The organism is Rhodopila sp. (assembly GCF_035548235.1).
GTDB lineage: Bacteria > Pseudomonadota > Alphaproteobacteria > Acetobacterales > Acetobacteraceae > Rhodopila.
Window position 1 is genome coordinate 1 of sequence record NZ_DASZTJ010000127.1, and the last position, 48,629, is coordinate 48,629.

At 68.3% G+C, this 48,629-nt stretch carries 43 protein-coding genes, 3 tRNA genes and 1 pseudogene; 22 read left to right on the forward strand and 25 right to left on the reverse strand.

What is annotated here, in order from left to right; genetic code table 11:
* Both VHB27_RS11195 and VHB27_RS11200 read right to left on the reverse strand, forming a co-directional pair.
* A partial coding sequence (locus VHB27_RS11195; protein ID WP_325600322.1) for an acyl-CoA dehydrogenase family protein occupies nt 1–791 on the reverse strand: 791 nt, incomplete at its 3' end.
* 244 nt (nt 792–1,035) lie between these two features.
* Complete coding sequence (locus VHB27_RS11200) at nt 1,036–2,241, reverse strand: acyl-CoA dehydrogenase family protein (RefSeq protein WP_325600324.1); 1,206 nt, start codon at nt 2,239–2,241, stop codon at nt 1,036–1,038.
* An 861-nt stretch (nt 2,242–3,102) separates the two neighbouring features.
* Between VHB27_RS11200 and VHB27_RS11205 the strand changes: the two genes are divergently transcribed.
* Nucleotides 3,103–3,735, forward strand: a complete 633-nt coding sequence (locus tag VHB27_RS11205) for a type 1 glutamine amidotransferase (protein WP_325600326.1) — start codon at nt 3,103–3,105, stop codon at nt 3,733–3,735.
* A 643-nt stretch (nt 3,736–4,378) separates the two neighbouring features.
* On the opposite strand, the gene VHB27_RS11215 is transcribed toward VHB27_RS11205, so the two are convergent.
* Nucleotides 4,379–4,453 (reverse strand) — tRNA-Asn (locus tag VHB27_RS11215).
* 242 nt (nt 4,454–4,695) lie between these two features.
* On the opposite strand from VHB27_RS11215, the gene VHB27_RS11220 reads away from it, so the two are divergent.
* Nucleotides 4,696–4,782, forward strand: a tRNA-Leu gene (locus VHB27_RS11220).
* A 163-nt stretch (nt 4,783–4,945) separates the two neighbouring features.
* Here VHB27_RS11220 and VHB27_RS11225 read toward each other — a convergent pair.
* Nucleotides 4,946–6,136, reverse strand: coding sequence for an NnrS family protein (locus tag VHB27_RS11225; RefSeq protein ID WP_325600328.1), 1,191 nt, complete (start codon nt 6,134–6,136; stop codon nt 4,946–4,948).
* Between the two features lie 156 nt (nt 6,137–6,292).
* Complete coding sequence (locus tag VHB27_RS11230) at nt 6,293–7,000, reverse strand: Crp/Fnr family transcriptional regulator (RefSeq protein WP_325600330.1); 708 nt, start codon at nt 6,998–7,000, stop codon at nt 6,293–6,295.
* Nucleotides 7,001–7,165: 165 nt separating this feature from the next.
* On the opposite strand from VHB27_RS11230, the gene VHB27_RS11235 reads away from it, so the two are divergent.
* Both VHB27_RS11235 and VHB27_RS11240 read left to right on the forward strand, forming a co-directional pair.
* The gene (locus tag VHB27_RS11235; protein ID WP_325600332.1) at nt 7,166–7,642 is read left to right on the forward strand and encodes a hypothetical protein; all 477 of its coding nucleotides are present in this window, start codon (nt 7,166–7,168) and stop codon (nt 7,640–7,642) included.
* A gap of 63 nt (nt 7,643–7,705) precedes the next feature.
* Nucleotides 7,706–10,042 (forward strand): nitric-oxide reductase large subunit, encoded by a 2,337-nt coding sequence (locus VHB27_RS11240; protein ID WP_325600334.1) that lies wholly within the window; start codon nt 7,706–7,708, stop codon nt 10,040–10,042.
* Nucleotides 10,043–10,366: 324 nt separating this feature from the next.
* Here VHB27_RS11240 and VHB27_RS11245 read toward each other — a convergent pair whose 3' ends face one another.
* The gene (locus tag VHB27_RS11245) at nt 10,367–11,272 is read right to left on the reverse strand and encodes a class I SAM-dependent methyltransferase (RefSeq protein ID WP_325600336.1); all 906 of its coding nucleotides are present in this window, start codon (nt 11,270–11,272) and stop codon (nt 10,367–10,369) included.
* Nucleotides 11,273–11,316: 44 nt separating this feature from the next.
* On the opposite strand from VHB27_RS11245, the gene VHB27_RS11250 reads away from it, so the two are divergent.
* Both VHB27_RS11250 and VHB27_RS11255 read left to right on the forward strand, forming a co-directional pair.
* The gene (locus VHB27_RS11250) at nt 11,317–11,523 is read left to right on the forward strand and encodes a hypothetical protein (RefSeq protein ID WP_325600338.1); all 207 of its coding nucleotides are present in this window, start codon (nt 11,317–11,319) and stop codon (nt 11,521–11,523) included.
* 6 nt (nt 11,524–11,529) lie between these two features.
* Nucleotides 11,530–12,162 (forward strand): DUF7002 family protein, encoded by a 633-nt coding sequence (locus VHB27_RS11255; protein ID WP_325600340.1) that lies wholly within the window; start codon nt 11,530–11,532, stop codon nt 12,160–12,162.
* 79 nt (nt 12,163–12,241) lie between these two features.
* Here the strand turns inward: VHB27_RS11255 and VHB27_RS11260 are convergent, their stop codons facing one another.
* Nucleotides 12,242–12,802, reverse strand: coding sequence for a YbaK/EbsC family protein (locus VHB27_RS11260; RefSeq protein ID WP_325600342.1), 561 nt, complete (start codon nt 12,800–12,802; stop codon nt 12,242–12,244).
* 86 nt (nt 12,803–12,888) lie between these two features.
* Between VHB27_RS11260 and VHB27_RS11265 the strand changes: the two genes are divergently transcribed.
* From VHB27_RS11265 to VHB27_RS11275, 3 genes are all read left to right on the forward strand, one after another.
* A complete protein-coding gene (locus tag VHB27_RS11265) occupies nt 12,889–14,217 on the forward strand; it encodes an NRAMP family divalent metal transporter (protein ID WP_325600344.1) in 1,329 nt (442 codons plus the stop codon).
* Between the two features lie 65 nt (nt 14,218–14,282).
* Nucleotides 14,283–15,065, forward strand: coding sequence for a short-chain dehydrogenase/reductase (locus tag VHB27_RS11270; RefSeq protein ID WP_325600346.1), 783 nt, complete (start codon nt 14,283–14,285; stop codon nt 15,063–15,065).
* Between the two features lie 830 nt (nt 15,066–15,895).
* Nucleotides 15,896–16,666 (forward strand): Spy/CpxP family protein refolding chaperone, encoded by a 771-nt coding sequence (locus tag VHB27_RS11275; RefSeq protein ID WP_325600348.1) that lies wholly within the window; start codon nt 15,896–15,898, stop codon nt 16,664–16,666.
* Nucleotides 16,667–16,746: 80 nt separating this feature from the next.
* Here the strand turns inward: VHB27_RS11275 and VHB27_RS11280 are convergent, their stop codons facing one another.
* The 4 genes from VHB27_RS11280 to VHB27_RS11295 all read right to left on the reverse strand — a co-directional run bounded on the left by VHB27_RS11280 (nt 16,747) and on the right by VHB27_RS11295 (nt 20,945).
* Entirely contained in the window at nt 16,747–17,574 is an 828-nt protein-coding gene (locus VHB27_RS11280) for an ABC transporter permease (RefSeq protein ID WP_325600350.1), read from the reverse strand.
* Nucleotides 17,574–18,455 (reverse strand): ABC transporter permease, encoded by an 882-nt coding sequence (locus VHB27_RS11285; RefSeq protein ID WP_325600352.1) that lies wholly within the window; start codon nt 18,453–18,455, stop codon nt 17,574–17,576. Before VHB27_RS11285 ends, VHB27_RS11280 begins: the two co-directional genes overlap by 1 nt.
* Nucleotides 18,456–18,663: 208 nt before the next feature.
* A complete protein-coding gene (locus tag VHB27_RS11290) occupies nt 18,664–19,725 on the reverse strand; it encodes an ABC transporter ATP-binding protein (RefSeq protein ID WP_325600354.1) in 1,062 nt (353 codons plus the stop codon).
* Between the two features lie 17 nt (nt 19,726–19,742).
* Complete coding sequence (locus VHB27_RS11295; protein WP_325600356.1) at nt 19,743–20,945, reverse strand: extracellular solute-binding protein; 1,203 nt, start codon at nt 20,943–20,945, stop codon at nt 19,743–19,745.
* 105 nt (nt 20,946–21,050) lie between these two features.
* Between VHB27_RS11295 and VHB27_RS11300 the strand changes: the two genes are divergently transcribed.
* The 3 genes from VHB27_RS11300 to VHB27_RS11310 all read left to right on the forward strand — a co-directional run bounded on the left by VHB27_RS11300 (nt 21,051) and on the right by VHB27_RS11310 (nt 23,479).
* The gene (locus VHB27_RS11300; RefSeq protein ID WP_325600358.1) at nt 21,051–22,079 is read left to right on the forward strand and encodes a LacI family DNA-binding transcriptional regulator; all 1,029 of its coding nucleotides are present in this window, start codon (nt 21,051–21,053) and stop codon (nt 22,077–22,079) included.
* A gap of 298 nt (nt 22,080–22,377) precedes the next feature.
* The gene (locus VHB27_RS11305; RefSeq protein WP_325600407.1) at nt 22,378–23,010 is read left to right on the forward strand and encodes a GxxExxY protein; all 633 of its coding nucleotides are present in this window, start codon (nt 22,378–22,380) and stop codon (nt 23,008–23,010) included.
* Nucleotides 23,011–23,403: 393 nt separating this feature from the next.
* A tRNA-Ala gene (locus VHB27_RS11310) sits at nt 23,404–23,479 on the forward strand.
* 46 nt (nt 23,480–23,525) lie between these two features.
* On the opposite strand, the gene VHB27_RS11315 is transcribed toward VHB27_RS11310, so the two are convergent.
* From VHB27_RS11315 to VHB27_RS11335, 6 genes and pseudogenes are all read right to left on the reverse strand, one after another.
* The gene (locus tag VHB27_RS11315) at nt 23,526–24,389 is read right to left on the reverse strand and encodes an NAD(P)-dependent oxidoreductase (RefSeq protein WP_325600360.1); all 864 of its coding nucleotides are present in this window, start codon (nt 24,387–24,389) and stop codon (nt 23,526–23,528) included.
* Nucleotides 24,390–24,482: 93 nt separating this feature from the next.
* Entirely contained in the window at nt 24,483–24,683 is a 201-nt protein-coding gene (locus VHB27_RS24855; RefSeq protein ID WP_413788624.1) for a cold-shock protein, read from the reverse strand.
* A gap of 192 nt (nt 24,684–24,875) precedes the next feature.
* A pseudogene (locus tag VHB27_RS24860) lies at nt 24,876–25,271 on the reverse strand (cold-shock protein); the annotation flags it as partial.
* A 164-nt stretch (nt 25,272–25,435) separates the two neighbouring features.
* A complete protein-coding gene (gene rmuC, locus VHB27_RS11325; protein WP_325600364.1) occupies nt 25,436–26,731 on the reverse strand; it encodes a DNA recombination protein RmuC in 1,296 nt (431 codons plus the stop codon).
* A 4-nt stretch (nt 26,732–26,735) separates the two neighbouring features.
* Nucleotides 26,736–28,778, reverse strand: a complete 2,043-nt coding sequence (locus VHB27_RS11330; protein WP_325600366.1) for a phosphatidylglycerol lysyltransferase domain-containing protein — start codon at nt 28,776–28,778, stop codon at nt 26,736–26,738.
* 33 nt (nt 28,779–28,811) lie between these two features.
* The gene (locus VHB27_RS11335; RefSeq protein ID WP_325600368.1) at nt 28,812–30,401 is read right to left on the reverse strand and encodes a lysine--tRNA ligase; all 1,590 of its coding nucleotides are present in this window, start codon (nt 30,399–30,401) and stop codon (nt 28,812–28,814) included.
* A 239-nt stretch (nt 30,402–30,640) separates the two neighbouring features.
* Here VHB27_RS11335 and VHB27_RS11340 point away from each other — a divergent pair, with 239 nt between their 5' ends.
* Nucleotides 30,641–31,372, forward strand: a complete 732-nt coding sequence (locus VHB27_RS11340; RefSeq protein ID WP_325600370.1) for an SDR family NAD(P)-dependent oxidoreductase — start codon at nt 30,641–30,643, stop codon at nt 31,370–31,372.
* A gap of 20 nt (nt 31,373–31,392) precedes the next feature.
* Here VHB27_RS11340 and VHB27_RS11345 read toward each other — a convergent pair whose 3' ends face one another.
* From VHB27_RS11345 to VHB27_RS11380, 8 genes are all read right to left on the reverse strand, one after another.
* On the reverse strand, nt 31,393–31,716 hold the full coding sequence (locus tag VHB27_RS11345; RefSeq protein WP_325600373.1) for a Rieske (2Fe-2S) protein: 324 nt from the start codon (nt 31,714–31,716) through the stop codon (nt 31,393–31,395).
* Nucleotides 31,717–31,736: 20 nt separating this feature from the next.
* Entirely contained in the window at nt 31,737–32,582 is an 846-nt protein-coding gene (locus VHB27_RS11350) for an ABC transporter permease (RefSeq protein WP_325600375.1), read from the reverse strand.
* 6 nt (nt 32,583–32,588) lie between these two features.
* Nucleotides 32,589–33,878, reverse strand: a complete 1,290-nt coding sequence (locus VHB27_RS11355; RefSeq protein WP_325600377.1) for an amidohydrolase/deacetylase family metallohydrolase — start codon at nt 33,876–33,878, stop codon at nt 32,589–32,591.
* A gap of 21 nt (nt 33,879–33,899) precedes the next feature.
* On the reverse strand, nt 33,900–34,619 hold the full coding sequence (locus VHB27_RS11360; protein ID WP_325600379.1) for an ABC transporter permease: 720 nt from the start codon (nt 34,617–34,619) through the stop codon (nt 33,900–33,902).
* Between the two features lie 100 nt (nt 34,620–34,719).
* Nucleotides 34,720–35,433 carry an ABC transporter ATP-binding protein gene (locus tag VHB27_RS11365; protein WP_325600381.1) on the reverse strand — a complete coding sequence of 238 codons (714 nt, stop codon included), beginning with the start codon at nt 35,431–35,433 and terminating at the stop codon, nt 34,720–34,722.
* Nucleotides 35,434–35,512: 79 nt separating this feature from the next.
* Nucleotides 35,513–36,634: an ABC transporter substrate-binding protein gene (locus tag VHB27_RS11370; RefSeq protein WP_325600383.1), complete on the reverse strand. Its 1,122-nt coding sequence runs from the start codon at nt 36,632–36,634 to the stop codon at nt 35,513–35,515.
* Between the two features lie 26 nt (nt 36,635–36,660).
* On the reverse strand, nt 36,661–37,953 hold the full coding sequence (locus VHB27_RS11375) for an aromatic ring-hydroxylating oxygenase subunit alpha (RefSeq protein WP_325600385.1): 1,293 nt from the start codon (nt 37,951–37,953) through the stop codon (nt 36,661–36,663).
* A gap of 6 nt (nt 37,954–37,959) precedes the next feature.
* Nucleotides 37,960–38,553, reverse strand: a complete 594-nt coding sequence (locus VHB27_RS11380; RefSeq protein WP_325600387.1) for an urea carboxylase-associated family protein — start codon at nt 38,551–38,553, stop codon at nt 37,960–37,962.
* A 250-nt stretch (nt 38,554–38,803) separates the two neighbouring features.
* Between VHB27_RS11380 and VHB27_RS11385 the strand changes: the two genes are divergently transcribed.
* The 9 genes from VHB27_RS11385 to VHB27_RS11425 are packed head-to-tail and all read left to right on the forward strand — an operon-like array spanning nt 38,804 to nt 48,455.
* Nucleotides 38,804–41,182, forward strand: coding sequence for a xanthine dehydrogenase family protein molybdopterin-binding subunit (locus VHB27_RS11385; RefSeq protein WP_325600389.1), 2,379 nt, complete (start codon nt 38,804–38,806; stop codon nt 41,180–41,182).
* Nucleotides 41,179–41,994: an FAD binding domain-containing protein gene (locus VHB27_RS11390; protein ID WP_325600391.1), complete on the forward strand. Its 816-nt coding sequence runs from the start codon at nt 41,179–41,181 to the stop codon at nt 41,992–41,994. Before VHB27_RS11385 ends, VHB27_RS11390 begins: the two co-directional genes overlap by 4 nt.
* Nucleotides 41,991–43,235, forward strand: a complete 1,245-nt coding sequence (locus VHB27_RS11395) for a 2Fe-2S iron-sulfur cluster-binding protein (protein WP_325600393.1) — start codon at nt 41,991–41,993, stop codon at nt 43,233–43,235. The genes VHB27_RS11390 and VHB27_RS11395 overlap by 4 nt, the downstream gene beginning before the upstream one ends.
* On the forward strand, nt 43,228–43,713 hold the full coding sequence (locus VHB27_RS11400) for a MarR family winged helix-turn-helix transcriptional regulator (RefSeq protein WP_325600395.1): 486 nt from the start codon (nt 43,228–43,230) through the stop codon (nt 43,711–43,713). The genes VHB27_RS11395 and VHB27_RS11400 overlap by 8 nt, the downstream gene beginning before the upstream one ends.
* A 45-nt stretch (nt 43,714–43,758) precedes the next feature.
* A complete protein-coding gene (locus VHB27_RS11405; RefSeq protein ID WP_325600397.1) occupies nt 43,759–44,586 on the forward strand; it encodes an ABC transporter substrate-binding protein in 828 nt (275 codons plus the stop codon).
* Nucleotides 44,553–45,287 carry an amino acid ABC transporter permease gene (locus VHB27_RS11410; protein ID WP_325600399.1) on the forward strand — a complete coding sequence of 245 codons (735 nt, stop codon included), beginning with the start codon at nt 44,553–44,555 and terminating at the stop codon, nt 45,285–45,287. The genes VHB27_RS11405 and VHB27_RS11410 overlap by 34 nt, the downstream gene beginning before the upstream one ends.
* Nucleotides 45,288–45,292: 5 nt before the next feature.
* Nucleotides 45,293–46,021 carry an amino acid ABC transporter ATP-binding protein gene (locus VHB27_RS11415; protein WP_408903991.1) on the forward strand — a complete coding sequence of 243 codons (729 nt, stop codon included), beginning with the start codon at nt 45,293–45,295 and terminating at the stop codon, nt 46,019–46,021.
* A 14-nt stretch (nt 46,022–46,035) separates the two neighbouring features.
* Complete coding sequence (locus VHB27_RS11420; protein ID WP_325600403.1) at nt 46,036–47,106, forward strand: TauD/TfdA family dioxygenase; 1,071 nt, start codon at nt 46,036–46,038, stop codon at nt 47,104–47,106.
* A complete protein-coding gene (locus VHB27_RS11425) occupies nt 47,103–48,455 on the forward strand; it encodes an LLM class flavin-dependent oxidoreductase (RefSeq protein WP_325600405.1) in 1,353 nt (450 codons plus the stop codon). Before VHB27_RS11420 ends, VHB27_RS11425 begins: the two co-directional genes overlap by 4 nt.
* Nucleotides 48,456–48,629: the final 174 nt, after the last annotated feature.

A 48,629-nucleotide genomic window follows, 5' to 3' on the forward strand; every position in this document is an offset into this window, starting at 1 on the left:
TTGCTGTATTCCAGCGTCATGGCGTTCATCGCTTCCATCGCGCCGACCGTTTCGGCGGCGGTGGCGGCGATGCCGGCCTCGACGACGTGGCGGATCGTGGGCAGGGCGTTGCCGACCTCGCCCAGCACGTCGGCGTCGGCGACGTGCACGTTGGACAGCGAGACGTCCGCCGCCCTGGTATCGTCGCGCGACAGGTAGCCGCGGCGGGCGACGCCGGCGGCCTTGGCGTCCACCAGGAACAGGGTCAGGCCGTCCTCGTCATGGCGGTCGCCGCCGGTGCGGGCGCTGACGACCAGCTTGTCGGCGGCCTCGCCATGCGACACGACGGTCTTGGCGCCGTCCAGCACCCAGCCGCCGTTGGCGCGCTTGGCGCTGGTGGCGACGTCGGTCAGGTCGTAGCGGGCCTGGCGCTCGCCATGGGCGAAGCCGAGTTTCAGGCTGCCCTCGGCGATCGCCGGCAGCAGCGCGGATTTCTGTGCCGCCGACCCCGCTTCGTTCAGCGCGGCGCCGGCCAGGACGACGGTGGACAGGAAGGGTTCCAGGACCAGCACGCGGCCGAATTCCTGCATCACCAGCATGATCTCCTGGGCCGATCCGCCGAAGCCGCCGTATTCCTCGGCGAACGGCAGGCCCAGCAGGCCCTGTTCGGCGAACTGCGACCAGACGGCGGGGGCATAGCCTTCGGGCAGCGCCATATAGCCCTTGCGCTGGGCGAAGCCATAGGTGTCCGACAGCATGCGGCTGACGCTTTCGACCAGAAGGCGCTGGTCTTCGGACGGTTCGAAATCCATTCTTCCTCTCCCCAACCGGCGCCGGGTTCCGGGGCCGTATTCGTTGCAAGTCCAACCGCGTTTTCCCGGCGCCTTCCGTATCGTGACCGGGCCTGGGCCGGTCATCCGCGGCATGGGCGCCTTCCTCTCCGCAAGCCGTGGACAGTCGGGCCTGGCCCGGCCGTGACGCGGAGAGGTCCGTTCCGCCTCACCGACATCGTGGCCGGGGGCCAGGCCCGGCCGTGACGCGGAGAGGGGGCGTCCCCTACAGCCCCAGCACGGCCTTGGTCAGGATGTTCTTCTGAATCTCGTTCGTGCCGCCGTAGATCGAGGCCGCGCGCAGCATCAGGTAGCTGCCGGTGCCGGCGCTGCTGGCTTCCAGCATGTCGTCCGGCTCGTTCAGCGCCGCGAGTTCCTGCGCCCAGATCGGGGTCGCCATCGGTCCCGACACGTCCACCGTCAATTCCGTCGTCGCCTGCAGCAACTCGGTGCCCTTGACCTTCAGCACCGAGGACAGCGGGTCGGGCTTGCCCGATCCCTTCGCCTTGTCATAGGCGGAGATGACCCGGTACTGGGTGATCTCCAGCGCCTTCATGTCCACCTGGATCTGCGCCACGCGCTGGCGGAAGGCCTGGTCCTCGATCAGCGGGCGGCCGTTCATGTTCACCTGGCCGGCCATGGTCAGCGCGGCGCGCACCCGCTCCCGCGACTTGCCCATGCGCGCGATGCCGGTGCGTTCGTTGCCCAGCAGGTACTTGGCGACGTCCCAGCCCTTGTTCTCCTGGTAGATGCGGTTCTCGACCGGCACGCGCACGTCGTCGAAGAACACCTCGTTCAGATGGTGGCTGCCGTCGATCGAAATGATCGGGCGCACCGTGATCCCCGGCGTCTTCATGTCGACCAGCAGGAAGGAGATGCCTTCCTGCCGCTTGCGCGCGTTCGGGTCGGTGCGCACCAGCAGGAAGCACCAGTCGGCGTTGTGCGCGGTGGAGGTCCAGATCTTCTGCCCGTTCACCACGTAATGATCGCCGTCGCGCTTCGCCGCCGTCTTCAGCGAGGCGAGGTCGGAGCCGGCGCCCGGTTCCGAGAAGCCCTGGCACCACCAGTCGTCCAGGTTCGCCGCGCGCGGCAGGAAGTGCTTCTTCTGCGCCTCCGACCCGAACTGGATCAGCACCGGACCGAGCATGGTGATGTTGAAGGAGAGCAGTTCGGGGGCGGGGGCGCTGAGGTTCTCTTCCAGGAAGATCATGCGCTGGATGGCCGACCAGCCGGGGCCGCCCCATTCCTTGGGCCAGGAATACGCCGCCCAGCCCTTGGCGTTGAGGATGCGCTGCCAGCGGACCGTGTCCTCCTTGCGCGGCGGGTGGCCCAGCTTCATGCGGTCGCGTGTGTCCGCGGGCAGGTTCTCGCGGATGAAGGTGCGGACTTCCTCGCGGAAGGCGCGTTCTTCCGGGGTGAAGCGTAGATCCATGGGCGTCGGTCCTCCTACTGGCCGGTAGGATAGGCGGAGGGTGGTCAGGGTGCAATCGGGGGAGAGGGAGGGGGGCGGGAACGGCGGCCGGCGGCATGGCGGGGTGGCTCGTCGGCCGGACGGGCGCGGCCTGGCCAGGATTTGTCCCCGGTACGATTTGTATTGGGCGCACGCGCAAATCCCTTTATGTCGCCGGATCAGTCCGCGAACCATGGGGAAGCACGTTGATCGCGCCCAGACCAATCCAGGTCATCGTCCTGGCGGCCGCCATGCTCGTCGCGGCAGCCGCCGTTCGACCCGCTCGGGCCGATTTCTTCGACGATATGCGGCGGACCTTCACGTCGGACATCCCGCATTTCTTCCAGGACGATATCCCGTGCGCCTTCGGCGGCCGGCCGACCAGCCATACCCGGACGTCCTGCAAGTCGGGTCACGGCGACAAGCCGGCGCCGTCGAAGCCTGCCGTTCAAAGGCCTGCGGGAGCCACCACCGAAAAGCCGCCCGCCTCCGCACAGCCTTCAGAGCGTTGAGGAACCGCGGGAGCGCCCGGCCCGCCCGGCCCGCCCGCATGGCCCGCCCGCACGGCCCAACTGGCGCCCGCCCGGTTACGCAAGGCCGCCAAGCGGCTGCCGGCGGTTTCGTGGGCGAGCCTGGACGGGAAAAGCCCGGCCAGGTTGCCGGGGTGGAGCGCGCCGTGAGCGGACCCATGAATTTGGGCATGGCGGACACCTGGAAACGGCCCCGATCCGGCGGCTGTCCGTCCGGCTCAAGCCGTGACATGCTGTGGCCATGACGATTGGCATTCTCGAGACAGGTCGCCCTCCCCTCGCATTGCGCGCGGAATGGGGCACTTACGGCGACATGATCCGCACCATGCTCGGCCGCGATCGCGAGTACCGCAGCTATGACGTGCAGGCGGGTGAGCTTCCGGCTGAGCCGACGGCGTGTTCGGCTTATGTGATCACCGGATCCGAGGCGGGGGTGAATGACGACCTGCCTTGGATCCCGCCGCTCCTCGACTGCATACGCAACGTCCGGGGGAAGGCGAAGCTTGTCGGCATCTGCTTCGGCCACCAGGCCATGGCCAAGGCGTTCGGCGGCGACGTCGCGAGGTCGCCAAAGGGCTGGTGCGTCGGCATGCACCGTTACGAAATCGTCGAGCCGCCGCCCGGCATGCGGGAGCCGCTGGCCTTCGCGATCCCGGCCTTCCACCAGGACCAGGTCGTAACGCTTCCGCCCGGCGCGCGGGTGCTCGCCGCCAGCGCGGTCACGCCGTTCGCCTCGATCGGCTACGACGACAACACAGTGTCGGTGCAGGGGCACCCGGAGTTCAGCCCTGCGTTCTCCGCTGCGCTGATACTGGCGCGCCGTCACGTTTTTGGCCCGCTCGCCGGTCCCGCATTGCTGTCCTTGCTGCAGCCGGAGGATAGCGGCCGGGCGGCTGACTGGCTGCGGCTGTTCGTTGACGGCGGTGGCCTGGATACGCCCGGCTGAGGCGCCCCCGAACGACGAAGGCCCCCGACGTCGCACGACGGGCCCTGCCCAGGGCCATCACCTTGGTTCGCGAGAAGGGTGGGTCGCATCCGCGACTTCGCGGCCCGGGGCATTTCCCGGTTTGCCTCTGCAAGCTGTGCGCCGAAAGGTTGCTGTCGCGAGCGGGATACGGATCAGAGAATTGAAATCATGAGCAAAGAGAGATTTGCCAGCATCTGGGACGCTATCTCCGAATCGCCGGCCGAGGCGGAGAACATGAAGCTCCGTTCGAGCCTGATGATCGCGCTGACCGAGCATATCAAGCACGAAGGGCTGACGCAGGCCCAGGCGGCGAAGCTGCTGGGGGTGAGCCCCGCATATCCGACCTCAAGCGCGGCAAGATCGACCTGTTCAGCATCGATACCCTGGTCAATATGCTGTCCGCCGCCGGCCTCCATGTCGAGGTTCAGATCGCCAAGGCGGCGTAGAACTTCACAGATCGGGGCCTCACAGATCGGGGCAAGCTCCACCGCGCTGGAATCACCCTTGGTTTCGATCGGCCCTGGCCGATCCCGCGCTGACCGGCCCAGCCAATCGAAACGGAGGTGGTGGAGGAAAACCCGCTCGCCAGAGCGCAATATCGCCCCCTGGTGTCGGAAAAGCGTGGCTCGGGCGGTAGGATTCGAACCTACGACCAATCGGTTAACAGCCGATTGCTCTACCGCTGAGCTACGCCCGAACAGCCAAGCCGCGACCCCAGGCCGCGAGGGCGCCTATCTAGTGGTCCGCGGAAACGCGGTCAACCGATAAACGCCGACCGGCAAATGCCGCGGGACGGACCCACGGCAAGCCCCGCGCCGCGCTTGATGCCGTTTCCCTCACGTCGGCGTTGTCGTCGGCGATCGATGTTGTATAACCCCGCTCCGCCCACGGGGTGACTCCAGCGGATGGACCTGGAGAGCGCCAGCCCCCGGCGGCCGTGCGGGTGTGGTGGAATTGGTAGACGCGCCGGACTCAAAATCCGGTTCTGGCAACAGAGTGCCGGTTCGACCCCGGCCACCCGCACCACTTGTCAGGTCGATCACGAGACCACCACCGCATTCCGAGTGCTCTCAGGCGTCGCCATCCACGATGGTCAGCCGATTTCTACTCGCCGAAAAGCGCTGACGATCCCGTTGGCGTTTGGGAGCTTGACACGGAAATCCCCATACAAATGCCGCACACGAAGCCGTCAGCCGACATCGATACGAGGCTTGAGCAGCACCGGCCCGTAGGAAGCCGCGAACAGGCCGAAGCTCGCCACCCATAGAGCCGCGGAGGCTGCGAGCAGGCCCGCCGGGTCGCTCTGCCAGGCCGCGAGTACGCGGGTCGCGCCGGCCGCCGTGATCAGCAGATAGATGACAACAGTGACGTGGTCCGCTTCGAGCGGACGTCCTGTGTGTCCGCGCGCGACCCGCGTCATGACGGCGAGCACCATGGCGCCGATCGCGCCGGCGGTGAAGGCGTGGATCGAAGCGCTCTCCGGCACGGCGCCGGTCAGGACACCGACGCCCAGCATCGCCGCGCCGATCACCAGCCAGGCGTAACCGACATGGAGGATCGCCAGCAGCGGCTCGGAAACGGTCGCGAATCCGCGCCAACGCGCCAGCCGCCACAGATTGAGCAGTGCGGCGGTGACCAGAAGGACGCCGACGAGATCGGCCGCGGGAAAGAACGCCCAGCCGAGAAGGCCGGCATGAAGGAACGCCAGCGCAATACGGTCGATCGTCCCGGAAGCGGGCGGTAGCTTCGTCGCTCCGCGCTTGACGAGCCAGTTGCGGGTAAAGGCCGGGATGATCCGCCCCCCGATCGCGGATATCAGGGCGATGACGGCGACGATCGCGAGCCGCCATCCGAGGCCCGGCGCTACGTTGAACCCTGCCAGTTCCAAGTAGGTGAGCAGGTCGGCGATCCCGAGCACGGCGACTGGGATTGGCATCGCCAGGTTGCGCCAATTGCGCGCAGCGATGATTTCGCGCGCGGCTACTCCGCAGAGCGCGCACGGAAATGCCAGATCGACTGCCGCGGCGAGCCAGAGGGGCATGAGCGCCGAGACGAGCCCGACGATCCGGCCGGCGAGCCACAGCGCCGCGAGCGCCAACAGCGGGCCGCCCGCGATCGGGGCGCGGCCGGTCCAGTTCGGAATGGCGGTCAGCAGGAAGCCGGCGATGGCGGCGAACCCGAACCCGAACAGCATCGCATGGATGTGCCACGTCAGCGGATCGAAGCGGCTTGGCAAAGTCCCCCCGTACAGAAGCAGGCCGATCCACAGCGCGAGCGCCAAGGCTGCCCAGATCCCCGCCGCCAGGAAGAAGGGCCGGAACGCGAGCGACCACAGAGCAGCCGGAGGCCGTTGCTCCGAACCGGGCGCCGCCAACGTCACGGCGCGTTCCTGTCACCGGTACGTGGTTCTCCGGCTGGAGTTCGGCGCATCCACTCAGGCATCGGGCTCCGATATTGCGGCAGCATGCGCCCACGATAGGGCACGACCGGGCGGGGATGTTTGCGCCGGCGCAAACGCCGTGCAGACGCTGGCGTCTCACCCGGCGCCGTCTTCCGCAATTCGCGCAATCTCCGAAGGGCACCGGATGGTCAGCCGCTGGTTGTTCGTCGCGAGAAGTCCTGCCTTCTCCCAGCCGGCGAGGATCCGGCTGGCAGTGTGCAGCGTCGTCCCGGCGATGTCCGCCACATCTTTGCGCCGGAGCGGGAACTCGATTGCCGTCCCGTCAACGGTGCTGTGCCCGGCCTGGCCCGCCAGCCTAAGCACCGTATGCGCGACGCGGTGCTCGGCATCCTGGGTCGCCAGTTCCCGCACTCGCTCCTGCACTTCCTGCAGGCGTTTGCCGATGATGCGAATCACGTTGATGCCGATTTGCGGATGCTTGTGGATCAGGTCGAGCAATTCAGCCTCACTCCAGCTTGCCTCGAGCGTCTCAGCGAGGGCGATCGCATCGGCGGGATAGCGACCGTCGGTGAAGAGCGCCACGGTTCCGAACATTTCGCCGGATCGAATAAAGCGGATGATGACCTGGGCGCCGTCGCTGCCGGATTGCTCGATCCGCACCGCACCTTCGATCACGGCGTGGGCGCGCTCGCCACCGTCGCCCTGGGCGAAGATGCGCAGATCCTTGGGCACACGTCGCAGGCGCGCGACCGCAGCGACGGCCTCCAGCGCCGATGTCGGGAGACCTTGAAAAAGCTCCATTGCGCCAAGGACTTCCGGCGAAATTTGAGAGGCAATGGCCATGGACAGGACATTACCGGTTCACGCTGACGAAGGGGAGCGGTTTGCGCCAGCGCAAACGCGCCAATCCGTCCCGGCGGTAGAGTCATCCTACGGAAGACGAGGTCCGGTGCATGACTGGTTTGATGTTTGCCGATAAAGCATGGCACCCTGGTCCGGCCTAGAGCCATGGATGACGTTGTCATCGCCAGGGCTCTGCACGTCCTTGCCGTCGTGATCTGGATCGGCGGGCTGTCGATGGTGACAACCGTCGCGCTACCTGCAGTGAGACGGGGCGATCTCGGCGCGGACCCACTGCGCTCGTTCCAAGCAATCGAACACCGGTTCGTTTGGCAGGCCCGGACGGCTGTCCTCGTGGTCGGCCTGACCGGCCTCGACATGACGTGGCGGCTCGACCTTTGGGACTGGTTTCGGAGCGCCGGTTTCTGGTGGATGCACGCCATGGTTTCCCTGTGGTTGCTGTTCGCCTTCGTCCTGTTCATTGCCGAACCCCTCATCCTGCATCGCCATTTCCGGCGATGGGCGGCAGAACGGCCACAGACCGCCTTCGTCTGGCTGCACCGCGCCCATTGGGCGCTCCTGGTGCTGAGCGTCGTGACGATTTTGGGTGCGGTTGCCGGGAGCCAGGGATGGTCGATCTTCTGAAACCGGACGCGCCGCGCCAGCGCGATCAGGGGGGTGAGACAAGATAACGGGAGGGAGCAGGCGATGACTTTGGAGGTCGAACGGATTGATCCGCCGATGCAGGACGCGGTGAGCGCCGTCCTCAAATGGGTGCTGCTTGCCGTCGCCATCGTTACCTTTGCCCTGCTGGCCTGGGCGACGACCGCGACCTACCGGCTCGCTCCGCCGCAGCCCGACCGGTTCACGGGCGTGGACGGGGCGGTGTTGATGACCGATGCCGATATCGTCGCCGGCAAGGGCGGATTCCAGAAAGCCGACCTTATGGATTACGGCAGCCTCTACGGCATGGGGTCCTATTACGGTGAGGACTATACGGCCTCGACGCTGGTGCGGCTTGGCACCGTCACACGCGAGACCATCGCCCGGGTCACGACCGGCAAAGCCTTTGCCAGCCTTTCGTCCGACCAGCAGGCGGCCGCGACGACCGTCATGCAGCATGACCTGCAAAGCATCGATCTCACCAAGGCCGACGTTGTCTTGCCGCAACCCGTCGCCGCCGCCCTCGTCAGCGTGCGCGATGAGATCGCCAAGGCGCTGAATGTCGCCGATCCGGCGAACGGCTGGACACCAGCCTACAGCCTGGATCCCCAGCTCGCTCGGCAGACGGCGGACTTCCTGGTGTTCTCCGCGCTCACCACTGTCGCGCGCCGGCCGGGCGTCACCTGGTCGTGGACGGAGAATTGGCCTTACGAGCCGCTGGTAGGCAACACACCGACCACCAACACCTTCAAATGGACCTGGATCAGCTTCTGTTTCACCTTCTTCGCGTTCGGCGTCGTCTTGTTCATCTACGAGTTCTTTCTGAATGATCCCGATGACGCGCCGATGGACCCGGTGCTTTCGATTTTCCACCCGCTGACGCCGAGTCAGAAACGAATCTGGAAATATTTTCTCGTCGTTGCCGCGCTGCTGCTGGTGCAGATCGCCGCCGGCACGATCATGGCGCATTCCTACTATGACCGGACCAGCTTTTACGGCTACGACATCAACCGCCTGTTCCCCTTCAACTTCCTGCGCGACGTCCATATCCAGGCGCCGATCGTCTGGATCGGCCTCTCGTGGATCGGCGCGGCGCTGTTCCTTGCGCCCGCAATCGCCGGCGGCCAGGAAGCCGGGGGCCAGCATTGGCTTGTCGATCTGCTGTTCTGGGTGACGTTGTTCATCGTCGCCGGCGCGCTGATCGGCGACTATCTCGGCATCATGGGGGTGATCAACAAGGACTGGTTCTGGTTCGGCAATCAGGGCCTCTCCTACATCCAGCTCGGCCGCTTCTGGCAAATCGGCTTCTTCATCGGCCTGGCGCTGTGGAGCCTGCTGGTGATGCGGGCGCTATGGCCGAGCACGGCACAATGGCGGAAAGCAGCGGGCCAGTTCTGGACCGGGCGCATCCGGCTGGAGCACTTGATCTGGGCCTCCACCATCAACATCGCGGTGCTCTACGTCTTCGGCATGATCCCGCTGACCGGGATTGAGAAGTCCTTCACGCTCACAGACTTCTGGCGCTGGTGGGTGGTTCATCTCTGGGTCGAGCAATCCTTCGAATTCTTCGCCGCCGCGATAAGCGCCTATCTGTTGATGGGTGTGGGACTCGTCTCGCGCAAGCTCGCCGAGCGCGCGACCTATTTCGAAATCATCCTGATCTTTCTCGGCGGCGTCATCGGCACCGGCCACCATCTCTACTGGGCGGGAGGCCCCAGCATGTGGGTGCCGATGGGCAGCATGTTCTCGTTCATCGAAGTGCTGCCGCTGGTGCTCTTGATCATCGAGGCCATCAACCATTACCGCCTGATCAAGGCGCATCAGGAGTTCAACTACAGGCTCGCCTACACCTACGTCATCGGCGCGGCCTTCTGGAACTTCGTCGGCGCCGGCGTCTTCGGCGGCGGCACGCTCAACGCGCCGCTGGTGAACTACTACGAGCATGGCACCTTCCTGACGCTGAACCACGCGCACACGGCGCTGTTCGGCGCGTTCGGAGAGCTGGCGATCGGACTGATCTATTTCTGCCTGCGCTACATCCATGCCGAACGGCCCGCATTCTCCGAGACGCTCGGGCTATGGGCGTTCTGGCTCTACAATGGCGGGCTGGCGCTGTGGATCCTGCTGAACTTCTTCCCGATCGGCTGGCCGCAGCTCGATGCCGTCTATGAGCATGGGCTGGCCTACGCCAGAAGCAGCGCGTTCTACAATACGACGCTGTTCTGGCAGTGGATGCGTCTGCCGGGCGACGTCGTTTTCGCGGCCGGCGCGATGCTGATGGCCTGGGACTTCATCGTCAAGTTGCGTCCGCTGTACCCGCAGTCAATCGACAGGTTGATCTTCCGCAAACCATTGCCGGCCGATCCCCAGGCAGCGGCGTGATTTTGGGCGGAGAGGCATCCGCCGCGAGCATTATCAGCGGCGGAAATGTGAGGTTGGCGGCTTATGGCCTTGCACTGCGCGGAACTCGATCGGTGACACGCCGTAATGGGCGTGGAAGCACCGACTGGCGTGAACGCTCTGCATCGGCATCAGCCGGCTGCACGCTTCGGCTTGTGATCGTGCGGTTGGGAAGCCACGGTGGGATAGGCGCCATGGGGCCTTTCAAATCCGGCTCTGGCAACAGGGTGTCGGTTCGATCCCGACCACCTGCACCATTCCGGACGCACCGATCCGGCCGCATCGTCCCGACCCGCACCGTTCCAGTCAGGCGGCCTCGAACACCCCCATGACGATGCGCAGCCGGCCCTCCCGCAGGTTGCGCGCGAAATTCGCCGCCATGCCGCCGAAGCGCGCGCCCATCACGGCGCCCAACGTCACCGCCACACCAGTGCCTCCACTGGCGGCGCCCCCATTGGGAGTTCCCCCACTGGCAGCGCCCCCACTGGCAGCGGGACGGGGCTGCGCCGCCCAGGCCAGCGCCTCCTGCGTCACGTCGACCCAATGGACCGGCCGGAACCCGCTTCGGCGCAGCACGTCCAGCGTGCCGGCCTCCGTCAGCAGCGTGCTGTCCGCCGCCGTCTCGGCCCAGGGAACCGGATAGACCGGGTCGGCCGCCCCATCGACGCGCAGGACGTCGTGCAGCGCCAGCCGCCCGCCCGGCTTCAGCACCCGGCGGAAACCGCCGTAAAGCCCCGCCCGGTCGGCGATGTTCATCGCCACGTGCTGGGTCCACACCAGGTCGAACCGCGCATCCGGGAACGGCAGGGCGAGAAGGTCGCCGGGCTGGAAGGTGACCGCGTCTGCCAATCCCGTCCGCTCCGCCAGCATCGCAGCCAGGCTGACATAGGCCGGCGACAGGTCGACCCCGACGACCCGGCACCCGCGCGTGGCGGCGAGGATGCGTGCCGGCCCGCCCAGGCCGGACCCGGCATCGAGCACCGCCGCGCCCGGCGCGGGATCCGCCAACTCCACCAGCCGCAGCGTCGCCGGCAGGCCGCCCATGTGGAACTGGTCCAGCCCGGCCAGGTGCTTCGGATCGACCGGCCCGGGCGGCAGCGCCTCCAGCAGCGTGCGGATGCGGCCGGGAAGGTCTGGCCCGGTCTCCGCCTCGTAATGGCCGCGCACGGCGTCCGAGCGCGGTCCTGATGGTGCCGCCGGGTGATCGATCATCGGCCTGCCTCTGTCCGGTTGATGGTGGATGGACAACGGTCTAGATGGCGAACGAACTCGCCATGCCGGACAGCTACGTCAAGAATCGCGCTTTGAAAGACCGGATATTCGACCGGGTCGGCGACGACCCCAAGGCATTCAACCGGGTCGGCGACGACCCGAGGGCATTCGACCGGGTCGGTGACGACCCCAAGGCATTCAACCGGGTCGGCACCGACCCGAGCGCGGCGGTCCGCCGGCAAGGCCGCTGACCGCGGATGTCGCCGGACGAATTCGCCGCGCTGCATCCGCGCCTGTTCCACCTCACCGCGCCGGACGCCTACGCAAGCATGCAGCGCCACGGCATGCGCTCGGCCAGCAGCCTGCTGCGGCTGTTCGGCACCCCCGAACCGGCGCTGATCGAAACGCGCCGCCGCCCCACCGAGGTGGTGCTGAACGCGCCGGCGGTGGGACGGGCCGTGCTCAACGACAACCTGCCCCTGTCCGAGGCCGCCCTGGCAGGCTGCCTCGACGATGGGCTGCTGCCGGCGGACTGGCTCGCGATGCTGAACGCGCGGATCTTCTTCTGGGCCAGCGAGGACGGGCTGCGGCGGCTGGCGTCGGCGCGGATGAACCGGGGACGCCGGCGGACCGTCCTGGTCGTCGACACGCTGCGCCTGGCGCGCGCCTATGCGCCGTGGATCGACCTGTCGCCGATCAACGCCGGCGCGACGGTGCGGCGGCCGGCGCGGCGCGGACTGGCGACGTTCTCGCCGCTGCTGGCGCGGCCCTATGACGCCTGGCGCCGCCAGCGGGGCCGGATCGACCGCGTGATCGAGGTCGCGGTCCGCTGCGACATCCCCGACATCGCCGCGTATGTGCTGGAGGTCCGCGAGATCGGGGAGGCCTGAAGCATGACGGCGCTCGCGCATCATGCCTGTTCGACCGCGCGGTTCAGGTCTGCGGCGACCGCGCCTCCGGTCATCGGGCTCAGGCCCCCGTCTTGGTTCCTGTGTGGCCCCCCGTCTGGCCCCCCGTCTGAGCCCCCGTCTGGCCCCCCGTCTCGGCCCCCGTCTGGGCCCCCGTCTTGGCGACATCGGCGAAGGCGGCGCCCGTCAGGGTCACCAGGTCCTGCGGCGTCAGCCGGAAGATCGCGTTGGGGGAGCCGGCGGCCGCCCAGATGACCGCGTGCGCCCGCAGGTCGCCGTCCAGGAACGTCACCGGTGGCACCGTATGGCCGATCGGCGCGACGCCGCCCGGCACGAAGCCGCTCTCGGCCACGAAATCCGGCGTCGCCCGCTTGATCTTCTGCCCCAGCAGGGCCGCGACCTTCTTCTCGTCGACCCGGTTGGCGCCCGAGGCGACCACCAGCACGCCGCGCCCGTCCGCCGCCTGGAACAGCATGGATTTGGCGATCTGCGCCACCTCGCAGCCGATCGCCGCGGCGGCCTCGGCCGAGGAGTGCGTGCTCTCCTCGAACTCCACGACCGTATAGGCGTCGCCCAGCAGGGCCTGGATGCGTTTCGCGCCGTCGGTTTCGGCAGGCTTCATCGTCTGTCTCCGCTCTCGAATTCCGTTGTGCCGTATCGCTGCCCGCCGTGGTAGTCGGGGCGCACTGCCCCTGGATGCCCGTCCGCATGTTCAAGCTCCGCCGCCATTTCCCGTCCCGCCACCTGCTGGCCAAGCGGATCGCCGTGCATCGCGCGCCGCGGCAGCCGCCCGGCCGCGGCCTGTGGTCGGTCCTGGGGCCCGGCCTGATCACCGGCGCGTCGGACGACGATCCCAGCGGGATCGCCACCTATTCGCAGGTGGGCGCGGCGTTCGGGACCGGCATGTGCTGGGTCATGCTCTTCACCTTCCCCCTGATGGCCGCGATCCAGGAGATCAGTGCTCGGATCGGCCGGGTCACGGGACACGGGATCGCCGGCAACATCCGGACCCATTATCCGCGCTGGGTGCTGCTGGCCATGGTGGCGCTGCTGCTGGTGGCGAACATCATCAACCTCGGCGCCGACCTGGGGGCGATGGGCGATGCGCTGGCGCTGATCTTCCCCGGCGCCCGCCAAGCCTATGTCGTCGCCTTCGCCGTCGGCTGCGCGGCGCTGGAGACCTTCTCCCGCTACGAGCGGTACGTCACGCTCTTGAAATGGTGCTCGACGTTCCTGCTGGCCTATGTCGCCACCGCCTTCGCGGTCGACACGCCCTGGGGGCAGGTCGCGCACAATACCTTCATTCCCAACTTCAGCTTCGGGCAGGACTACGTCGTCGGCATCGTCGCGGTGCTGGGGACCACGATCACCCCGTATTGCTTCTTCTGGCAATCGTCGCAGGAAGCCGAGGACGAACGCATCGATCCGCATGCGAAACCGCTGCTGGAGGCGCCGGAGCAGGCCAAGGCGCAGATCGGGCGCATCCGGGTCGATACCTATGTCGGCATGGGCTATTCCAACCTGATCAGCCTGTTCATCATCGTCACCGCCGCGGCGACGCTGCACGCGCACGGGATAACCGACATCCAGACCTCGGCCCAGGCGGCGGAGGCGTTGCGGCCGATCGCCGGCCCGCTGACCTTCGCGCTGTTCGCCGCCGGCATCATCGGCATCGGGCTGCTGGCGATCCCGGTGCTCGCCGGCTCCTGCGCCTATGCGCTGGGCGAAGCGCTGGACTGGCCCACCGGCCTGAGCCGCCTGCCGCTGGACGCGCGCGCGTTCTATGGCACGATCACCGTGGCGACGCTGATCGGGATGGGGATCAACTTCGTCGACGTCGATCCGGTGAAGGCGCTGTTCTGGTCTGCGGTGATCAACGGCGTGGTCGCGGTGCCGCTGATGGCGACGATGATGGTGATGGGATCGGCGCCGAAAGTGCTGGGACGGTTCACGCTGCCCTGGGGGCTGACGGCGCTGGGCTGGCTGTGCACCGGCGTGATGGCGGTGGCGGTCGTGATCATGATCGCGACCTGGTAGCGCGCGGCTTTGCCGCGGCCTGGTTCCCGGCTATGCAGGCCGTCAAGAACACAGGAGGACGCGTCATGGAGCTGAATCTGGCCGGCCGTACCGCGTTGGTCACCGGCGCCTCGAAAGGGATCGGGCTCGCCACCGCCCGCTGCCTGGCGCAGGAGGGCGTGAACCTGGTCCTGGTGTCCCGCACGCTCGCGGACCTGGAGGCGGCGCGGGCCGAGATCGTCGGTCGGCACAATGTCGGCGTCGAGGTCCACGCGCTGGACCTGTCCGACAGCCGCAACGTCGATTTCCTGGCCGACCGCCATCCCGGCATCGACATCCTGGTGAACAACGCCGGCGCGATCCCCGGCGGCGACCTGGACGCGGTCACCGAGGCGCGCTGGCGGGCCGCGTGGGACCTGAAAGTCTTCGGCTACGTCAACATGTGCCGCCGTTTCTATACCGAGATGAAGACGCGGAGGCGCGGCGTCATCATCAACGTCATCGGCATGGGCGGGGAGCGGATGGACCGTGCCTATATCGCCGGCGCGGCGGGCAACGCCGGGCTGATGGCGTTCACCCGGGCGCTGGGCGGTTCGGCGGGGGACGATGGGCTGCGGGTGGTGGGGATCAATCCGGGCGCGATCGCCACGGATCGGCTGGTGACGCTGATGAAGACGCGGGCCAAGGACCGGTTCGGCGACGAAAACCGATGGGAGGAGCTGATGAAACCACTTCCCATGGGACGCGCGGGGAAGCCGGAGGAGATTGCGGTGATGGTGGCGTTCCTGGCATCGGACCTTTCAGCCTATACGAGCGGGACGATCGTGACGATCGACGGCGGGGCGACGCATCGGGGGTCGATGTTCTGAACGAGGGACGCCGTCCCGGTGCCGCTCGCGACACGGATGCGCCGCGGCAACACCCTGGCGAGCATCGAGGCTGGGCGGCGACGAGTGGGCGTCCATCCATGACAACTGCGCGGCGGAATGCCGCGCTTGACCTGGATCAATGTTGGCCGTCGGCGCGGATGGCTTGCTAAGGCGCGCAACCAAGGGACATCAGGGCGATCATCATGCGGCCTGGGGCGGCAAGTCTGGTCAGGGCGGTGGCGGCAGGGCTGGTCCTGCTCATTGTGCTCGCGCTGAACGGGACCCTGGCATCCGCGCGCAGCGAGCATCGGGAGATGCCCCGGACCGTCCAGGACGGTTTCAGGTCTTCGCCTCGTCCTCAACGCGATTCCGCCGTGCGCGCGACCGGGATCGCCGTGGCTCGTCTGGTCGTTCGACCGAGTATCGACGGCGGCGCCGACGGCCCGTGCGGGAACGGCGGCTGCCATTGCCCCTGCGGCTGCAACGCGCATGCCTGCTGGGGCACGGTCGCCTTCATGCCTGCCGAAACCGATGGTTTCCTTGGGCGTCCCGCATCGAGCCTGCCATGGGCTGCGCTGCAGACGTTTCGTGGCGGAATGCGCAGGGCGCCCGACGATCGGCCACCCCGCCTGACCTGACGGGACGCTGACAGCCGGCCAGGCACGACCGCGCGGGAGCGCCGTTCTTGGCCCCTATCGGCGCCCATTCCGGATACGCACCGACCGCGGGCCGCGCATCGGGTTTCCCGTCCTCGCCAAACGTGATGCGGCGTCCGCATCCCTGCACGACACACCAATTCAAGGAACACAGCCATGTCTCGTACCAATCCGTTGACCATTCGCGCGCTTCTCATCGCGTCGGCGCTCGTTGCCGGCCCGGCGGCGAGCTTCGCTCAGACCACGCCGTCCGCCGGGCTGTCGGGGGAAGATCAAGGCACGCACCATCCGGAAAACCCGCAGTCCGGGTCGACCGCCCCAGGGGTGCCGGCGGGCATGCCCAGGGGGATGATGGGGCAGCAAGGGCAGGGCGGCATGATGTCCGGTGCCATGCACCAGACCATGTTCGGGCAGGCGGGGGAGGATGGCAGTGCGCACCATCCGGAGGCAGGCGCCGCTGATCCGTCGGCCGGCGCGCCGTGCCAGAGCGCACCGTGCCAGGGCGCGCCGATAGGCATGATGGGACAGCGCGGTCAGGGCGGCATGATGTTCGGCGACATGCACCGGATGATGTCGATGATGCGCGGCATGATGACGATGATGAGCGCCCAGAGCGGCATGATGACATCAAACGTCGAAGGCCGCATCGCGTCCCTCAGATCCGAACTCGGCATCACCGAGGCCCAGGCACCGCAATGGAACCGCTTCGCCGATGCGCTTCGCGCAACCGCGAAGTCCATGAACGGCATGTATGGACGGATGATGCACGCCACGGACGCGACGGTGCTGCCCGCACGGCTTGAGGCGCAGGTGACGGCGCTCTCCGACCATCTCGCGTCGCTCAAGGCGCTCAAGGAGGCGCTCGATCCGCTCTATGCGTCCTTCAGCGACGACCAGAAGAAACGCGCCGATCGGTTGATGATCGGCCCGATGGGCATGATGTAAGCAAGCAGGGGCCGGCGGTCAGGCGCGCAACCTGCCGCCGCCCCCTGCCGCCTCCCCCTTGCCGTCTCCCCCTTGCCGTCTCAACGCTTCGCCCGCGTCACGATCTGCGTCGGGTTGACGAAGCGCAGCGCGATCAGCAGCCAGACCAGCGTGGTGACCATGTAGACCACCGCCATCGCATCGACCGACTGCCCCGGCCGCACGCCCGCGGCGAACACGGCGTAATAGAGCGCCACCACCAGCGTCTGGCTGGTCGGGCCCGAGGTCAGGAACGTCAGTTCGAACATCGCCACCGTCCGCACCAGCACCAGCAGCATCGCCGCCAGGATCCCGGGCGTCAGCAGCGGCACCAGCACCTGCACGAACAGCCGTCCCAGGCCGGCGCCGAAGACCCTGGCCGCGGCCTCCACCCGCGGGTCGATCTGCTCGATGAACGGGATCATGATCAGCACGACGAACGGCACCGTCGGCACCAGGTTCGCGAGGATCACCCCCCAGATCGAGCCGGCGAGATGCGCCTGGTACAGCACCGTGGCCATCGGGATGCCATAGGTGATGGGCGGCACCATCAGCGGCAGCAGGAACAGCAGCATCACCGCCTTCTTGCCGGGGAAATCGCGCCGCGCCATCGCATAGGCCGCCGGCACGCCGATCAGCCCGGACAGCACCACCACCGCGCCTACCACCTGCACGGTGACGACCAGGATGTCGGGCAGTTGGAACTCGTTCCACGACATCGCGTACCACCGCCCGGTCCACCCCGCGGGCAGCCAGGTCGCGAACCAGCGCGTGCCGAAGGAGTTCACCACCACGGTCGCGATCATCGCCACCAGGTTGACGATGAAGAACGCCACCAGCACCCAGACCGAGGTCGCCCACAGCCGCTCGCCGATCGGACGCCGGCGCATCAGCCTTTTCCCGAACTGGCGGGGCCGCGGAACACCAGGCCGCGCGCGGCCAGCAGGCCGACGACGATGACGATCTGCACCGCGGCCATGATCATCGCGATGGCGGAGGCCATCGCGTAGTCGTACTGCTCGAACGCCGCCTGGTACGCCGCGATCGAGATCACCCGCGTCGGCCCCGCCGGCGCGCCCAGCAGCACGGCCGAGGGAAACACCGAGAACGCCTGCACGAAGGACAGCGCCAGGGTGATCGCCAGCCCCGGCGCCAGCAGCGGCAGGATGATGCGGAAGAACCGCGACCGGTTGCGCGCGCCCAGCATGCGGCCCGCCTGCTCCAGCGCCGGGTCGATGCCGGTGACATAGGACAGCGTCAGCAGGAAGCTGAAGGGAAAGCCGCTGATGACCAGCGACAGCATCACGCCCCAGTAATTGTGGATCAGCCGGATCGGCGTATCGGTGATGCCGAAATCCATCAGGAACCGGTTCACCCAGCCGCGCGGGCCGAGATAGGTCAGCAGCCCCTCGGCCACCAGCACCGTGCCGAGGGTGATGGGGATCACCAGGATCGTGGTCAGCAGCTTCTGCCGGCGCATCAGCCGCACGCGCATGGCGACGGGGATGGACAGGACGACGTTCAGCAGCGTCGCGGGCACGGCGATCGCCAGCGTCTTCCAGATCGTCGTGTAGAGGAACGGGTCGGAGAAGAACGCGGCATAGTTCGCCAGCGGCCCGCCTTCCTTCGGCCGGAACGACAGGAACAGCCCGTAGAGGAACGGGTAGACGAACAGCGCCACGACGAACAGCACGCCCGGCAGCACCAGCAGCGTCACGCCGTCCAGGCCCCGGTTGCGCAGCCGCAGGCGGAGGGAAGGGGTGGCGGTCATGGGACGGCGCTCATGTGGCCCGCCCCGGCCGTTGCGTTGCCGTCATGGATCGGCCCGACCGCGCCACCCCGTTGCCCTGAAGTAACAGATGGCCCGGTCAGGCCGGTCCATGACGGTATAGAAATGGCCAGGCCGGGCCATGACGGAGATGACCCGGCCGGGCCGAACCATGGCGGAGAGAGGAGGGAGACGTCGGACGCAAGCGCCATCACGCCAGCCCTCCGGCATACACCAGCACCCGCTCCGGCGCCGCCGCCAGCCGCACCGTCTCCCCCGCCTTCAGCCGCGTTTCCGTTCGGAAGAACAGCTCCGTCCCGTCCGCGGCGCGCGCGAAGCCATAGAAGTCGCGGCCGCGGTATTCCGTGGCTTCGACCACCGCGGCGATCGGGCCGTCCAGGGTGGCCACCAGGTCCTCCGGCCGGATCGCCGCGACCGCTCGGCCGTTCACCGGCTCGATCGGCGTTCCGCCCAGGAACGCGCCCGCGATCGTCACCGTCACGTTGTCGTTGGACGGCGCGGCGATCGTCTCGATGATGTTGCGGTAGCCCATGAACTCCGCCACGTCGGCATGGGCGGGGCGGGCGTACAGTTCCTCGGGCGTGCCGATCTGGCGCACCCGTCCGTCGCGCAGCACCACGATCCGGTCGGCCAGCGACAGCGCCTCGTCCTGGTCGTGCGTCACATAGATCGTCGAGCAGCCCAGCGTCTGGTGGATGCGCCTGATCTCCGCCCGCATCTCCAGCCGCAGCTTGGCGTCCAGGTTGGACAGCGGCTCGTCCATCAGCACCAGCGGCGGCTCGACCACGATGGCGCGCGCGATCGCCACGCGCTGCTGCTGCCCGCCCGAGAGCTGGCCGGGCAGCTTGTCGGCATGCGCCTGCAGCCGCACCAGCGCCAGCGCCTCGTCGACGCGGCGGGCGATCTCGTCCCTGGGGCGGCGCTGCGACACCAGGCCGAAGCCGATGTTCCGCCGCACCGTCATGTGCGGGAACAGCGCGTAGTTCTGGAACACCATGCCGAAGCCCCGGTCTTCGGGGTCCAGCTCATCGATGCGCCTCTCGTCCAGCCAGATCGCGCCCCCGGTCAGCGGCAGCAGGCCCGCCAGGCAGTTCAGCGCGGTGGACTTGCCGCAGCCCGACGGGCCCAGCAGGGCGATGAACTCGCCCCGCTGCACCGTCAGCGACACGTCCGACAGGGCCTTCATCGGCCCGAATTCCCGCGTGATCCCCTCCAGCCGGAGGGAGCGGAAGGCATGCGACGCGAGTGCCATGGGCTATCGTCCGACCATCACTTGCCCACCCGGGCGCCGACCTGCTTGTCCCAGCGGTCGAAGGCCCACACCATCAACTGGGCGTCCAGCGGCGTCTCCGACGGGACGTCCTTGATCAGCGCGTCGTAGAACGGGCGGTTATAGGCGCCGATCGCGTCCTGGCTGTCCTTGGGCGCCATCGACAGCGGCACGTCCTTGACCGCGGGGCCGGGGTAGAAATAGCCCTTGTCCCAGGTCGTCGCCTGCGCCTTCGGCGTCAGCACATAGGCGATCAGCCGCAGCAGCACCGCCAGCTTGGCGTCCGACACGCCCTTGGGCACCGCCATGTATTGCGCGTCGTTGACCCAGTGGAAGCCCTGGATGGTGCCGACCTCGGCCTCCTTGGGCACCACGCCCAGGACGCGGGGGTTGATGTCCCAGCCGGTCATGGTGGGCGTCATGTCGCGCGAGCCTTCGCCCAGCTCCTTCATCACCGCGCCGGTGCCGGTCGGGTAGTATTCGACGTTCTTGCCGATCTCGACCAGGTACTCCCACGTCTTGGCCCAGCCGTTCTTGGGGTCCTTGGGGTTGGTATCGCCCAGGATGTACGGCAGGCCCATCAGCCAGCAGCGGCCGGGGCCCGAGTTCGCCGGGCGGGCATAGATGAAGCGCTTGGGATGCTGGCGCGTCCAGTCCAACAGCGCCTGCGCCGTCTTGGGCGGGGTCTTCACCATGTCGGGCATGTATTCCAGCAGCGGCCCGCCGGGGCAGAACACCACGCACACCGCCTGCTTCTGCGCCATCCCCTGCATCTTCAGCGCGCCGGGGGAATAGATCGTGCCGAGGTCCGGCAGCACGTCGCCGTAATCGCCGTTGGCGACGGGGATCCACATCTGCTGGTCGATGCCCGCCGACAGCGCGTCGGTGCCGGTCAGCACCAGGTCGATGTCCACCCGGTTCGCCGCCTGCTGCGCCTTGATCTTGCCCGGCAGCTCCGGCGCCGGCGCCTGGCTGTAGGTGATCCTGGACACCAGCTTGGGGTTCGCCTTGACGAACTCGTCCATCGCCCGCTGCGTCAACTGCAATTGGCCGGCGACGTCGACGACGTTCAGCGCGACCGGCGAGGACGGCACGGCCGGGGACGCCGCCCGCGCACGGCGAAGCCCGCCGCCGGCAACCCCCAAACCCGAGGCACCGAGCCCGGCGACGACCAGGCGCCGCGTTGGTTTCAGGATCGACATCGTTTCCTCCTGTTCGTGATTCTCGGCCCCTTCGGACCTGGCTTGTTCGGCTTCGCGCCGGCACGCTAGGCTTGCGTCCGCGACCCGACAACCGAGGAAAACGCCGTGCCCGACGAGACGGGCTTGCCTGCCAGACGATCCGCCTCCGTGAAGATCACCGACGTCGCGGCGGCAGCCGGCGTGGCGCCCATGACCGTCTCGCGCGTCATCAACACGCCCGACCGGGTGTCGCCGGAGACGACCGCGCGCGTGCGCGCCGCGATCGAGCGGCTGGGCTATGTCCCGAACCTGATCGCCGGCGGGCTGTCGTCGCGCAAGTCGCGGATGGTGGCCGCCGTGGTGCCGACGATCGCCCATCCGATGTTCGCCGGCGTCGTGCAGGCGTTCAGCGATTCGATGCGCCAGGCCGGATACCAGGTGATGCTGTCGATCAGCGGCTATGAGGACACCGACGATGAGGCCATGTTCCGCGCCCTGCTGGGACGCCGGCCGGACGCGCTGCTGATCACCGGGTCCGCCTACAGCCCCGCGACCCGCCAGATGCTGCAGGAGGCGCGGATTCCCACGGTCGAGATCTGGGACGTCTCCACCCGGCCGATCGACATGATGATCGGCTTCGACCATGCCCAGGTGGGCGCGGAGGTCGCGTCGTTCCTGCTGGCCAAGGGTCATCGCCGCTTCGCCTCCCTCTCTGCCGGCGACAGCCGCGCGCTGGCCCGTGCTCGGGGCTTCCGGGAGCGGCTGGCGGCGGAGGGGTTGGGCCTGGTGGCCGAGGACATCGCACCCGCGCCCAGCACCATCGGCGCCGGCCGAGCGTGGCTGCGCCGGGTCGCGCAGGGGGTGGGGGAGAAGCGGTGCGCGGTGCTGTGCAGCTCTGACCTGATGGCGTTCGGGGTGCTGACCGAGGCCTTGGCGCGCGGCCTGGCGGTACCCGGGACGCTGGCGATCTGCGGCTTCGGCAATTTCGAGCTGGGGGCGATGTGCGAGCCCGCGATCACCACGGTGAACCTGGAAGGGCCGGGCACGGGGCGGGAGGCGGCGTCGTTCCTGCTGCGCCGCCTGGCCGGCGAGGCATCGACCGTCGCCGATCGGGTCAAGGTGCCGTTCCAGATCATCGAGCGAGCGACCACCTGAGTGCGTTTCCCCGGATTTGATGCAGCCGATTTTCGCCCGTCGTCCCGTGGTTCGGGGATCGGTTATGGTAGCGTTATCATCTAACGGTGGCTGTGGGGCGCTGTCAACCGGATTGGGGTGCTTGTGCTGGGTGGTGGGTTGGGTTTGATGTCCTATTGGGTTGGGAAGTGGGTGGTCCGTTAACGGAATGGAAGGGACCGTGCGGGCGGGTAAGGAAAATGGAACCGCAAAGCACGCCGAACACGCAAATGGATGACTGTCGGGATCGGCTTGATGCCCTGTCCAGGCAGATCATTGGCTGCGCCCTGACGGTGATGCGTACCCTGGGGACCGGGTTCCTCGAAAAAAAGTCTATAAGAACGCTTTGGTGCACGCGTTGCGCAAAGCAGGGATCACGGTCGCGCAGCAACACCGCATGGTCGTTCGCTACGATGATGTCGTGGTCGGGGATTACACCGTAGACCTGCTGGTGGAGAACATCGTTCTGGTGGAATTGAAGGTCACCAAGGTGACCGACGACATCCATCGGGCGCAGTGCCTGACTTATCTCAAGGCCACGGGCCTGCGCCTGTGCCGACGGCTCAATTTCGGCAAGCTTCGCCTCGAGACCAAGCGATTGGTCCGGGACTTCCAAGGCCGTCAGCGGACTTTGCGTGTTCGGCGTGCTTTGCGGTTCCATTTCCATGGGACCACCTGCCCTGCCGCCAGCCCTTCCACCATCGGGCGGTGCCTGAATCATCTGAAAACCACGGGCCTGCGCCTGTGCCTGCCGCGCAATTCGGCAAGCTTCGCCTCGAGATCAAGCGAATGGCCCGGGACTTCCAAGGTCCTCAGCGGACTTTGCGTGTTCGGCGTGCTTTGCGGTTCCATTTCCATGGGACCACCTGCCCCGCTGCCGACCCTTCCATCATCGGGCGCAGCGCCTGAATGACCTGAAAGCCGCGATTGAAAACCACAGGCCCGTGCCTACGGCTCGATTTCGGCAAGCTTCGCCTCGAGACCCAGCGAATGGTCCGGGACCTCTAAAGCAGTCGGCGGACTTTGCGTGCTCGGCGTGCTTTGCGGTTCCATTTCCATGCGCCCCCCTGTTCCATGCGCCCCCTGCCCCGCCGGCAGCCCACCCACCCAGCGGATCCCCGACGGACCGACCTGCACAACCCGTCAGCGGTGCCAGCCAGGCGAATGACCGCCTTGATGATCGCGTGCTCCGCGGCCAGCAGCACGCCACGGGTCGGGCGCCGAAATTCAAACCGAGACACGACCACTTCGCCGCTTGACTTCCGGGGGCGCTGCCATCAATAAGCGCGCCTCGCGACACGGCGATGGGGCTGTAGCTCAGTTGGGAGAGCGCCTCGTTCGCAATGAGGAGGTCAGGGGTTCGATTCCCCTCAGCTCCACCATCCCGGTCCGGCTTTCCGTTTTCCGCACTGCGACCGGCAAGAAGGCTCAGCCCTTCCCGCCCGCTTTCTCGCAGAACGCGTTCAGCGCCGCCGTCTCGGCGTTCGGCCCCTCGAAATCCGCCGCGATGGCGCGATAGAGGTCCGCGGCCGCCGTATAGAACCCCGAACCGGGCCGGTCAGGGCCGATGAAGGCGGCGATCTCCTCCATCTCCGCCACCCAGCGATAGGCCTTGCTGTGCATCTTCGGCATCTGGGTGGTCAGCCATTGCAGCAGCGCCTTCTGGCTGACGCCCATTTCCGCGATCAGCGCATCGGCGGTGCCGGCGCGGGTCGCGGCCAGCATCATGGCGGCGCCCAACGCGGTGAAGCCCTTGGTGATCCCGGCATAGGACATCTTCATCGCCGAAGCGGCACCGACCGGCCCCGGCTGCACCGGCGTCGACAGCCCGTAATCGCCCAGCACCGCGACCCGCGCCGCGTCGGGGCCCGACAGGTAAAGCCGGGTCTTGCTCGAATCGGGATCGGGCGGCGGACCGATGATGCCGCCATCGACGAAGACGCCCCCTGCCTCCCGCACCACCCGGTCGATGCGCAGGACCGTGTCGGGGCTGACCGCGTTGCAGTCGACATAGACCGGCTTGCGGGACGCCGCGCGGATCGCCGGTGCCAACTGCTCCGCCAGCCCCAGCGCCTCACCGGGCGGGACGATCGACAGGATGATGTCGCATGCCGCGATCTCGGCCGGCGTCGCGTCGGCCATGCCCGCGGCCCTGGCGCGCTTCAGGCTGGCGTCGGATCGGCCCGCGAGCAGGCTGCGGACAACGAGGCCATGCTGGGTGAGGCGTGCGGCCACGGCGCTGCCCATCATGCCGGGCGCGATGACGGCGACGGTTGGTTTGGTTGCTGCCATGCCTGGAACTCCCGCTGCTCGTGTTGAAACGAAAAGACCCGACCCGGCGTGAGCCGTGTCGGGTCCCTCAACGCCGAAGGATCGACGCGCGCGTCAGTCGGTGCGGATCGACGCGGCTTCCGGACCCTTGGCGCCCTGGACGACGTCCATCCAGATGGTCTGGCCCTCGGACAACTGCATCACGCCGGCCCGCTGCAGGGCGGAGGCATGGACGAACACGTCCTTCCCGCCTTCAGCCGGGGCGACGAAGCCGAAGCCCTTGGTGGCGTTGTACCACTTGACGGTGCCCTGCATTTCGACGGACGGGCCAGTCGGCGCACCACGGCGCGGACCGCCGCCGCCACCACCGCCACCACCGAAGCCGCCCGGACCACGCGGCGCACCACGGCCGGCGCTGGGGGTCGCCGTGCTTTCGTCGACCGACAGGACCTCGGAGACCTGGCGGCCCTTCTGGCCCTGACCGATACGCACGCGCAGCGTCGCACCGGGGCTGACGGCACTGTGGCCGGATTGGTTCAGCGTGTTGGCGTGCAGGAACGCATCGCCGGACCCGTCGGACAGCGCCACGAAGCCGAACCCCTTTTCCGGGTTGAACCACTTCACGGTCGCGTCGTGTTCGGGGCCAAAACCCGCGGAAGAGGGCCAGGACGGTGGCGTCCGCGGCATGTCGCCCGGCGGAGCACGATCGTAGGCGAAGTCATCATCGAAGCCGCGCCGCCGGCTGGGGCGTCCGCGGCCGCGGTTGGTCATGTTCAAGAGAAGGTCGTCCCTATCATCAATACGCGTTGGTCGAAGCGGTCGAAGCCTTCCAGTGCTTCCCCCGCCGGTTTGCTCCCGCTTGCGCGTGCCAACCAAGGGTAGCATAGCAAGCTTTGGCAGCATTGCATACTGTTCATGGTCCGCCACGTCCGGTCTAACAGACTATAGTGAGAGAACGGCCTTTCGCCCATAGAGATTCGGCAAAAAACGCCGCTCCTCCCCAATATCCTCGCGATTCCGGTCGGGCTCCGGGCCGACAGATCGAGCGTTTACCGAAAGAAATGGCTTTAGTCATCTGAAATCGCGTCGGTTTCGTCGGAATTACCGCTCGGCGGCTCCGTTTCAAGCTCCAGCAGCGCCGAAGCTTTCTCCGCCTCCACCTGCTCCACCCCTCGCAATTTCCGCCCCACCGCTCGGGTGCGCACCCGCGCACGCTCAATCGTCGCGGATACGAATCCAACCTGCTTGCTGAGGCGGCCCAGCACGTCGTCCATCTTCAGCATCTCGGTGCGCGTGGCGCCGAGCAGGTCGCGGATCTGGTCGGCTTTGTGCTCCAGGGCCAGGGTGACGAAGCCGAGATGGATCGTGCGCAGCAGCGCCGGGAACAATGTCGGGCCCATCACCAGGACACGGCAGTCGCGGCCGATCTCATCGACCAGGCCTGGGATGCGCGCGACCTCGGCATACAGCGCGTCGGTCGGCAGGTAGAGCACCGCGAACTCCACCGTCGCCGGCGGAACGATGTATTTGGCGGCGATCTTCCGAGCCTCGTCCCGGATGCGGCGTTCCAGTGCCCTGGCGGCGGTGCGTTCGGCTTCCAGGTCGCCGGCTTCCGAGGCGGCCAGCAGCCGCTCGTAATCCTCGACGGGGAACTTGGCGTCGATCGGCAGGACCGGGCGGACGTCGCCGCGCATCGGCATGATGACGGCGAACTCCACCGCCTCGTCGCTGTCGGGGCGGACGCGGCGATTCGTTTCGTAGGCGCCGGGCGGCAGGATGTCGTCCAGCATGGCGCGGACCTGGGTCTCGCCCCAGCCACCGCGCGTCTTCACGTTGCTGAACAGGCGGCGGATGTCGCCGATCTGCGCCGTCACCGCCTGGACGTCGCCCATCGCCTTCTGCACGGCGGTGAACTGGTCGATCACCCGGTTGAAGCTCTCGCCCATCTGCTTCTCGACCGCGGCGTGTAGCTGTTCGTTCACGGTCTTCTGGATCTCGGCCAGGCGCTGGTCGTTGCTTTCGCGCAACTCCTTCAGCTTGGCGTCCAGCAGTTGCCGTACCGTTTCAAACTGCTCCGCCGTCCGGCCGGCGCTGCGCAGTTGCCCTTCGGCCAGCGCCGTGCGCACTTGTTCCGCCGAGATATCGAGTCCACCCCGCAACGACCCCATCCGTTCGGCCTGCGCCGTTTCCATCGCGCGCAGCGTGGCCCGGGTGGTTTCCGCCTCTGCGCGCAGCGATGCCTGGGTCTGTTCCAGCAACAGCCGCGCCACCTGCGCGCCGCGCGCCTGGCGGACGCACAGGATGCAGGCGATCGCCGCGACCAGCACCGCCAGCGCCGCGGTCAGCGGCAGCAGCGTCTCCACCCGCTCAGACCGACACTGGCGTCACGGCGCGGTCCTTCACCAGCTTCGGCAGGATGGGCAGCAGCAGGTTCAGGTCGCGTTCGGCCTGGCAGACCAGGTAGTGCCGGGCAGGCAGGGTATCGCCCTGGGATTCGGCGGCGGGCAGGCCGTCTTCGTCCAGCGGCAGCGCGGTCAGGCCCAGATCGCCGTAGATTTTCAGCAGGTCCGGTCCGGCACGCCAGACGGCGGCGTCCAGGCCCTCCTGCCGCGCCAGGTCGCGCAGGCGCCAGATGGCGGAGACGCGGTCGCTTTCCTCGCCGGACGGATCGCCCAGGCCCAGCAGCACCCGGCCGCAACGGCGGAACGGCAGCGCGGCCTTCTCGGCTTCGCCCATGACCACCCCCTCGGCGCCGGCGGTCGCCGCCGTATCGGGCTGGGCGCCCAGGTTGCGCAGCATCCGCAGCGCTTCCTGGTCCCAGGGGATGAAGCTGACCCGGCTGGGCCGCAGCAGCAGCCACATCGCCGTCAGCCCCAGCAGGACGGCGATGCCGACGGCCAGGCGCACGCTGTTGGGTACCTCCCGCGACAGGATGACGGCCCAAAAGGCGTTGTTGTGCAGCGCATGCGTATGGGGACGCGTCACCGCCAACGCCAGCAGGCATACCACCAGCACGATCAGCGACATGGCGCTGCTGGGATCGAACGGACCGGCCAGCAGCCTGGGATGGCGATAGAAACAGGCACGAAACGGCGCCAGCAGCAGGGTCGTCAGGGCCAGGATGCCGACGACCCACAGCCGGTTCGCCTGGGTCGCGGCGAAGGCCGCTCCGGCGACCAGCAGCAGGATCGTCAGGGTCCAGGCCAGGTTGACCCGGTGCGACAAGCCGATCGCCATCAGCACGAGGCCCGCGCCGATCAAGGACGGCACGAACTGCCCCGCCTGGCTCGCGAGGTCGCCGTAATCGGGGTCGATCCAACTGAAATCGCTCTGCGGCGTCAGCACGCCCAGCCCCAGCATCAGCACGCCGCACAGCCCGACCGCGCCGGTGGTGGCGGTGACGGCGAAGTCCGGCTCGCTCCAGCGCCCCATCGCCTGGATCGCCGGCAGGCGGCCGACATGCCGCAGGATCCCGCCGCCACGCAGCAGGATCTCGTTCCCGGCGAACAGCGAACCGGCGAGGAAGAGCGGGATGACGTAGTAGTAGAGGCGGAACACCAGGATCGCGCCGACGATGTGCGGCGCGCTGAAATACGGCTCCAGCCCGAACAGCATCGCGGTGTCGAAGACGCCGATCCCGCCCGGCAGGTTGGCGGCCAGGCCGGCGCTGTAGCACGACAGGTAGATACCCAGGAACACGAGCCAGTGCAGGCCATGCGCCGGCGGCAGCAGGGCATAGAAGATGGTGGCCGTCGTGGCGACGTCGATGGTGGCGAGCAGGACCTGGACGATCGCCATCCGCCAGCCCGGCAACTCGATCGCATGGCCGAACACGCGGAAGGTGCCGAGGATGCGCGACAGGGTGACGTAGCCCAGGACGATGACCCAGAGCAGCGCACCCACGCCGTACAGCGCGGCCCGCGGCAAGTGCTGGCCGAAGAACGGCACGCTGCCCGGCTCGACGAACAGTATGGCGCCGCCCAGCACCATGCCGCCGAGGCCGAAGGTCAGGCTGCAGAAGGCGACGGTCTTGCCGATCTGCAGCGGCGTCAGCCCCCAATGCGCGTAGAGCCGGTATCGGACCGCCGCGCCGGACACCGCGGCGAAGCCAAGGTTGTGCGACAGCGCATAGGCACAGAACGATGCAAAGGCGACGCGGCCATAGGAGACCTTGTGGCCGGCATAGATCGTCCCCAGCCGGTCGTAGAAGGTCAGGATGAAATAGGACAGGATGGTCCAGGCGAAGGCGAACGCCAGCGCGGCGTGGGGGATCGCCTCCAGCGCATGGCCGATGTCCTTGAGCTGAAGGTGCCGGAACTCCCGCTGCACCACGTAGACGGCGCCGACCAGCAGGGCCAGGCCCAGCACGGCGGGAAGGTGGCGCGCGAGCCGTTTGAGACTGTCAACCACGCCGGTTGCCCCCTCGATCGGGACTGGTCATGGTCAGGCCGCGTCCGCCTTGCGGGCCAGCGCCGAACGGATCAGCGCGATGGTCTCCGCCACGCCGTACAGCGCCACGAAGCCGCCGAAGCGCGGTCCCTCCTGCTGACCCAGAAGGATTTGGTACAAGGCGCCGAACCAGGAGCGGAGATCGGGGAACGGGTGGCGCTTGCCGACCTCGAAGACGACGTTCTGGATGGCCTCGGCCGAGCTGTCGTCGATGCCCGCCAGCGTGTCCGCCAGGTCGGCAAGCGCCTCCCGCTCCATCGGGGTGGGATCGCGGTAGTGCTTCTCGGGCCGCACGAAGTCCCGGTAATAGGCGATCGCGCGATCCACCAGCTTTGCCAGGAAGGGCTGCGTTTCGGGACTGGCGCCGGGGACGTAGCGGCGGAGGAAGCCCCACAGGATCTCCGGCTGTTCGGCGTTCACGACGCTGGCGAGGTTCAGCAGCATGGTGAACGGCACCGGGCTGGGGCCGTGGTTCGGCGCGCGGCCGGCATGGATGTGCCAGGCCGGGTTGGCCGGCTTCTCGGCGTCCGGCTGCGCCAGCAGCTTGTCGAGGTTGGCCCCGTACTCGTCCACCGCGCGGGGGATCACGTCGAAATAGAGCCGCTTGGCCCGCTGCGGCTGGTTGTACATGAACTGTGCCAGGGATTCGGGCGGGGCGTAGGTCAGCCATTCGTCGACCGACAGGCCGTTGCCCTTGGACTTGCTGATCTTCTGGCCGTCCTTGTCCAGGAACAGCTCATACGTGAAGGTCTCGGGCGGCGGGGCGCCCAGGATGCGGCAGATCCTGGACGACAGCTTCACCGAATCGATCAGGTCCTTGCCCGACATCTCGTAATCGACGCCGAGGGCGTACCACCGCATCGCCCAGTCGGCCTTCCACTGCAGCTTGGCATGGCCGCCCTTGACCGACGTGGTGAACGTCTCCCCCGTCGCCGGATCGTCCCACGTGACCGTGCCGGCGGCCGCATCGATCGCCTTCATCGGCACCTGCATCACGATGCCGCTCACCGGGTGGATCGGCAGGATCGGCGAATAGGTCGCCTTCCGCTCCGCCCCCAGGGTCGGCAGGATCACCGCCATGACCGCGTCGTAGCATGCCAGGATCCGCACCAGCGCGGCGTCGAAGCGCCCGGCCTTGTAGTAGTCGGTGGAGGACGCGAACTCGTATTCGAACCCGAACGAGTCGAGGAACGCGCGCAGCCTTGCGTTGTTGTGCGCGCCGAAGCTGTCATGGGTGCCGAACGGGTCGGGGATCTGCGTCAGCGGCTTGCCGAGGAACGGCGCCAGCATCGGCCGGTTCGGGATGTTGTCGGGGACCTTGCGCAGCCCGTCCATGTCGTCGCTGAACGCCAGCAGCTTCGACGGCTTGCCCGTCAGGTCGGTGAACGCCTTGCGCACCCAAGAGGTCCGGGCGACCTCCCCGAACGTGCCGATATGCGGCAGGCCGGAGGGGCCATAGCCGGTTTCGAACAAGGCATGATCCTTGCCGGACGCCTGAAGACGCTGGGCGACCTTGCGCGCTTCCTCGAACGGCCAGGCCTTCGGCAGTGTGGCCGGCTCACTGTTGCGGACTGTATCGGACATGGCGCGAAGCTATGGATGGGGATGCGCAAGGTCAATCAGAACCGCAAACGGCGTCGTCATGGACAGGGTTGCACGCACGCGCGATGCTTCGGCGGCCGCGTGCGACGGCCGATAACGCCCGGTCGTCCAAGACCGTTGCCGGGGACTATACCCAGGGGCCTATACCCAGGGGCCTATACCCAGGGGACTATACCCAGGAGGCCCATACCCAGGGGCCCGCATAACAGGAGGAACCACCGATGATCCCTTTGCCGCAACCCTTGTCCCTGGACGGCAAGCGCGTCCTGCTGACCGGCGCCGCCAGCGGGATCGGCCGCGCGGCCGCCTCGGTGCTGAAAAGCATGGGGGCCCAGCTTCTGATCACCGACCGGTCCGACCTCGCCGCGGTGAAGTCCGAGCTGGGGAGCGGCTGCGAGGCGGTGGAAGGCGACCTGACGGACGACGCGTTCCTGGCCGGACTGTTCTCAGGCGCTCCGCTCCAGGCCGTCGCCCATTGCGCCGGGATCATCAACGCCCGGCCGTGGCGGGAGGATGAGAAATGGCACGAACGGTTCCACCGCGTCATGGACGTGAACGTCCGGGTGCCGCTGCAACTCGGGGCGGCGGCGATCGACCACATGGCGGCGCATGGCGGAGGCAACCTGGTGCTGGTCGGTTCGGTCGCGGGCCGGACGGGCGGCACCTCCCCGACGACGCCGCCGGACTATGCGGCGTCCAAGGGCGGCGTGCACACGCTGGTCAAATGGCTGTCGCGCAACGCCGTCGGGCGCGGGGTGCTGGTGAACGCGGTCGCGCCGGGGCCGGTGGAGACGCCGATGACGCGCGGCTTCACCCTGGGCCCGACCCTGCCCATGGGCCGCATCGGCCGGGCGGAGGAACTGGCCTGGCCGATCGCGTTCCTCTGCACCGCGGCGGCCAGCTACATGTCCGGCGCGATCCTGGACGTGAACGGCGGCGCGTTCGTGGGGTGAACGAGGACCGGAAGGCGTCCTCACCCTTCCATCCAGACGCCCCCTTCCTCCACCCGAAGCGGGACCCGCGTCAGCCGGTCCCCCTCACACGGACCTTGCGTGCAGACGCCCGTTTCCAGCTCGAACAACGCATGGTGGCCGGTGCAGCGGAGGAAGCGGGCGTCGCGGGTCAGCAGCCGCGCCGGCTCCCAGTCCAGTTCGATGCCCATGTGCGGACAGGCGTTGCGGTAGCCGATGATGGCACCGTCCGTCTGCCGCAACAGGATGACGGACGACGTCTGCGACAGCCACACCAGGGTCGCGCGGCCCGGTTGCACCGCCTCGGCGTCGCAAAGGCGTGTCACGGGGCGTGTCACGGGGCGCGTCACAGGAAGCCGCTGCTTTCGATCGGCGCGCCGTACCAGCGCCGCACCAGGTATTCGCCCAGCGCCACCGCGCCGTAGACCAGCAGGCCGACGACGCACAGCAGGCCGATCGCCGCGAAGGTCAGCGCCGTCTGCGCGCCCGAGGATGCGAACATGATGATGTAGCCCAGCCCTTCCTGCGCGGTGACGAACTCGCCGATCACCACGCCGATGATCGCCGCGGTCGCGCCGACCTTCAAGCCGGTGAAGATGTGCGGGATCGCGTACGGCAGGCGGACGCGCAGGAAGGCCTGCCACCGGCTCGCCGTCAGCGACTCGCACAGCCGGATCGCGTTGCGGTCCGCCGCCCGGAAGCCCGTCGCCGCCGAGACCGCGATCGGAAAGAACGAGAGGAACACCGCGAACGCGAGGCGGGAGCCGGGTCCCATCCCGAACCAGATGATGAACAGCGGCGCGACCGCGACTTTCGGGATCAGTTGGAAGGTCAGGACATGCGGCCAGATCGCCTGCTCCACCCGGCGCGACATGACCAGCGCGCCGCCCAGGACGATGCCCAGGCCGGCCGCCATCAGGAAGCCCACGACCGTGTCGACCAGCGTCGGCCAGGTCTGGGCCAGCAGGATCGGCCAGGCCTGGTCCAGGATCGCCCAGACGTCGCTGGGCGGCACCAGCAGCATCGGCGACACCGCCAGCCGCACCGTCAGCACCTGCCAGGCCAGCAGCGCCGCGGCGGCGAAGGCCAGCGGCAGCACGATCCGCCGCCACGGCACCGACCGCGCCCAACCCGGCAACCGAGCGGGGTTCGGGGCGGGGCGGGCAGCGGCGATCGGCTGGCTGACCGACACCGGGCGTCAGGCGGCGAGTTGCTGCAGGTCCGGCAGCAGCGGGCTGTCGGCGGTCACCACCTTGCCGGCACGCACGACGTTTTCCGGATGCAGAAGCTGGTGCGTGACGACTGCAACACCGTTCGAGTCCCGCAGCGTCCACTCGCCTTCCAGCACCCGGAAGATCGAGACATCCGCGTCCATGCCGGGCTTCAGCGCGCCGATCGTGTCTTCCATCCGCAGCAGCTTCGCGGCGTTGGACGTTGCCATTGCAACGACCTTGGGCAGCGGCACGCCCAGCGCCATCAGCTCCGACATCGTGTGGTGGATGCCATAGGGGGTGGAGAACGGCAGGGACGCGTCCTCGGGCGGTTCCATCTCTTCCGTGTCGGTGAACATGCCGCGATACCAGCGGCCGCCGTCGGGGAACTTGATGTTGTAGCCGTGCAGGTCGGCGCCCAGCGTCGTCGGCAGGATGCCGGCGCCGATCACCGCGCGGGCGTTGTCGAAGCTGAAATGCGCGCCGCGGCCGACATCGATGGTGACGCCCTTGGCCAGCGCCTCGTGCACCAGCGGGTGGATCGTTCCGTCGGCGGACACGAACCCGGACGGGTAGCGCGTGAACGGATGCGCCAGCACGTCGCCGGCGTCCAGCAGCGGCACCACCTGCTCGATGATCGTCTGCGGATCGACGCTGGTGCCTTCCTTCTGCGGCCAGAGCGTGCCCAGGTGCACATAGACCGGCAGCCCAAGCTCGCGGCTGGCCTGCTTCGCCATCTTCAGCGCCTCGATCCCCCAGCGGGAGAACCCGCCCGGTTCGGCATGCGCCTTGATCCCCTTGACCAGGTCGAGGTTTTCCCGCGCGGTCTTGACGATCGCGGCGACGTTGATGCCGGTGGGGCCGTAGAGGTCGACGTATTTGTGGCCCAGCAGGCCGCCCGCGAGATAGGTCGAAATGAAAGCAAGCACCCGGGACTGCGCCGGCGCGGCGACGAACTGCTTGAACCCGGCAAAGGTCAGCGCGGAGGCGCCGCCCTGGTCCACCACCGTCGTCACCCCGCCGCGGACGCCGACCAGGTCGGCGTTCAGGCCGAAATCGCCGGTGACATGCTCATAGATGTGGGCATGGGTGTCGATCAGGCCCGGCGTGACGACCATGCCCTTGACGTCCGTCACCGTCGTCTTGGGTCCGGCGGCCAGGTCGGGCCCGACGGCGGCGATCTTTCCGTCGGCCACCGCGACGTCCAGGATCGCATCCGTGTCCGTCGCCGGGTCGATGACCCGCCCGCCTTTCAGAACGATGTCATAATCAGTCATGAAGAGGCCTCCGTGAGAGTGTCATCCCCGCCACGCCTTGCGCACGCGGGTTTCCAGGTACGCGATGACGCCGTATTGCGCGAGACCGATCACGCACAGCACCAACAACGCCGCAAAAATCCTCGCAGTTTCCGCTCGGGATCCAGCGAGCAGGATGTAGCTGCCGATGCCGCGCTTGGATGAGATGAACTCACCGATGATGATGCCGATCACCGACAGCGTGGCGGCGACTTTCAGGCCGCTGAAGAAGAACGGCAAGGCGTAGGGGACTTGGACCTGCCGGAAGATCTGGCTGCGCGTCGCGGTCAGCGACCGGCACAGGCGGATGACGTTCGGATTGGTGTCCAAAAGCCCGGTCAGCGTGCCGATGGCGACCGGGAAGAAGCTGATGAAGACGGAAAACGTCAGCCGCGACGGCGCATCGATGCCCAGCCAGATGACGAACAGCGGCGCCAGCGCGATCTTCGGGATAAGCTGGAACGCGACAAGGTTCGGATAGAGGATGTCGCGCAGCAGCGGCGAAGACGCCAGCATCGCCGCCACGCCGCCGCCCAGCACGGCCGACAGGGCGCAGGCCGCGAACGATTCGACGCCGGTATAGACGGACTCCCGCAGCAGGTCGGGCCAGGCGATGGCCAGTTGGTGCAGGACGTCCGTCGGCGCGGGCAGGATGACCGGCTGGATCGACCAGATCCGCGTCGCCGCCTGCCAGACGACCAGCAGGACGATCGCGGTGGCCACCGGCAGGACGACGGCCAGCGCCCGTTCCTTTCTGATTCCGTCGGGCCTGATTGCGCCAGACCCGATTCCGTCGGGCCCTATTGCGCCGGGCCCGATTGCGTCAGACATGCGCGGCGGCCGGACGGGCGGCGCGGTGCGAATGCTCGATCATGCCGCGAAGCTCGCCGCAGAGTTCGTTGAACACCGCCGTCTCGCCGACGGACGGATCGCGCGGACGCGGCAGGGGCACGCGGATGTCGGCCACCACCGTCGCGGGGCGCCGGTGCATCACCAGCACCCGGTCCGCCAGGTAGACCGCTTCCCGGATCGAGTGCGTCACGAACAGCGCGGTCTTGGTGTAGCGGTCCCAGATATCCAGCAGCGCGTCGTTCATCTCGTCGCGCGTGATCGCATCCAGCGCCGAAAACGGCTCATCCATCAGCAGGATATCCGGATCGTACACCAGCGCTCGGCAGATCGCCGCGCGCTGCCGCATGCCGCCGGAAAGCTGGTGCGGCTTGTGGCTTTCGAAACCGTCCAGCCCGACCAGGCTCAGCAACTGGCGTGCGCGCGGCAGGTAGTCCTTGCGCGGCCGCTGCAGGATGCCGATCGGGAACATGACGTTGTCCAGGACCGTCTTCCACGGCAGCAGCGTGCTTTCCTGGAACATGATCCCGGTGGTGGTGCGCGGCCCGGTCACCGGCGCGCCATCGATCGTGATGGTTCCGCGTGAAATCGACTCCAGGCCGCCGCACATCATCAGCAGCGTCGACTTGCCGCAGCCCGACGGCCCCAGGATGGCGACGAACTCGCCGCGCCGGACCGAGAAGGACACGCCCGCCACCGCCTCCACCGGCCCGTTGGCGGTGTCGAAGATCTTCCACGCATTGTCGGCGCGGATGCATTCGGCGGGGTCAGGCGAAGTAATCGCGGTACTCCTTCACCTGCTGGTCGGCCTTGGTCCACTCGTCGGGCGTCAGCTTGACGCCGCCGACGAATTCATTGGTGAACAGCGAGGCGGGATCGGGCTTCTTGTCGTCCGGACCGCCGAGGTATTTCATCACCAGGTCCGTCATCGCGCCGTAGCCGTCCAACTCCGACCAGCCGATCCCGTGCTGCTTCGCGGGCGCCGCGATCATCGTCATGCGGAAGATTCCCAGGCCGGTCGCGATCTGCTTCGGACCGTTCGCCGCCAGCGCCGCTTCCGGCACTTGCTTCAGGAACAGCTTCACCGCCTCGTCCGGCTGCAGCAGGCAGAAACGGGCGGCCTTCATGATGCCCTCGGCCATCGCCTTGCACAGGTCCGGTTCGGCCTTCAGCACCTCGGGCCGGGTCAGCAGCGCGTTGTTGTAGAAGGTCAGGCCGGCCTTGCTGTACGGGAAGAACCGGATCGGCGTGTTGTTGGCGACGAACAGCGGCGCCATGGACACGGCGAACCCGCAGATCGCGTCGACCTTGCGCTCCAGCAGGATGCGCTGGCGCACGTTGGGATCGACCGTCACCAGCTTGACGGTGGAAAGGTCCAGGCCGGAACTCTTCGCGAAGGCCGGCAGGAACGGATATTCGCCGGAGTTGACGGTGCCGCCGAGAGATTTGCCCGCCAGGTCCGAGACTTTGCGGACCGGCGAATCCCCCAGCACCGCGACCGCCATGGTCGCGTCATAGCCCGCGTTGGCGATGCAGACCGTCGGCAGGCCTTTCGACGCCGCCTGGATGCCGGTCGATGCCGCCGCGAGGCCGAAATCGAACTGCTTCGAGCCGACCGCCTGCGCCGCCGCGACCGACCCGTAGCCGCGGCTGATCTGCACGTCCAGGCCGGCGTCGGACCAATAGCCGTTGGCCTTGGCGACGAAGGCATAGGCGTTCGATCCCTCCGCCACCCAGGGCAATGTCAGCTTCACCGTCCGCAGCGCCGCCGCGCGGGACAGGTTCGGGATCACGAACGGCGCCGCCAACTCCGCCGTGGCCAGGGCCGCTGCGTTCAGGGCCGCTGCGTTCAGGGCGGCGGCCTTCAGGATCGTGCGGCGTGTCGGCATGACCGGTTTCCTTGCTGCGAGCCTGGTCACAGGCGAGCAAGTCTCGTGCCAGGGGCCGGGGAAGACGCCGCCTCGACGGGCCGGCACCCGTCGCCGCCCAAGCTGATGCCCAGCGCCTTGTGGTAGGCCTGCAGAAGCCATTGGTTGAACTGCTGCAGCGTCCGCTCCAGCGGCCCGTAGATCCCCGCCGGCAGGAAGCGGGACGACTTGCCCGCCTGCATCGCCAGGTTGACCGGCACGTCCTGCGCCCAGATCTTCGCCCCGCCTTCCCGGACCTGCGCCGCCCGCTCCGCGAAATCCGGCAGCGACAGCGTGGTCTTGGGCAGGATCCAGCCGCCGCCGGTGACACGGTCGTTCGCCGCCAGCGTCGTCGCCGCGCCGGTGGGACGGATCAGCGCATAGGCGATGACGCCGGGGGCGAAGATCAGCGTCATGCTGGGCGGGATCATCACGAAGGTCAGGTGGCCGCGCTGCCAGTCGGACAGGGTCGGGATCGCGGGAAACATCGCCTCCGGCCCCCAGCCGTCGCGCATCATCCCGCCATCGGGCGCCAGCAGGGGCACGCTGCGCAGGATCGCCGCGTCGCCGGGCGCCATCTCGGTGAACCGCACGCCGCCATCCCCGAGAACGCTGGGGGCGAAATCATGCGTGCCGCGATGCACGAACTCGGGATGATAGGCATCCGTGAAGTTCTCCACATGCGTCTTCCAGTTCCACGGCAGCGTCTGGTCGGAGACGACGGGCGGCACGGCCTTCATGTGCGGTTCGTCGTAGCCGTCCCAGAACGGCTCGACCTTCTCCAACGCCGGCGGCGGCACATTCGTATCCAACGAAACGAAGATGAACCCGTGCCACAGCATGATGGGCAGGCTGGGCAGCCGGACGGATTCGCGCAGCAGCAGCACGACGTTGCGATCGCCCATGCGGGGGGCGCCGACAAGCTGTCCGTCCAGGCCGTAGCTCCATTGATGCAGCGGACAGATGAAGCCTTTGCAGCTCTGCTTCGGGGCGCACGGGATGACCTGGCCGCGATGCTGGCAGACGCGGCTGAGCGCGCGGATCTGCCCGTCCCGCCCGCGCGCCACCACCACGGGCTCCCCGGCGATCTCGGTGCCCAGGCAGTCCCCGGTTTCCGGGATCTCCTCCGCTCGGCCGACGCAGTGCCATTGCCTGGCGAGAACTTCCCGCCGCTCCCACTCGAAGAACGCGTCGGAGGTGTAGCAGGCGGCGGGCAGCATGGTCGTCTCGACGTCCGAGGGGCGTAGTTGCCGCAGCAACGACAGCGTCAGGTCGAGATCGGTCATCGTCGAACCGTCCATGGCGCGTCAGTCCACGATCTCGAAATGCGCTTCGGTCGGCCGGCACGCCGCGCCGTTGATCGGCAGGATGTCCTGCGGACAGGCGGAGAAGGCGATGACCAGGTCCAGCTCCGCGCGCAGGACGATATGGCAGCCCGGCGTGCCGACGGGCGCATCGAAGGACAGGTTGCCTTCCGTCGTCCAGGGGATGTTCATGAACAGGTTGAACGGGCTTGGCGTTTCGGGCGGTGTCAAGCCCAGCTCCTTCAGTCCGGCGGCAAGGTTGTCGGTGCAGTTGTCATGATATCCGTCATGACCGAGTTCCTGATACCGGTAAATGTCGCAGGCCGCCATCAGCGTGTCGTGGATGCCGCCGGCGGTGTCTTCCAGCACCGTCAGGATCGGGCGGCGATGATTGGTCAGCATCGCGTCGCCGATCCGCGGGATGATGTGGCGGCTGCTGGCGCGGGTGTGCTCCATCGACATGAACTCCGTCATGTCGGCGCGGTTGAACGCCCAGGTGTCGACCACCTGCGCGCCATGGGTGTTGATGACCTTCACCCGCTGGCCTTTCGCCACCGCCGCCGCCTTGCCGCGGCGCGCCGGAATCGTCTGCAGCATCTCCGCCCTCCCCTTGCCTAAAACCCGATCATCTGCCGGGGAAATCGTCAGTATACTGTCGATCGATCCCCGGCTTCCGCCCTAGCACGGCAGTTGCAAGCAAACACCGGACCGGATTTCCCCCCCCAAGGGGCGGACAAGGGGCGGACAAGGGGCGGACAGGGGACGAACAAGGGACCGACAGGGGGCGGACAGGGGACGGACAAGGGACGAGCAAGGGACCGACAGGGGGACGGATAAGGACGGACGGATGGACGTGATCGAAGCAACGGGCAGTGGGGTCGGCCGGCGCGTGCCGCGCAAGGAGGACGACCGCTACCTGCGCGGCAAGGGCGTCTTCGTCGGCGATATCCGCCTGGCGGGCATGCAGGAACTCGCCTTCGTCCGCAGCCCGGTGGCGCATGGCATCCTGCGGGCCGTCCGCAAGGCCCCGGGCGCCGAACACGCCGTCTTCACCGCCGCCGACCTGGCCGGCGTCAGCCCGATCGTCGCCAACTCCGGCCTGCCAGGCTTCAAGCCTTCGGCCCAGCCCGCCTTGGCCGAGGGCAAGGTGCGCCATGTCGGCGAGGCCATCGCCGTCTGCATCGCCCCCACGCGCGCCGCCGCCGAGGACCTGGCGGAGCAGGTCGAGGTCGAGATCGAGGAACGGCCCGCCGTCACCGACATGCTCGACGCCCGCCGGCCCGGCGCGCCGCGGGTGCACGACCACTGGACCGACAACGTCTTCCTGGAAACCCGCACCGAGGCGGACTTGTCCGCCATCCGAGCCCGAGCCGCCGTCACGGTGCGGCGGCACCTGCGCACGGCGCGGCAATGCATGTCGCCGATGGAAGGCCGCGGCGTGGTGGCCGAATGGGACCGGCGGCTGGAGCAGTTGGCCCTGCATACCTCGACGCAGATGCCGCATATCGTCCGCACCGGCCTCGCCGGCTGCCTGGGGCTGAAGGAGGACCAGGTCCGCATCATCGCCCCCGATGTCGGCGGCGGCTTCGGCTACAAGGGCATCCTGCTGCCCGAGGAGGTGGTGGCGGGCTTCCTCGCCCGCCATCTCGGCCATCCGGTCCGCTGGATCGAGGACCGGCGCGAGCAGCTTGCCGGCAATGCGAACTGCCGGGAGCACGACTACGACATCACCGCCTATGCCGACGCGGACGGGCGGCTGCTGGCGGTGGACTGCCAGGCGACGGTCGATTCCGGCGCCTACTCGATCTATCCGTTCTCCGCCTGCCTGGAGGCGGCGCAGGTCGGCAGCATCCTGCCCGGCCCCTACATGATGGAGGCGTTCCGCTGCCAGACCTGGTCGGCGGCGACCAACAAGCCGGGCATCGTGCCCTATCGCGGCGTCGCGCGCGCCGGCGTGTGCTACGCGATCGAGAGCATCGTCGACGACATCGCCGCCGCCGTGGGGCAGGAGCCGTACGAGGTCCGGCTGCGCAACCTGGTGCCGCCGGAGCGGATGCCGTTCGACAACATCACCAACAAGCATTTCGACAGCGGCGACTATCCCGCATGCCTGCGCCGCGTGGTCGCCGCCATCGACGTGCCGTCGGTGCGCAGGCGGCAGGCCGAGGCCACCGGACCCGTCCGCATCGGCCTGGGCGTGTCGATCTTCTGCGAGCAGGCCGCGCACGGCACCTCGGTCTATTACGGCTGGGGCATCCCCATGGTCCCCGGCTACGAGCAGGCCGTCGCTCGGCTGACCCCCGATGGCGGGCTGGAGGTGCGGGTGGGCATCCAGTCGCACGGCCAGGGGCTGGAGACGACGCTGGCCCAGGTCGCCCATCAGGTGCTGGGCGTGGATATCGAGCGGATCCGGGTGCTGCACGGCGATACCGGCATGACGCCCTATTCCACCGGCACCTGGGGCTCGCGCTGCATGGTCATGGCCGGCGGCGCGGTGGCGACCGCCTGCAAGGACCTGGCGGAGCGCATCCGGCGGATCGGCGCGCATCTGCTGCAGGTGCCCCCGGACCAGGCATTGGTCCAAGGCGGCTGCGTCGTTTCGGGTCAGGCGAGCATACCGGTCGCCGATGTCGCCCGGACCTGGTACCTGCGCCCCCAGGAACTGCCGCCCGATGTCTCCGCCGGGGGGCTGGAGGTCACCAGCGGCTATCGCACCACGCGCGACACCGGCACGTTCAGCTACGCGGCGCACGCGGCGGTCGTCTCGGTCGACACCGAGATGGGCGAGGTCCGCATTTTGGACTACGCGATCTGCGAGGATGGCGGCGTCCTGGTCAATCCGATGATCGTCGACGGCCAGGTGATCGGCGGCGTCGCCCAGGGTATCGGCACCGCGCTGTACGAAGAGATGCCGTTCGACGCCAACGGCCAGCCTCTGGCGACCACGCTGGCCGACTACATGCTGCCCGGCGCGACCGAGGTGCCGATGCTGCGCATCGACCACATGGAAACGCCCTCGCCCTATACCGAGTTCGGCCAGAAAGGCATCGGCGAAGGCGGCGCGATCGGGCCGCCGGCCGCCGTCGCCAATGCGGTGAACGACGCGCTGCGGCCCCTGGGCGCGCGGGTGGACCGGTTGCCGATCACGCCGCACCGGGTGCTGGAAGCGCTGCTGGCGGCGAAGATCCCCTTGGGGAACGCTCCCGTCGGGAACGTCCTGACGTGAAGGCGGCGGATTTCACCCTGGTCCGCCCAACCACGCTGGCCGACGCGCTGGCCGCGCTGCGGGCGCCGGAGGCCCGCGTGATCGCCGGCGGCCAGTCGTTGGCTCCCATGCTGAACCTGCGGCTGGCGCGGCCGGAAACCTTGGTCGCCGTCGGCACGCTGCCCGAACTCGCGGGCGCGTCGGAGACGGTGGAGACGATCACGCTGGGCGCGGGGACCACCCATGCCGCCATCGCCGACGGCCGCACCCCCGACCTGCCGGGCGGCATCCTGGCGCGGGTCGCCGAGGGCATCGCCTATCGCGCGATCCGCAACCGCGGCACGATCGGCGGCAGCCTGTGCCACGCCGACCCGGCGGCCGACTGGCCCACGGTGCTGTCGGCCCTGGGCGCCTCCGTCGTCGTCGCCGGACCGGCGGGGACCCGCACGGCCGCCCTGCCCGGCTTCATCGCCGGCGCGTTCCGGGTCGCGCTGGACAAGGGCGAACTGGTCCAGGCGGTCCGCATCCCCAAACCGTCCGCGGGGTCGCGCTGGGGCTACTACAAGGCCTGCCGCAAGCCCGGGGAGTTCGCCCACGCGATGGCGGCCGTCCTGATCGACGGCGCCGTCCGCCGCGGCGTCATCGGCGCCGTCGGCGGCGCCCCCATCCTGCTGCCGGACCTGTCCGAAGCCACCGCGCGCACGGCGCTGGAGGCCAGCGGGCTCGATCCGATGGGCCGGCAGATGCAGGTGGTCGCTTTCCGCCGAGCGCTGGCGATGGCTGGGACTGGGACTGGGGCTGGGGCTGGGGCTGGGGCGGAGGCCGGCCGATGACCCAGGTCAGCATGGCGGTCAACGGGCGCCGCGTCTCGGCCGACGTCGAGCCGAGGACCCACCTGGCGGATTTCCTGCGTGAAACCCTGCTGCTGACCGGCACCCATATCGGCTGCGAGCACGGCGTGTGCGGCGCCTGCACGATCCTGCTGAACGACGAGCCGGCGCGGTCCTGCCTGACTTTCGCCGCCCTGTGCGACGGCGCCGACATCCGCACCGTCGAGGCCCTGGCCGACGATCCGCTCGGCGTTGCCCTGCGCGCCGCGTTCACCGCCGAACATGCGCTGCAATGCGGCTACTGCACCCCCGGCATGCTGGTCACCGCACGCGACATCGTCCGCCGGCTGCCGGACGCCGATGAGGATCGCATCCGCCTGGAACTGGCCGGCAACCTCTGCCGCTGCACCGGCTACAACGGCATCGTGCGCGCGATCCGGCGGGTGATGGAGGCGGGCGCCACCGAGGCGGTCGCTCCGTCGCGGGCGGGGGCCGCGGTGTCGCACCCGGATGCCGTGCCGGCGTCCGTGACGGATGCGGCCGCTCCGCCGGACGCCGTCCCCGCATCGTCGCTTTCAGGCGCCGTGCCGGCGCCGGTGACCGGGGCAGGCGCCGTGTCGGCGCCGGTGACCGGGGGGTTCGCTGCGCCCGGCGCCGTGCCGGCCGCGAAGCCTGGCGTCCCGGCGCGGACCGGGGCACCACGCGGAGACGGCCTGCATCCGGTGCTGCGGATCGCCCAGCCGGTCGAGGCCGTCTGGGTCTCCATCCAGGATCCCGCCCTGATCGCCGCCTGCATCCCCGGCGCACGCGTCGTCGCGATCGACGGCGACCGCGTCTCCGGCGAGATGCAGGCCAGCCTGGGTCCCATCACCGCCCGCTTCGCCGGCCAGGCGACGCTGAGCTTCGACCAGGCCACCCGATCCGGCCGCGTCGTCGGCGAAGGACGCGACGCGCGCGGCGGCACGCGGCTGACCGGCGAGGCGGCGTTCACCGCCGAACCGGACGGCCCGTCGGCCACCGTCCTGCGGCTGGCGATCACCTACGACCTGCGCGGTCCGCTGGCGCAATTCAGCCGCGGCCCCGTCGTCGAAGTCTTCGCCGCCGAGATCGCCGCGCAGGTCGCCCGGAACCTGGACGCGCGGCTGCGCGGCCAGGCGCCGCCGGCGGCCGGCGGCGGGCTGCGGCTGATGCTCCGCGTGCTGTGGCAAACGATGAAGCGGTGGATGAAGGGATCGGATGGCTGATCGTTACGAAACCGCAGCGCCGACCGCCTGGGACCTGTCCAACCGCCCCGGCTTCCTGATCCGCCGCCTGCACCAGATCCACCAGGCGATGTTCGCCGAGGAATGCGCGGCCTTCAACGTGACGCCGGTGCAGTTCAGCATCATGTCCGTCGCCGCCGCGCAGCCGGGATTGGACCAGGCACGGCTTGGCAACGAAGTCGGCGTCGACCGCACCACCCTGGCCAACGTCGTTGCGCGGCTGGAAGCGCGCGCGCTGCTGGTCCGGACGTCGGGCGCCACGGATCGGCGCGTCAAGCATGTCAGCCTGACGCCGGAAGGCCTGGACCTGCTGTCCCGCATCGAGGCACCGGCGCGCCGCGCCCATGTCCGCACCATCGAGGCCCTGCCGGACGATGAGCGGGAGGCATTCCTGCGCGCGCTCGCGCGGCTGGTCGAAGCCGGCAACGAATACGGCCGCGCGCCGCTGCGGCTGGCGTGACGGCATGGGGCTTGCTTCGATGCCGACAGGCTTTGGAGATATCCGATGATCCGCTTTCTCGTCGCGGCCATGCTGTTCCTCGCACCGATCGCCGCGCGCGCCCAAGGAACGACCACACCCGGAACGACCACACCGGGAACGGTCACGCCGGGAACGATCACGCCGGGCACCGTCGTCTGGGGCCTGGCCGCGACCTTCCCGCCGTTCGAGTTCGTGAAGGACGGCAAGCCCGCCGGCTTCGACCTGGATTTCCTGGAGGCGGTGTCGAAGACGATGAACGTGAAGCCTGACGTCCAGAGCTTCGAGTTCAAGGGCCTGGTGCCGGCACTGATGGGCAAGCGGATCGATGCGATCATCAGCGGGATGTACATCAACCCGGAACGACTGCAGGTGGCCGATTTCGTTCCCTATATCCTGGTCGGCAACCAGATCGTCGTGAAGGACGGCAACCCGCTGAAGATCGACGGGCCGATGGCGTTGTGCGGACACCGCGTCGCTGCCCCGGTGGGCACGGTGTTCGAGCAGGCGGCCAACAAGGTGAACGCCGATTGCAAGGCCGCCGGCAAGCCGGCGCTGATCCAGCTTGCGCTTCCCGGCACGACGACCTGCGCGCTGGCGCTGAAGGAAGGCCGCACCGATGCGATCATCGTTTCGACCCCGACGGCGGCGGCCCTGGAATCGGAAACCCCCGGCAGCTACGCCAACGGCGGCCCGGCCTATGCGACCGACACCAAGATCGGCATCGCGGTGCTGAAGGGCAACACGGCGCTGCTCGACGCGATCGACAAGGCGGTCAAGGCGGTGGTCGCGGACGGGACCTATGCGAAGCTGCTGGCCAAATGGAACCTGCCGGCCGGGAGTTCCGCGTTCTGAGCGTGCTCTCGCCCTCGCTGCTGCTGCACTACCTGCTGAGCTTCGACTTCGCCGGGGCAGCCTGGACGACGCTGTGGATCAGCCTGGCGTCGCTGCTGCTGGGCATGGTCGTGGGCCTGGCGCTGGCCATCGGGCAGGAGGCCCCGTTTCGCGTGATACGGCACCTGGTGCTGGCCTATCTTTGGCTGTTCCGCGGGACGCCGGTGCTGTTGCAACTGGTCTTCGCCTTCAACGTCCTGCCGGCGTTCGGACTGGTGCTGCCGGGGACCGCATGCGCCGTGCTCGCGCTGGGATTGAACGAAGGGGCCTACATGGCGGAGATCATGCGCGCCGGCATCCACGCCGTCGGCCGCGGCCAGCGGGTGGCCGCACGCGCGCTGGGGCTGGAGGAGGGACAGATCATGCGGTGGGTGGTGCTGCCGCAAGCCCTGCGCATCGTGATCCCGCCGATCGGAAACCAGTTCATCGGCATGCTGAAACTATCCGCCCTGGTCTCGGTGATCGGCGTGCAGGAACTGCTGCTGACCGCCGACCAGACGGCATCGGCGAATTTCCGCTATATCGAGACGCTGACGGCGGCCGGCATCTATTACCTGGCGCTGACCACGGTCTTCATGCTGGCGCAGTCCTGGCTGGAACGCGCGCTGTCCCGCCGCCCCGGCCGGCGAAGCGGCGCCCTGGTCGCGCAGGCCGTGCGATGACCGTGCTGCTGGACGCTGCCTCGATCTGGAAGAGCTTCGACGGCGTGGAGGTGCTGCGCGACGTGAGCCTGACGGTGCGCCAGGGCGAGTGCCTGGTGCTGCTGGGCCCCTCCGGCTCCGGCAAGTCCACCCTGCTGCGCTGCCTGAACTTGCTGGAACCCGTCAGCTCGGGCAGCATCGTCTTCGACGGGACGGAGATCGCCAACACGCCACGCGGGCAGGTCGCCAAGGTGCGCCAACGGATCGGCATGGTGTTCCAGAATTTCGAGCTGTTCCAGCATCTATCGGCGCTGGACAACATCGCCCTTGCGCCGATCCGGGTTCGGAACGTATCGCCGGACCGGGCACGCGAACAGGCGCGGACGCTGCTGGACAGGGTGCATCTGCCGGACAAGGCGGACTCGTTTCCCGACGAACTATCCGGCGGCCAGCAGCAGCGCGTCGCCATCGCGCGCGCCTTGGCGATGGAGCCGGCGCTGATGCTGTACGACGAGCCGACCAGCGCGCTCGACCCCGAAATGGTCGGCGAAGTCCTGGCCGTGATGCAGGACCTGGCGGAGACCGGCATGACCAGCGTCGTCGTGACGCACGAGCTTGGCTTCGCCCGCCGGGTCGCGGACCACGTCGTGTTCATGGATGGCGGCCAGGTGGCGCATCGGGCCTCGGCCGCCAGCTTCTTCGGAGACAAGGCGCCGGAGCGCGTGGAGCGTTTCCTCAGCCGCATGCCAGCGTGAAAGGGATCGGAACGATGGACCTGCTTGCTCCTATCGAAACCAGGGCCGCGTGGCGGGCGACGGAGCTGGAAGCCTCCGAAGCCTGGGGCCGAGCGTTGCAACCGCGGGAGATCGCGGCGCTGGAGCGGGCGGCGGAGGCGTCCTTTCGCCACCCCTGCCCCGGTTTCGGGCCTTCGGCGTTCTCCGTCCCCGAATTGAAGCCGCTGTTCGGCTGGATGGCGGAGCAGCTTGAGCGCGGGCCGGGTGCGGTACGGCTGGTCGGGCTGCCGGTCGAGCGCTACACGCAGGACGAGCTCAAGCGCATCTTCTGGGGTTTTTGCGTCAATCTGGGGATCCCGGTCTACCAGACATCGGCGGGCGAAACCCTGGGGGCGGTGAAGGATGAGACCGGCACCGGCGCCGCCCTGGACTACAACAGCGGCAAGGACAAGCTGATCTCGGCGCGCACCGTCGCGCGGTCCACCGGCGCGCTGCGGTTCCACACCGACAAATGCGACCTGCTGAGCCTGCTCTGCGCCGGCAACGCGATCGACGGCGGCGTCTCGAAGATCGTTTCCAGCGTGACCATCCACAACGAGATGGCGCGCCGGCGCCCCGACCTGCTGAACGTCTTCTACCAGCCGTTCTGGCGCATGCGCCCCGAGGACGAGGAAGGCGACCGCCCCGACCGCGTCTTCCCCATGCCGGTGTTCGCCCGGGCGGCGGATGGCGGTTTCACCAGCCAGTATTCGCGCACCTATATCAACCAGGCGCAGGAGGTCGCGGGCGTTCCGCCGCTGACCGAGGAGCAGAACGCCGCGATGGACCTGCTGCACGAGATCGGCGAGGAGGTCTGCCTGTTCGCGCCGTTCGAACCGGGCGCGATGCAGTTCATGACCCAGCACGTGACCTATCACGGCCGTACCGCGTTCAAGAACGACGAAGCCTCCGGCCGGTCGCGCGTGCTGCTGCGCGTCTGGCTGTCGCCGCCGTTCAGCCGGCGCCTGCCGGACGGGCATGCGGTGCAATGGGGCGACACGCGGCCGGGCGCCCTGCGCGGCGGCGCCCTGGTCGGACGCAGCGCGATCACGGAGATGGCCGCATGAGACGGGAACGGGTCGACGAGCAACTGAAGCTGGGGGCGTTCTTTCATCCCACCGGGAACCATGTCGCGTCGTGGCTGGACGAAAGTGCGCAGATCGATGCCGGAACGAATTTCCGGCACTACGCGGAGCTGGCGCGGACGGCGGAGCGCGGCAAGTTCGACCTGATGTTCCTGGCCGACGCCGTCGCGACGCGGGACGGCAACCAGGTCGCCTTGCGCCGCTGGCCGCAATACATGGCGTATTTCGATCCGCTGACGCTGCTGTCGGCGATCGCACCGCTGACGAAACATCTCGGCCTGTGCGCCACGGCCACCACCAGCTATAACGAGCCGTATCACATCGCCCGCAAATTCGCCTCGCTCGACCTGATCAGCGGCGGGCGGGCCGGCTGGAATGTCGTGACGTCATCGAACCAGTCGGAAGCGTTCAACTTCGGCCGCGAGGCGCATTACGAGCACGACGCCCGCTACGACCGCGCCGTGGAGTTCACCGATGTCGTGTTCGGCCTGTGGGATAGCTGGGACCCCGACGCCTTCATCCGCGACCGGGCCACCGCGCTTTATTACGATCCCGAGAAGCTGCACGAGCTGAACCACAAAGGGAAATACTTCTCGGTCAAGGGGCCGCTGAACGTCGCACGGTCTCCGCAGGGCCGGCCGGTCATCTTCCAGGCCGGATCGTCGGAAGCGGGCCGCGAGCTGGCGGCGCAGACGGCCGAGGGCGTGTTCACGCCGCAACACACGCTGGGTGGCGCGCAGGCGTTCTATCGCGACCTCAAGGGCCGCATGGACAAGTTCGGCCGCCGGCCCGACCAGTTGAAGATCATGCCCGGCCTCAATCCCATCGTCGGCAAGACGATGGCCGAGGCCCGGGACAAGCACGAGCACCTGAATTCGCTGATCCATCCGGATGTCGGGCTGGAGGTGCTGTCCTATGCGCTGGGCAAGTTCGACCTGCGCGGCTACGACCTGGACGGCCCGCTGCCGGACGCGGTGCAGAAGCAGAGCTCCAACGCCGGCCAGACGTCCTTCAACAACGTCCTGGCCTGGGCGCGGGAGGAAAAGCTGACCATCCGCCAGCTCTATCTTCGCTTCGCCGGCGCACGCGGGCAGCGGACCCTGGTCGGGACGCCGACCAGCATCGCCGACGAGATGCAGGCGTGGTTCGAGGGTCACGGCGCCGACGGGTTCCTGGTGCATCCCGCAACGCTGCCCGGCGGGCTGGACGACTTCGTCGACCTGGTGGTGCCGGAGTTGCAGGATCGGGGCCTGTTCCGGCACGAATACGCCGGAACGACGCTGCGGGACAACCTGGGCCTGGACGTGCCGGAAAGCCGCTACGCCGCCTGAGCGGGCCGCAGCCGCGTCGGCACCCGTCCATGGCGCAGCCGCTTCGGCACCCGTCCATACGGAACGCCGCTACAGAAGTCCCTTCAGGCGCAGCAGGCCGAAGGTCGCCAGCGTCATCGCCTCGTTCACCACGCCGTCGCGGACCATCGACTCGAACACCGGCAGCGGGAATTC

Bases quoted from the DNA above. Each gene is read 5' to 3' on its own strand.
- VHB27_RS11280 (WP_325600350.1), bottom strand. From the start codon at position 17,574: ATGCGCCGGCGTCCGATCGGCGAGCGGCTGTGGGCGACCTCGGTCTGG.
- VHB27_RS11250 (WP_325600338.1), top strand. From the start codon at position 11,317: ATGGCGAACGAACTCGCCATGCCGGACAGCTACGTCAAGAATCGCGCT.
- VHB27_RS11295 (WP_325600356.1), bottom strand. From the start codon at position 20,945: ATGTCGATCCTGAAACCAACGCGGCGCCTGGTCGTCGCCGGGCTCGGT.
- VHB27_RS11315 (WP_325600360.1), bottom strand. From the start codon at position 24,389: ATGGCAGCAACCAAACCAACCGTCGCCGTCATCGCGCCCGGCATGATG.
- VHB27_RS11230 (WP_325600330.1), bottom strand. From the start codon at position 7,000: ATGGCCATTGCCTCTCAAATTTCGCCGGAAGTCCTTGGCGCAATGGAG.
- VHB27_RS11410 (WP_325600399.1), top strand. From the start codon at position 44,553: ATGGAACCTGCCGGCCGGGAGTTCCGCGTTCTGAGCGTGCTCTCGCCC.
- VHB27_RS11335 (WP_325600368.1), bottom strand. From the start codon at position 30,401: ATGTCCGATACAGTCCGCAACAGTGAGCCGGCCACACTGCCGAAGGCC.
- VHB27_RS11205 (WP_325600326.1), top strand. From the start codon at position 3,103: ATGATCCGCACCATGCTCGGCCGCGATCGCGAGTACCGCAGCTATGAC.
- VHB27_RS11355 (WP_325600377.1), bottom strand. From the start codon at position 33,878: ATGACTGATTATGACATCGTTCTGAAAGGCGGGCGGGTCATCGACCCG.
- VHB27_RS24855 (WP_413788624.1), bottom strand. From the start codon at position 24,683: ATGCAGGGCACCGTCAAGTGGTACAACGCCACCAAGGGCTTCGGCTTC.
- VHB27_RS11255 (WP_325600340.1), top strand. From the start codon at position 11,530: ATGTCGCCGGACGAATTCGCCGCGCTGCATCCGCGCCTGTTCCACCTC.
- VHB27_RS11370 (WP_325600383.1), bottom strand. From the start codon at position 36,634: ATGCCGACACGCCGCACGATCCTGAAGGCCGCCGCCCTGAACGCAGCG.
- VHB27_RS11380 (WP_325600387.1), bottom strand. From the start codon at position 38,553: ATGCTGCAGACGATTCCGGCGCGCCGCGGCAAGGCGGCGGCGGTGGCG.
- VHB27_RS11405 (WP_325600397.1), top strand. From the start codon at position 43,759: ATGATCCGCTTTCTCGTCGCGGCCATGCTGTTCCTCGCACCGATCGCC.
- VHB27_RS11375 (WP_325600385.1), bottom strand. From the start codon at position 37,953: ATGGACGGTTCGACGATGACCGATCTCGACCTGACGCTGTCGTTGCTG.
- VHB27_RS11420 (WP_325600403.1), top strand. From the start codon at position 46,036: ATGGACCTGCTTGCTCCTATCGAAACCAGGGCCGCGTGGCGGGCGACG.
- VHB27_RS11245 (WP_325600336.1), bottom strand. From the start codon at position 11,272: ATGATCGATCACCCGGCGGCACCATCAGGACCGCGCTCGGACGCCGTG.
- VHB27_RS11260 (WP_325600342.1), bottom strand. From the start codon at position 12,802: ATGAAGCCTGCCGAAACCGACGGCGCGAAACGCATCCAGGCCCTGCTG.
- VHB27_RS11270 (WP_325600346.1), top strand. From the start codon at position 14,283: ATGGAGCTGAATCTGGCCGGCCGTACCGCGTTGGTCACCGGCGCCTCG.
- VHB27_RS11400 (WP_325600395.1), top strand. From the start codon at position 43,228: ATGGCTGATCGTTACGAAACCGCAGCGCCGACCGCCTGGGACCTGTCC.
- VHB27_RS11240 (WP_325600334.1), top strand. From the start codon at position 7,706: ATGACTTTGGAGGTCGAACGGATTGATCCGCCGATGCAGGACGCGGTG.
- VHB27_RS11340 (WP_325600370.1), top strand. From the start codon at position 30,641: ATGATCCCTTTGCCGCAACCCTTGTCCCTGGACGGCAAGCGCGTCCTG.
- VHB27_RS11290 (WP_325600354.1), bottom strand. From the start codon at position 19,725: ATGGCACTCGCGTCGCATGCCTTCCGCTCCCTCCGGCTGGAGGGGATC.
- VHB27_RS11395 (WP_325600393.1), top strand. From the start codon at position 41,991: ATGACCCAGGTCAGCATGGCGGTCAACGGGCGCCGCGTCTCGGCCGAC.
- VHB27_RS11235 (WP_325600332.1), top strand. From the start codon at position 7,166: ATGGATGACGTTGTCATCGCCAGGGCTCTGCACGTCCTTGCCGTCGTG.
- VHB27_RS11265 (WP_325600344.1), top strand. From the start codon at position 12,889: ATGTTCAAGCTCCGCCGCCATTTCCCGTCCCGCCACCTGCTGGCCAAG.
- VHB27_RS11200 (WP_325600324.1), bottom strand. From the start codon at position 2,241: ATGGATCTACGCTTCACCCCGGAAGAACGCGCCTTCCGCGAGGAAGTC.
- VHB27_RS11285 (WP_325600352.1), bottom strand. From the start codon at position 18,455: ATGACCGCCACCCCTTCCCTCCGCCTGCGGCTGCGCAACCGGGGCCTG.
- VHB27_RS11425 (WP_325600405.1), top strand. From the start codon at position 47,103: ATGAGACGGGAACGGGTCGACGAGCAACTGAAGCTGGGGGCGTTCTTT.
- VHB27_RS11385 (WP_325600389.1), top strand. From the start codon at position 38,804: ATGGACGTGATCGAAGCAACGGGCAGTGGGGTCGGCCGGCGCGTGCCG.